Annotated in this window: 53 protein-coding genes and 8 pseudogenes (1 of these 61 running past the window's edge); 37 read left to right on the top strand and 24 right to left on the bottom strand. The window is 60.4% G+C overall.

The window, feature by feature from the left end; all coding sequences use genetic code 11:
• The 3 genes from NKJ08_RS20640 to NKJ08_RS20630 all read right to left on the bottom strand — a co-directional run.
• Positions 1 to 59: the beginning of a caspase family protein gene (locus NKJ08_RS20640; RefSeq protein WP_352783032.1), read on the bottom strand. It extends 1,195 nt beyond the left edge of the window; only the first 59 of its 1,254 coding nucleotides appear in the window; the start codon lies at positions 57 to 59; its stop codon lies off the left edge, out of view.
• 11 nt (positions 60 to 70) lie between these two features.
• The gene (locus NKJ08_RS20635) at positions 71 to 1,180 is read right to left on the bottom strand and encodes an OmpA family protein (RefSeq protein WP_352783030.1); all 1,110 of its coding nucleotides are present in this window, start codon (positions 1,178 to 1,180) and stop codon (positions 71 to 73) included.
• A 469-nt stretch (positions 1,181 to 1,649) separates the two neighbouring features.
• Positions 1,650 to 2,732: a sensor histidine kinase gene (locus NKJ08_RS20630; RefSeq protein WP_352783028.1), complete on the bottom strand. Its 1,083-nt coding sequence runs from the start codon at positions 2,730 to 2,732 to the stop codon at positions 1,650 to 1,652.
• A gap of 334 nt (positions 2,733 to 3,066) precedes the next feature.
• On the opposite strand from NKJ08_RS20630, the gene eglC reads away from it, so the two are divergent.
• The 3 genes from eglC (at position 3,067) to NKJ08_RS20615 (ending at position 7,617) form a co-directional block, all read left to right on the top strand.
• Positions 3,067 to 4,458 carry an endo-1,3-1,4-beta-glycanase EglC gene (gene eglC / locus NKJ08_RS20625; protein ID WP_352783025.1) on the top strand — a complete coding sequence of 464 codons (1,392 nt, stop codon included), beginning with the start codon at positions 3,067 to 3,069 and terminating at the stop codon, positions 4,456 to 4,458.
• 103 nt (positions 4,459 to 4,561) lie between these two features.
• Positions 4,562 to 6,307: a type I secretion system permease/ATPase gene (locus tag NKJ08_RS20620; protein ID WP_352783023.1), complete on the top strand. Its 1,746-nt coding sequence runs from the start codon at positions 4,562 to 4,564 to the stop codon at positions 6,305 to 6,307.
• A complete protein-coding gene (locus NKJ08_RS20615) occupies positions 6,307 to 7,617 on the top strand; it encodes an HlyD family type I secretion periplasmic adaptor subunit (protein WP_352783021.1) in 1,311 nt (436 codons plus the stop codon). The genes NKJ08_RS20620 and NKJ08_RS20615 overlap by 1 nt, the downstream gene beginning before the upstream one ends.
• Before the next feature lie 170 nt (positions 7,618 to 7,787).
• Here the strand turns inward: NKJ08_RS20615 and NKJ08_RS39050 are convergent, their stop codons facing one another.
• Complete coding sequence (locus NKJ08_RS39050) at positions 7,788 to 7,979, bottom strand: transposase (protein WP_502906342.1); 192 nt, start codon at positions 7,977 to 7,979, stop codon at positions 7,788 to 7,790.
• A gap of 231 nt (positions 7,980 to 8,210) precedes the next feature.
• Between NKJ08_RS39050 and NKJ08_RS20605 the strand changes: the two genes are divergently transcribed.
• The gene (locus NKJ08_RS20605; protein ID WP_352783018.1) at positions 8,211 to 8,378 is read left to right on the top strand and encodes a KTSC domain-containing protein; all 168 of its coding nucleotides are present in this window, start codon (positions 8,211 to 8,213) and stop codon (positions 8,376 to 8,378) included.
• A 345-nt stretch (positions 8,379 to 8,723) separates the two neighbouring features.
• On the opposite strand, the gene NKJ08_RS20600 is transcribed toward NKJ08_RS20605, so the two are convergent.
• Positions 8,724 to 9,149: a YidB family protein gene (locus NKJ08_RS20600; RefSeq protein WP_352783015.1), complete on the bottom strand. Its 426-nt coding sequence runs from the start codon at positions 9,147 to 9,149 to the stop codon at positions 8,724 to 8,726.
• Positions 9,150 to 9,890: 741 nt separating this feature from the next.
• On the bottom strand, positions 9,891 to 10,025 hold the full coding sequence (locus NKJ08_RS20595) for a hypothetical protein (RefSeq protein WP_352530777.1): 135 nt from the start codon (positions 10,023 to 10,025) through the stop codon (positions 9,891 to 9,893).
• 1,538 nt (positions 10,026 to 11,563) lie between these two features.
• Between NKJ08_RS20595 and NKJ08_RS20590 the strand changes: the two genes are divergently transcribed.
• The 3 genes and pseudogenes from NKJ08_RS20590 (at position 11,564) to NKJ08_RS39045 (ending at position 13,126) form a co-directional block, all read left to right on the top strand.
• Complete coding sequence (locus NKJ08_RS20590) at positions 11,564 to 11,875, top strand: PilZ domain-containing protein (protein WP_352783012.1); 312 nt, start codon at positions 11,564 to 11,566, stop codon at positions 11,873 to 11,875.
• A gap of 381 nt (positions 11,876 to 12,256) precedes the next feature.
• Positions 12,257 to 12,439 (top strand): hypothetical protein, encoded by a 183-nt coding sequence (locus NKJ08_RS20585; RefSeq protein ID WP_352530781.1) that lies wholly within the window; start codon positions 12,257 to 12,259, stop codon positions 12,437 to 12,439.
• Between the two features lie 66 nt (positions 12,440 to 12,505).
• Positions 12,506 to 13,126 (top strand): annotated as a pseudogene (locus NKJ08_RS39045) (SOS response-associated peptidase).
• A 175-nt stretch (positions 13,127 to 13,301) separates the two neighbouring features.
• Here NKJ08_RS39045 and NKJ08_RS20575 read toward each other — a convergent pair.
• The 6 genes from NKJ08_RS20575 to NKJ08_RS20550 form a co-directional block, all read right to left on the bottom strand.
• Positions 13,302 to 13,508 (bottom strand): hypothetical protein, encoded by a 207-nt coding sequence (locus NKJ08_RS20575; protein ID WP_352783009.1) that lies wholly within the window; start codon positions 13,506 to 13,508, stop codon positions 13,302 to 13,304.
• A 1,304-nt stretch (positions 13,509 to 14,812) separates the two neighbouring features.
• Positions 14,813 to 15,661 (bottom strand): NAD(+) synthase, encoded by an 849-nt coding sequence (gene nadE / locus NKJ08_RS20570; protein WP_352783007.1) that lies wholly within the window; start codon positions 15,659 to 15,661, stop codon positions 14,813 to 14,815.
• Positions 15,662 to 15,681: 20 nt separating this feature from the next.
• Positions 15,682 to 16,305, bottom strand: coding sequence for a cysteine hydrolase family protein (locus NKJ08_RS20565; protein WP_352783005.1), 624 nt, complete (start codon positions 16,303 to 16,305; stop codon positions 15,682 to 15,684).
• Positions 16,302 to 16,844 carry an inorganic diphosphatase gene (locus NKJ08_RS20560; protein ID WP_352783002.1) on the bottom strand — a complete coding sequence of 181 codons (543 nt, stop codon included), beginning with the start codon at positions 16,842 to 16,844 and terminating at the stop codon, positions 16,302 to 16,304. The genes NKJ08_RS20565 and NKJ08_RS20560 overlap by 4 nt, the downstream gene beginning before the upstream one ends.
• Before the next feature lie 17 nt (positions 16,845 to 16,861).
• The gene (xth, locus tag NKJ08_RS20555) at positions 16,862 to 17,638 is read right to left on the bottom strand and encodes an exodeoxyribonuclease III (RefSeq protein WP_352783000.1); all 777 of its coding nucleotides are present in this window, start codon (positions 17,636 to 17,638) and stop codon (positions 16,862 to 16,864) included.
• A 123-nt stretch (positions 17,639 to 17,761) separates the two neighbouring features.
• Positions 17,762 to 17,944, bottom strand: a complete 183-nt coding sequence (locus tag NKJ08_RS20550; RefSeq protein WP_352782998.1) for a DUF3606 domain-containing protein — start codon at positions 17,942 to 17,944, stop codon at positions 17,762 to 17,764.
• A gap of 366 nt (positions 17,945 to 18,310) precedes the next feature.
• Between NKJ08_RS20550 and NKJ08_RS20545 the strand changes: the two genes are divergently transcribed.
• Together NKJ08_RS20545 and NKJ08_RS20540 are read left to right on the top strand one after the other, a co-directional pair.
• Positions 18,311 to 18,568 carry a hypothetical protein gene (locus tag NKJ08_RS20545; protein WP_352530793.1) on the top strand — a complete coding sequence of 86 codons (258 nt, stop codon included), beginning with the start codon at positions 18,311 to 18,313 and terminating at the stop codon, positions 18,566 to 18,568.
• Positions 18,517 to 18,858, top strand: a complete 342-nt coding sequence (locus NKJ08_RS20540; protein WP_352530795.1) for a hypothetical protein — start codon at positions 18,517 to 18,519, stop codon at positions 18,856 to 18,858. The genes NKJ08_RS20545 and NKJ08_RS20540 overlap by 52 nt, the downstream gene beginning before the upstream one ends.
• A 140-nt stretch (positions 18,859 to 18,998) precedes the next feature.
• Here NKJ08_RS20540 and NKJ08_RS20535 read toward each other — a convergent pair whose 3' ends face one another.
• From NKJ08_RS20535 to NKJ08_RS20515, 5 genes and pseudogenes are all read right to left on the bottom strand, one after another.
• Entirely contained in the window at positions 18,999 to 19,133 is a 135-nt protein-coding gene (locus tag NKJ08_RS20535; RefSeq protein ID WP_352779906.1) for a hypothetical protein, read from the bottom strand.
• A gap of 50 nt (positions 19,134 to 19,183) precedes the next feature.
• Positions 19,184 to 19,465 (bottom strand): annotated as a pseudogene (locus tag NKJ08_RS20530) (type II toxin-antitoxin system RelE/ParE family toxin); the annotation flags it as partial.
• Positions 19,356 to 19,760, bottom strand: a complete 405-nt coding sequence (locus NKJ08_RS20525) for a ribbon-helix-helix domain-containing protein (RefSeq protein WP_352779908.1) — start codon at positions 19,758 to 19,760, stop codon at positions 19,356 to 19,358. The pseudogene NKJ08_RS20530 and the gene NKJ08_RS20525, both read right to left, overlap by 110 nt.
• A gap of 109 nt (positions 19,761 to 19,869) precedes the next feature.
• The gene (locus tag NKJ08_RS20520) at positions 19,870 to 20,754 is read right to left on the bottom strand and encodes a hypothetical protein (RefSeq protein WP_352530799.1); all 885 of its coding nucleotides are present in this window, start codon (positions 20,752 to 20,754) and stop codon (positions 19,870 to 19,872) included.
• A 489-nt stretch (positions 20,755 to 21,243) separates the two neighbouring features.
• Positions 21,244 to 21,722: pseudogene (locus tag NKJ08_RS20515) on the bottom strand (site-specific integrase); the annotation flags it as partial.
• 134 nt (positions 21,723 to 21,856) lie between these two features.
• Between NKJ08_RS20515 and NKJ08_RS20510 the strand changes: the two are divergent.
• Positions 21,857 to 22,150 carry a hypothetical protein gene (locus NKJ08_RS20510; protein WP_352528565.1) on the top strand — a complete coding sequence of 98 codons (294 nt, stop codon included), beginning with the start codon at positions 21,857 to 21,859 and terminating at the stop codon, positions 22,148 to 22,150.
• Positions 22,151 to 22,201: 51 nt separating this feature from the next.
• Here the strand turns inward: NKJ08_RS20510 and NKJ08_RS20505 are convergent, their stop codons facing one another.
• Positions 22,202 to 22,504, bottom strand: coding sequence for a hypothetical protein (locus tag NKJ08_RS20505; protein ID WP_352528563.1), 303 nt, complete (start codon positions 22,502 to 22,504; stop codon positions 22,202 to 22,204).
• Positions 22,505 to 22,735: 231 nt separating this feature from the next.
• On the opposite strand from NKJ08_RS20505, the gene NKJ08_RS20500 reads away from it, so the two are divergent.
• The 10 genes and pseudogenes from NKJ08_RS20500 to NKJ08_RS20455 all read left to right on the top strand — a co-directional run bounded on the left by NKJ08_RS20500 (position 22,736) and on the right by NKJ08_RS20455 (position 33,821).
• Positions 22,736 to 23,872, top strand: coding sequence for a helix-turn-helix domain-containing protein (locus NKJ08_RS20500; protein WP_352528561.1), 1,137 nt, complete (start codon positions 22,736 to 22,738; stop codon positions 23,870 to 23,872).
• 411 nt (positions 23,873 to 24,283) lie between these two features.
• Entirely contained in the window at positions 24,284 to 25,933 is a 1,650-nt protein-coding gene (locus tag NKJ08_RS20495) for a putative bifunctional diguanylate cyclase/phosphodiesterase (RefSeq protein WP_352528559.1), read from the top strand.
• 177 nt (positions 25,934 to 26,110) lie between these two features.
• Complete coding sequence (locus NKJ08_RS20490) at positions 26,111 to 26,632, top strand: ubiquinone biosynthesis methyltransferase UbiE (RefSeq protein ID WP_352528557.1); 522 nt, start codon at positions 26,111 to 26,113, stop codon at positions 26,630 to 26,632.
• The gene (locus NKJ08_RS20485) at positions 26,629 to 27,807 is read left to right on the top strand and encodes a methyltransferase domain-containing protein (RefSeq protein ID WP_352528555.1); all 1,179 of its coding nucleotides are present in this window, start codon (positions 26,629 to 26,631) and stop codon (positions 27,805 to 27,807) included. The genes NKJ08_RS20490 and NKJ08_RS20485 overlap by 4 nt, the downstream gene beginning before the upstream one ends.
• Positions 27,804 to 30,170: a SpoIIE family protein phosphatase gene (locus NKJ08_RS20480; RefSeq protein WP_352782994.1), complete on the top strand. Its 2,367-nt coding sequence runs from the start codon at positions 27,804 to 27,806 to the stop codon at positions 30,168 to 30,170. The genes NKJ08_RS20485 and NKJ08_RS20480 overlap by 4 nt, the downstream gene beginning before the upstream one ends.
• Positions 30,171 to 30,172: 2 nt before the next feature.
• Positions 30,173 to 30,733, top strand: a complete 561-nt coding sequence (locus tag NKJ08_RS20475) for a slr1658 superfamily regulator (protein WP_352782992.1) — start codon at positions 30,173 to 30,175, stop codon at positions 30,731 to 30,733.
• A gap of 18 nt (positions 30,734 to 30,751) precedes the next feature.
• On the top strand, positions 30,752 to 31,090 hold the full coding sequence (locus tag NKJ08_RS20470) for a slr1659 superfamily regulator (RefSeq protein ID WP_352528549.1): 339 nt from the start codon (positions 30,752 to 30,754) through the stop codon (positions 31,088 to 31,090).
• A 95-nt stretch (positions 31,091 to 31,185) separates the two neighbouring features.
• On the top strand, positions 31,186 to 31,998 hold the full coding sequence (locus tag NKJ08_RS20465; protein ID WP_352782990.1) for an ATP-dependent DNA ligase: 813 nt from the start codon (positions 31,186 to 31,188) through the stop codon (positions 31,996 to 31,998).
• Between the two features lie 102 nt (positions 31,999 to 32,100).
• Positions 32,101 to 33,182 (top strand): annotated as a pseudogene (locus NKJ08_RS20460) (YhjD/YihY/BrkB family envelope integrity protein).
• Between the two features lie 168 nt (positions 33,183 to 33,350).
• Positions 33,351 to 33,821 (top strand): GNAT family N-acetyltransferase, encoded by a 471-nt coding sequence (locus NKJ08_RS20455; RefSeq protein WP_352528543.1) that lies wholly within the window; start codon positions 33,351 to 33,353, stop codon positions 33,819 to 33,821.
• Between the two features lie 19 nt (positions 33,822 to 33,840).
• On the opposite strand, the pseudogene NKJ08_RS20450 reads toward NKJ08_RS20455, so the two are convergent.
• Together NKJ08_RS20450 and ligD are read right to left on the bottom strand one after the other, a co-directional pair.
• Positions 33,841 to 34,011: pseudogene (locus tag NKJ08_RS20450) on the bottom strand (transposase); the annotation flags it as partial.
• Positions 34,012 to 34,019: 8 nt separating this feature from the next.
• Positions 34,020 to 35,798 carry a DNA ligase D gene (gene ligD / locus NKJ08_RS20445; protein ID WP_352783046.1) on the bottom strand — a complete coding sequence of 593 codons (1,779 nt, stop codon included), beginning with the start codon at positions 35,796 to 35,798 and terminating at the stop codon, positions 34,020 to 34,022.
• Between the two features lie 158 nt (positions 35,799 to 35,956).
• Here ligD and NKJ08_RS20440 point away from each other — a divergent pair, with 158 nt between their 5' ends.
• From NKJ08_RS20440 to NKJ08_RS20425, 4 genes and pseudogenes are all read left to right on the top strand, one after another.
• Entirely contained in the window at positions 35,957 to 36,199 is a 243-nt protein-coding gene (locus NKJ08_RS20440) for a DUF982 domain-containing protein (protein ID WP_352528539.1), read from the top strand.
• Between the two features lie 362 nt (positions 36,200 to 36,561).
• A complete protein-coding gene (locus tag NKJ08_RS20435; protein WP_352528537.1) occupies positions 36,562 to 36,804 on the top strand; it encodes a type II toxin-antitoxin system Phd/YefM family antitoxin in 243 nt (80 codons plus the stop codon).
• Complete coding sequence (locus NKJ08_RS20430; RefSeq protein WP_352528535.1) at positions 36,804 to 37,220, top strand: type II toxin-antitoxin system VapC family toxin; 417 nt, start codon at positions 36,804 to 36,806, stop codon at positions 37,218 to 37,220. The genes NKJ08_RS20435 and NKJ08_RS20430 overlap by 1 nt, the downstream gene beginning before the upstream one ends.
• Positions 37,210 to 38,377: pseudogene (locus NKJ08_RS20425) on the top strand (site-specific integrase). Before NKJ08_RS20430 ends, NKJ08_RS20425 begins: the two are co-directional and overlap by 11 nt.
• 28 nt (positions 38,378 to 38,405) lie before the next feature.
• Here NKJ08_RS20425 and NKJ08_RS20420 read toward each other — a convergent pair.
• Positions 38,406 to 38,925, bottom strand: a pseudogene (locus NKJ08_RS20420) (RES family NAD+ phosphorylase).
• Positions 38,922 to 39,311 (bottom strand): MbcA/ParS/Xre antitoxin family protein, encoded by a 390-nt coding sequence (locus NKJ08_RS20415; protein ID WP_352780352.1) that lies wholly within the window; start codon positions 39,309 to 39,311, stop codon positions 38,922 to 38,924. The pseudogene NKJ08_RS20420 and the gene NKJ08_RS20415 overlap by 4 nt, the downstream one beginning before the upstream one ends.
• A 259-nt stretch (positions 39,312 to 39,570) precedes the next feature.
• Here NKJ08_RS20415 and NKJ08_RS20410 point away from each other — a divergent pair.
• Positions 39,571 to 39,739, top strand: a pseudogene (locus tag NKJ08_RS20410) (recombinase family protein); the annotation flags it as partial.
• A 185-nt stretch (positions 39,740 to 39,924) separates the two neighbouring features.
• Positions 39,925 to 40,599 carry a protein-L-isoaspartate(D-aspartate) O-methyltransferase gene (locus tag NKJ08_RS20405; protein ID WP_352782985.1) on the top strand — a complete coding sequence of 225 codons (675 nt, stop codon included), beginning with the start codon at positions 39,925 to 39,927 and terminating at the stop codon, positions 40,597 to 40,599.
• A gap of 291 nt (positions 40,600 to 40,890) precedes the next feature.
• Here NKJ08_RS20405 and NKJ08_RS20400 read toward each other — a convergent pair whose 3' ends face one another.
• Positions 40,891 to 41,151, bottom strand: a complete 261-nt coding sequence (locus NKJ08_RS20400; protein ID WP_352782983.1) for a group II intron maturase-specific domain-containing protein — start codon at positions 41,149 to 41,151, stop codon at positions 40,891 to 40,893.
• A 675-nt stretch (positions 41,152 to 41,826) separates the two neighbouring features.
• On the opposite strand from NKJ08_RS20400, the gene NKJ08_RS20395 reads away from it, so the two are divergent.
• The 8 genes from NKJ08_RS20395 to NKJ08_RS20360 all read left to right on the top strand — a co-directional run bounded on the left by NKJ08_RS20395 (position 41,827) and on the right by NKJ08_RS20360 (position 48,487).
• Positions 41,827 to 43,029: an ABC transporter substrate-binding protein gene (locus NKJ08_RS20395; RefSeq protein WP_352528524.1), complete on the top strand. Its 1,203-nt coding sequence runs from the start codon at positions 41,827 to 41,829 to the stop codon at positions 43,027 to 43,029.
• Positions 43,030 to 43,107: 78 nt separating this feature from the next.
• Positions 43,108 to 43,974 carry a branched-chain amino acid ABC transporter permease gene (locus tag NKJ08_RS20390; RefSeq protein WP_352782981.1) on the top strand — a complete coding sequence of 289 codons (867 nt, stop codon included), beginning with the start codon at positions 43,108 to 43,110 and terminating at the stop codon, positions 43,972 to 43,974.
• A gap of 5 nt (positions 43,975 to 43,979) precedes the next feature.
• Positions 43,980 to 44,954, top strand: coding sequence for a branched-chain amino acid ABC transporter permease (locus NKJ08_RS20385; protein ID WP_352528522.1), 975 nt, complete (start codon positions 43,980 to 43,982; stop codon positions 44,952 to 44,954).
• Positions 44,955 to 44,958: 4 nt separating this feature from the next.
• Positions 44,959 to 45,738 carry an ABC transporter ATP-binding protein gene (locus tag NKJ08_RS20380; RefSeq protein ID WP_352782979.1) on the top strand — a complete coding sequence of 260 codons (780 nt, stop codon included), beginning with the start codon at positions 44,959 to 44,961 and terminating at the stop codon, positions 45,736 to 45,738.
• A gap of 2 nt (positions 45,739 to 45,740) precedes the next feature.
• Positions 45,741 to 46,463: an ABC transporter ATP-binding protein gene (locus NKJ08_RS20375; protein WP_352782978.1), complete on the top strand. Its 723-nt coding sequence runs from the start codon at positions 45,741 to 45,743 to the stop codon at positions 46,461 to 46,463.
• Between the two features lie 8 nt (positions 46,464 to 46,471).
• Entirely contained in the window at positions 46,472 to 47,212 is a 741-nt protein-coding gene (locus tag NKJ08_RS20370; protein ID WP_352782975.1) for an aspartate/glutamate racemase family protein, read from the top strand.
• Positions 47,213 to 47,314: 102 nt separating this feature from the next.
• A complete protein-coding gene (locus NKJ08_RS20365; RefSeq protein WP_352783043.1) occupies positions 47,315 to 48,019 on the top strand; it encodes a GntR family transcriptional regulator in 705 nt (234 codons plus the stop codon).
• 45 nt (positions 48,020 to 48,064) lie between these two features.
• Positions 48,065 to 48,487 carry a hypothetical protein gene (locus NKJ08_RS20360; protein ID WP_352528514.1) on the top strand — a complete coding sequence of 141 codons (423 nt, stop codon included), beginning with the start codon at positions 48,065 to 48,067 and terminating at the stop codon, positions 48,485 to 48,487.
• 569 nt (positions 48,488 to 49,056) lie between these two features.
• On the opposite strand, the gene NKJ08_RS20355 is transcribed toward NKJ08_RS20360, so the two are convergent.
• Positions 49,057 to 51,606: a caspase family protein gene (locus NKJ08_RS20355; RefSeq protein ID WP_352528512.1), complete on the bottom strand. Its 2,550-nt coding sequence runs from the start codon at positions 51,604 to 51,606 to the stop codon at positions 49,057 to 49,059.
• 728 nt (positions 51,607 to 52,334) lie between these two features.
• On the opposite strand from NKJ08_RS20355, the gene NKJ08_RS20350 reads away from it, so the two are divergent.
• The 3 genes from NKJ08_RS20350 to NKJ08_RS20340 all read left to right on the top strand — a co-directional run bounded on the left by NKJ08_RS20350 (position 52,335) and on the right by NKJ08_RS20340 (position 55,473).
• The gene (locus NKJ08_RS20350; RefSeq protein WP_352528510.1) at positions 52,335 to 53,039 is read left to right on the top strand and encodes a Crp/Fnr family transcriptional regulator; all 705 of its coding nucleotides are present in this window, start codon (positions 52,335 to 52,337) and stop codon (positions 53,037 to 53,039) included.
• A 952-nt stretch (positions 53,040 to 53,991) separates the two neighbouring features.
• Entirely contained in the window at positions 53,992 to 54,762 is a 771-nt protein-coding gene (locus tag NKJ08_RS20345; protein WP_352528508.1) for a response regulator transcription factor, read from the top strand.
• Positions 54,763 to 54,981: 219 nt separating this feature from the next.
• Positions 54,982 to 55,473 carry a GNAT family N-acetyltransferase gene (locus NKJ08_RS20340; RefSeq protein ID WP_352782971.1) on the top strand — a complete coding sequence of 164 codons (492 nt, stop codon included), beginning with the start codon at positions 54,982 to 54,984 and terminating at the stop codon, positions 55,471 to 55,473.
• Positions 55,474 to 55,475: the final 2 nt, after the last annotated feature.

Genomic DNA, 55,475 nt, shown 5'->3' with positions numbered 1-55,475 from the left:
CCGATCGCGCGCGGGACACCACCAAACCAAGCAATCAGATCGGAGCCCCGCCGGAACAAAAGGCCCTTCCTCAGTTGAGGAGCTTGGTGGCGGAAAACTCAATCCGCCGATTGAGCGCCTTGTTCTTCGGCGTGTCGTTGGCGGTAACTGGCCGCTCCTCGCCGTAACCGGTCGCCGTGATCTGCGTGCGAGCAATCCCGGCGGCAACAATGGCATCAGCAACTGCCTTGGCCCTGCGCTCCGACAGGAGCTTGTTGGCGGCTGGCGACCCATCGGAATCGGTGTGGCCGGAAACCTCCACCTTCAGGCCTGGGCACTTGCCGACTACGCCAACGACCTCAGCCAGCAGCGGACGGCTTTGGCTGTCGAGCCGTGCGCTCGCCGTCCGAAAATAGATGGCTCCGGTGCGAGAGAGCACCGCGAACCGGTTGAGGCACTCCTCGTCGCTGAAGTTCGCCTTCGCGGCATCGGTGGCAACGGGCCCGACGTCGGCGGCGCTTGCCGCGACGGTCTGGACGGCCGCGGGCTTGGTGCCATCGGCGTTGAACACGAAATCGAACGAGACCGAAGCGGCTGGAACAATGTTGGTCACATTGGCGGCCTGTTGCAGCTTGTCGACATTCGGCAGCAGTCCGAAATCCTCGACATGCACGGCGACGGGCGCTTCCGAAGCGACGGAGACCATGCTGTCGCTGATCATGGTCACCACGACATTGGCCTCAAGATCCTTGTCGACCCCATGCAGGTTGAGGCGGAATGGTAGCACTGCCTTGACCCTTCGCTTCGTCGCAAGCTCGGCAAACGCCGCAGGATCCACCTTTGCGGTCAGTTCTGCGGTCGGATACTTGAATGTCTCAAAGAAAAGGAACCGCATGCGGACGTTGCGAAGGTCGACACCGGTATCGACGGAGTTGAGGTCAAGCTTGATATTGGCCTCACCCGTCGAAGAAAGAGTGCCGGCGATGTTCCTGATCTTGTTGGTTTCAACGATCGTGTTCTTCTTGACCGACTGATAGGTGAGCACCGAGGCGGCCGGATCGAGTGTCCAGTTCGTCTGTGCATTCGCGCTTTCCAGTCCGGGTAAAAACAACACCGACAGCGCGACGATGAAGCCGAGGATATTTGTGGCGAACCAGCTTCCTGGCCCCGCTTTCCTGCAGGATGCAACGACTTCGAACATGGCCCCCTCCCCTGCCTAAAGCGACAGACTGAGCATCGATACCTTGCACTATCCGATGCCACCAGAGACCATAGAACACTTGCCCCCGCTTGGCGAGTATCTGTCCACTTGAGCGCAAGGGTGTAAATTCGGCTCAGGCCCGAGCTGCGGAAGCCCAGCAAAATGGTGATGCACGAACACTGCCTCCGCAGCAGCCTTGTTGGCGGATATTGTAGCTTGTTGGAGCATATTCACTACGGCAGAGCGCCACCTGCCAGCTGTTTTTAAGGCCGGTCACGCTAAAACTAGCCCAACCGAGCGAAACGCCCGCATACTTCATCCTGCTTGCCCCGCGGACGTACCTGCCGGCTCTTCGATGGAAGATTTCGACCGTATGAAGGAGGCCGTTTCAAGGGCGTCCGGGCCAGGCACCTGCCCAAGGCCGCGGCATGAAGCCAGCTGCCAGCCTGGTATGTTCGATGGCAATTTTTCAGCTTGCTGCCGCCGATCGTTTGAAGATGATGGTCACCTTCGTCCCTTTGCTGGCGCTAGAGTCGACTGCGAACTGCGCCTTGGCGTTCTCGGTCAGCGAGCGCGCGATCAGCGCTCCGAGCTTGCCTGGCTTGGGCCACGTCTCGCCTTCCGGCAGGCCGATTCCGTCGTCCGCCACTATAACCCGGCAGCCGTCGCCATTGACGATGCTGTGCAGCGTTATCGTGCCGCCGTCGCGTCCCCGGAACGCATGCTTCAGTGAATTGGTCAGCAGTTCGTTCACGACCAGTCCCGCCGGCATGGCGACGTTTATTGACACGGGATATGTATCCACCTTCATATCCAGGCGGATCCCCTCGACTGCGTGCGAACTCATCACCGCGGACGCGATCTGGCTGAGATAGACGCCAAGATCGACCTCCTCCTTCGGCTCGTCGGCCGTTAGCGTCTGGTAGAGGATCGCCAGAGCGTCGACGCGACCGGCGAGCCGCTCAAACCGTCTCCGGTCGGCCTCGGTCGCGTTGCGGCTTTCCAGCCGGATCAGCGCAGTGATCATCTGCAGGTTGTTCTTCACCCGGTGCTGCAGTTCGCGCAGCAGCGTGTCTTTCTCGCTGACACGCTCCTCCGCCGAGCGCTCATCTCCCGCCTCGCCATGGGCGGATACGTCGACCAGCGCCACCAGCCGGAAGCACACCTTGCCGTTGTCGTCTTCGATCACGTTGGAATAAACGTCGACGATCACCGGCTTGTCCTCGTTGCGCTCCAGCCAGAAGGTGCCGACCAAATCGGTTCCCTCGGCCACGGCCTCGGCAAGCGGCCTGTCCTTTTGCTGATGGAGGCCTATGCCCAAAAGGGCCGCCCAGTTTTCTCGCGTGAGCCTGGCGGCCGTCAGGCCTGAGAGTTTCTCGAATTCCGGATTGGCGTAGACCACACGCTCCTCAGCGGCAAGGTCCGAAACGGCTATGGCGATCGGCACCTGGTCAAGGAATTTTTTGAACTGTTCGCTTTCCAGTGCGGTTGCAAGGTCAGGTGTATCAAGCAACTGCTCGACCGCTTCGGCCTTCTCTGAATCAGATGTCATTTGCGCGCCTGTTCTGTGCGTACGATATCAACAATGCAGCGCGCCCGCCATCGCCAAGGCTGCATTTCACGCACCGCGTCATGCACCTGACAACAAGCCTTGCGTCGGGCGCAACGGCCATACGTCTAACATTGCGACCGGCCGAAGGAGAGCGGCAAGCGCCGGCTGCCACTTCTAGAGCCCTTGAAGGGGTGAGGCGGCCCCGGGCAAGTGGCTCCGCTGCATATTAACCTTTTGGTAACTCTCTAAACTCGAAAGCTAAATGGTACTGGCTCCTTTTGCTCTCAATAGGTGTTAGGCCCGATTTCGAGGCGAGAAAAAGGAGAGGACCCAAATGGCCAACGTACTGAACGCCAAGGGTGTTCCACTCGCCTACAGCGGGTCCTCGGTAAAGTGGTATTCGGCGACGAACTCCGGCCCCACACTTTATGGCAGCATCTACAACGACTCAATGTACGCCGACGGTAGCGTCACCGTCACGATGTACGGCGGCAAGGGCGATGACATCTATTATCTGTATTCCTCCAAAAACAAGGCGGTCGAGCTACCCAACGAGGGTGTCGACACCATCTCGACCTGGATGAGCTACAAGCTGCCAGCGAATTTCGAGAACCTGACGGTCACCGGCGACAAACACTATGCTTTCGGAAACGAGCTAAACAACATCGTTGCCGGCGGCTCCGGCCAACAGACGCTCGACGGGTTACAGGGCGATGACGTTCTCAAGGGCGGACCCGGGGCGGACATTTTCGTCGTGACCCCCGGCAACGGCAGTGACCTGATTCTCGACTTTGGCGCCGACGATACCGTGCGTGTCGGGAGTTACGGCTTCACCTCCTTCGAGGATGTGCACGCCAACATGGTCCAGTCGGGAGCGAACGTCCAACTTAACCTGTCCGATGACGAGTTTCTCGTTTTCGCCAATAAGACCATCGACCAGTTCACCCCAGGCCAGTTCGATCTGGCCCTGGACAGGTCGCATCTGGAACTCACCTTCTCGGACGAGTTCAACACGCTCGACCTGTGGAATGGCTCGAGCGGCACCTGGGACTCGAACTTCTGGTGGGGTGCCGCGAACGGCAGTTCGCTCACGAGCAACAAGGAGCTTCAATGGTATATCGACACCAACTACGCCCCGACGAGTTCGGTCAACCCGTTCAGCGTTGAGGACGGTGTTCTCACGATTACTGCCGCCCGGGCTCCCGCGGCAATCCAGCCCTACATAAACGATTACAAATACACGTCAGGTTTGCTGACGACCTATGAGTCCTTCGCACAAACCTACGGCTATTTCGAAATTCGGGCTGACATGCCCGAAAAACAAGGTGTATGGCCGGCCTTCTGGCTTCTGCCGGCTGACGGCTCCTGGCCACCGGAACTGGACGTCGTGGAAATGCTCGGTCAGGATCCAAACAAGCTCATTCTGACAAGCCACTCCAACGAGACGGGAACGCATACGACAGTGTCCTCGACGGCCTATGCCGCGGATACCGAAGGGTTCCACACCTACGGAGTGCTGTGGACAGAAGACGAACTCGTCTGGTATTTCGACGACGTCGAAGTTGCTCGTGCCGCAACGCCTTCCGATATGCACGATCCCATGTATATGCTGGTCGACCTGGCGGTCGGTGGGCTCGCGGGAGCGCCTGCCGACGGGCTTGCGACACCTGCAGAAATGCAGATCGACTACGTCCACGCGTACGCGCTGAACGATTGGCATATCTAGGCGCAACACCTGACGGTGGCGGCGGTATGGAGACGTTGTCATCGAGCCCGATTTCGGGCACGATTCTTGCGCCTGGGACCGAACTGGAACCGATGTGAAGGCGATGTCGCATTCCCATTCGTCCGAGCGGCCGCGACCAACCCTCGCTGCGGTTTTGGCTTCTTTCCGCCGCGCGTTCGCTGGAATTGCCCTGATGAGCGGCGTCGTCAATGTTCTGGCGCTGACCGGCTCGTTCTTCATGCTGCAGGTCTATGATCGGGTCATCACCGGCCGCAGTGTGCCGACGCTTGTCGGGCTTGCCGTATTTACCGGCATGCTGTTCATTTTCCAAGGCGTTCTTGAGCTTATCCGGTCGCGGTTGCTCGTGCGCATCGGGATGGCTTTGGACGCGCGATTGAGTGGGCAAGTCTATACCGCCCTTATGCGTTTGCCGTTGCTCACCAAGCTCCCAGGCGACGGCCTTCAGTCGTTGCGGGATCTTGACCAGGTGCGTTCGTTTCTGTCGAGCACTGGTCCGACTGCGCTTTTCGACCTGCCGTGGATGCCGCTGTATCTGGCAATTTGCTTCCTGTTCCATGTCTGGATCGGCATGACGGCGCTGGCAGGCGCCATCCTTCTCTCTAGCCTGACTCTGCTTGCCGAAGTTCGCACGAGGGAGCCTGCGAAGAGGGCAAACAGCCAGGCGGCAGCGCGCAATACGCTTGCGGAAGCGACGCGTCGCAACGCAGAGGTCCTGCAGGCGATGGGCTTTGGCGCGCGCATCGCCGAGCGCTGGTCAAGCGTCAACGCCGATTTTCTCAACACGAACGCAAGAGCCAGCGACCTGGCTGGGACGCTCGGGACGATCTCGAAGATCCTGCGCATGATGCTGCAGTCGGGTATACTGGCGATCGGCGCCTATCTGGTCATTCATCAAGAAGCGACAGCCGGTATTATGATCGCCAGTTCGATTATGATGAGCCGGGCGCTCGCACCGGTCGAACTGGCCATCGCCCACTGGAAGGGTTTCGTCAGTGCTCGCCAGGCATGGACCCGGCTGAGCCAGCTTTTGGCCATGCTTCCCGAAACTGCCACGAGTGTCTCGCTGTCGGCACCTGTATCTGCTCTTGCCGTAGAAAGCATTAGCGTCACCCCACCCGGCGAGCGTCGTGTGGTTGTGCAGGATGTCGGGTTCGCGCTGGAGAAGGGTGCCGGCCTTGGCATCGTCGGACCGAGCGCGTCCGGAAAATCGTCGCTTGTCCGAGCAATGGCCGGGATATGGCTTCCAACCCGTGGGACCGTCAGGCTGGACGGAGCAACGCTCGACCAGTGGTCGCCGCAAGAACTGGGCAACCATGTCGGCTATCTGCCGCAGGATGTGCAACTGTTCGATGGCACCATTGCCGAGAACATCGCACGCTTCGAACCTCAAGCCTCGTCGGACAAGATACTGGCGGCTGCGCGCGCGGCCGGCGTTCATGACCTTGTCGTCCATCTGCCGGAAGGCTACGAAACGCGGATCGGCGAGGCCGGGTCGGCGCTTTCGGCGGGCCAGAGACAGCGGGTTGCGCTCGCTCGGGCCCTCTATGGCGATCCGTTCCTCGTCATCCTGGACGAGCCTAATTCCAACCTCGATTCCGAAGGGGAGGCCGCGCTGGCGGCGGCAATTGAGGGCGTGCGGGCGCGAGGCGGCATTGCTGTGGTGGTGGCACATCGGCCGAGCGCGCTTGCAAGCCTGGATCAGGTACTCGTCATGGCCAACGGCCGTGTCCAGGCGTTTGGCCCCAAGAATGAGGTCTTGAGCAAGGTAACCCGTTCGGGCAGCGTTCCCCTGAAGGTCGTCTCCGGCCCTGAGGAGGCGACACACTGATGACGCAACACACGGCATCCGCGATCGATCGGACCATTCGACGCTATCTGTTCGGCGGTGTCGCGGTCTGCATGCTCCTGGTTGGTGGGGCCGGAAGCCTGGCCGCGGTCACGGAGCTTTCTGGAGCCGTCATTGCTTCGGGAAGGCTGGTCGTCGATTCCAGCGTTAAAAAGGTGCAGCATCCAACGGGTGGCGTGGTCGGTCAGATCCTCGTGCGAGAAGGCGACGCCGTGCAGGCGGGCCAGGTTTTGATCCGTCTCGATGAAACCGTGACCCGGGCCGATTTAGCCATCGTCACCAAGAGCCTGGACGAATTCGAGGCCCGTCTGGCCCGCCTCGAAGCCGAGCGCGATGGCACCGACGCCATCGCCTTTCCATCTTCGCTGACGTTGCGGCAGGACGATCCTGAGATCCGGCGTGCGATGGCCGGCGAGCTATCCTTGTTCGAATTTCGTCGCCAGGCACGCGCTGGCCAGAAGGCCCAGTTGAGAGAGCGCATTGCTCAGCTCAGCGAAGAAGTTTCCGGCCTGACCGAGCAAAGGGCTGCTAAAAGCCAGGAAATCAAGTTGATCGGGCTTGAACTCGACGGCATGCGCAAACTCTGGGAACGCAAGCTGGTTTCAATCGATCGCATAACGACGCTTGAGCGTGACGCAGTCCGGCTTGACGGCGAACATGGGAAGCTGACTGCGTCCATCGCGCAATCGAAGGGTCATACATCCGAAATCCGTTTGCAGATCATTCAGATCGACCAGGATTTGCGCAGCGAGGTGGCAACCGAGCTCCGTGACGTCCAGGCAAAGCTCTCGGAGTTGGTCGAGCAAAAGGTCTCGGCCGAGGATCAGCTCAAGCGGATCGATATACGCAGCCCGCAGACTGGCGTCGTCCATCAGCTCGGCGTGCACACGGTCGGTGGCGTCATATCTGCGGGAGAGCTCATCATGCAGATTGTCCCTGTGACAGACGACCTGACCGTCGAAGCACGTGTGGCTCCGCAGGACATCGATCAGCTGATGCCAAGGCAGAGCGCAACCTTGCGATTTTCGGCCTTCAACCAGCGGACAACGCCAGAGCTGAATGGTGTAGTCAGTGAGATCTCCCCCGATCTGAGCATCGATGAACGAAGCGGTGCGGCCTTCTATACCGTGCGTGTCAGCCTGCCCCGTGCAGAGCTTGCGAGGCTGAAGGGCCTGACCTTGTCGCCCGGTATGCCTGTCGAGGTGTTCTTCTCGACCGGCAGCCGCACAATGCTGTCTTACCTCGTAAAACCTCTGGCAGATCAAATCCGTCGGGCATTCAGGGAGGACTGAGTTCGCGTGCGCGGCTCGGCATAACCCATGCCGTGCTTAGAGCGTGAGGATTTTAAGTTGGGGCATACTCGACCTCGGTGAAATAGTTGGCGCATTCCTTGATCTGAGAGCGTCGTGGATTTTGCCAATGGCGCTGCAGACGGCGTGGGTGGTGCGTCTGGCGGCCTTTCTCAGCAGGTGCATGAGTTTGGCAAGAGCATCTCGATCGGATTCAGGTCTGGCGAGCATTTCGGCAGGAAGAAGAGCTTGGCGCCGGCTTTGTTGACGGCGTGCCGGACGGCCTTGCCCCTCGTGTGAGACGGAATTGTCGTTGACGAGGATGTCGCCCGGCTTGAGGGTGGGCAAGAGCACCTTCTCGACATAGAGGCGGAAGCCATTGATCGGCCCGTCGATGAGCATGGGGCGGCGACCACTGCGCCCGCCGACGCGCCACGTCGGGCCGATCTTGCGCGCGCCCACCGGATGATGACGAACGCTATCGACATCTTCTCGCCGGCGGCGCTCCGAATTGAGCTGGTGCCTTACACACCTGCAGTCATAAGGAACGCGACGGCCTCTCCGCTCATTGATTGCTTTTCGATCGAGCCGCCGTCATGCCCTCCACCTCGATACGCAAAACAGAATACGATCCGGACAGTAAAATCCTCTCGGTGTGGTTCGTGGCCAGCGGCAAATTATACGAGTCTGAGGGCGTGCCGCCGGAAACCTTTGCCGCGACCACATCCCGCAACCATCCGGTACCGTCTGGTTGCGAGCGATAGCGACCCAGGATGATCCGACCTGCCGGTGACCGAATTTGTCCTTGTCGCTCCAACCGTCGGTTGGTGGACGCATTGCCGGTGATGCGCCCTAAGGTTCCCGGACGGTCCGCGCGCACCGGGCAAGCCCACCCCCGCATCCCCCCTGCCTGGTGCAAAGGCGCTCGATCGGTCCCGCCGTCCAAGGCATGTGCGGCGGGACTTTTTGTGATCGACCGTGGAACACCGCCTCGCGGTGAAGGCCAGCAACTACCCCTCACACGATTGCTGCCAGCTCGGTGTCCCCGAAGCCGGCGTCCCCTGGGGGACACGGGCTTCCTATTTTCAGCCTGCTTTGTCGCAGTGGCGCTAAGTACGACCAGCTCCTGGTACCTCGTCCAAGAGATTTGGACCGTTGCCCGCGGGCATCTGCCCGTCGGGCGTAAGCTTGTCTACCGCCTCGGGCAATTCTCTTGTGAGCCGGTCGAGAAGTTCTTCATGGGACAATCCGGTTTGCTCAGCCAAATCGCTCAACGTTTGCGGGTCAATTGCTTTCTCAATCTGGTCGCGCTGAACGGGCCGGTTGGATCCTTTTCCTACCCAAGAATCTACCTGATCGCCCGCACCCGCATTTCTGAGACGGTCCAGGATGTCGCCGAGGCCGCCAGGGGAGCCAGCGCTAGCGTTGGGATCTGTCGATTTCCTACCAGCGATCAACTCGCCAATCTTGTCCTTATTCTTGTAGGCAAGCAGGCCCAGCAACGCTATGGCGACCTTTCCTATATCAAGGCTCATTTCGCATCTCCTTCTATGAGGAAGGGACAAGGCAGGCGGCTTGGAAAGGTTCCACGGTTGTGCTGCTGGGCCGATATTCGGTTCGGTTTTAGCCGGACGATTGCGGCTTCTCGGCCCGATTCTGGCTAGACTTCAGCATCCGTGCCTCCGCAGAGTCGGGTCGCAGCTCGCGTCGTCTCTCCGGAGGCGCGGGCTTTCTACATTCCGTCACCGATTGCGAGCGACACCCTTATTCATGCCGGGCCGCCGCCAAAGGGCATGAAGCGCCCAGCCCCCCAATGGTTCAAGCCGGGGCTGATTGGCCCCGTAAAGCATCTGTGCGGCGAAGAGGTCTACGCAACGCTTCGCTGCTGGACTTCTGGGATCAGGATTAGGGTGACACCGGCCATGCCGCGCATGACCCTTCGGCGAAGCCGCCTAGGCTTACCGCAAAGCAGATTGAGTTGTCACAACGCCCCCTGGGCGGCCGATAGCCTGTGCTTTTCGAAGATTGCTAGCTTCTGCTGATAAGTGATCCGCACCTTGGCGTTGCACCCGTGGCATCTGAAGTGCGCGATCGCTCTTAGTGCAGAGCCTTTCCTTACTGCCGGATGCGAGCAATCCGGACAATTGAATGTGAGCGCAACATTAGACAAGTCTTTGGCTAAACCCATTTTCATCCCCTTCGCAAGGAGGTGTTGACACCCTCAGTCCTTTGCCTCGTCACGGTCTTGCATGGAGCCATCGATTTCAACTACCGGGTTAGAAAGCCCGGCGCAGTTGCCGGTCGGCCATTTCTTTGGCGAGGCCCACCAGGGCATCGACCTCTTGCAGCTGGTCCAGGTGACCGCCATCGGCGACGCCCTTCGGATCCTCATCAATTGGACAGAGGTTCATCGCAAAGTTTCGGCAATAGACCGTTTCTTGACCACGCCTGCATCTCCAGCATCTCAACCCTCAAGACGAGCAAGCGCTCCGGCCGAAGTATGTTGAGGCAAAAGTCGACATTCAACCGTGAACACGCCGTGCTGCCTCAAAGGTGCCCTGCAATGGGTCAATACGTCTGGCATCGCAATTGCATGGTCAGGTGTGGGGGAATGGGGTAGAGGCCCGTCGCTTCGCAAATGCAGCGGCGGGTCTTCTACATACAGGTCGGTCGCGGCCTACGCGCTGCCGTTCGTCTCGCTTTCCTCATCAGTCGCTCGGACTGGCAGATAACGTTGGTTTCGAGCCACTCGCGCAGCACAACCTGAATGAGGTCCAACCGTCCAATATTTATTTCTCCGCGATGGAGTTGAGAGCGTCCTCGTCGCGGGCTCCAGCGGCACGCCGGAGACGTTTCTAAGCATCAATGCAGCGCACGCAGCATGACTTGCAGATCGGCGCACGATATATCTGCGACGCGACCGGGGGCGCTTTCAAGCTCTTCGGCAGCAGATAGGCGGGTCGTTCAGAGGGCCGCGCAGCGCCCGCACCAGCGCCCACCACGACGTGCGGGAGTCTCTTCCCCCCGCTTATGGGACAGCGGCCGCGGAAACGCTCGGTGGTGAGGCTCTATAGTCGCGATTTCGCTCACCGGTTGCATCCCGGCCTCGAACACGTTATTATTGACCCTAGCGTTCCCGGCGGGAGGTGGATGAGTATCATCCAAAGGGTCGGTCCAGTTCTAGAACAGGCGATTGCCGCAATCGTCAACAGGGCGGACCGGGGGGACACCGTCTCCGTCAAAGCCGCATTATACCACGTTCGGCAGTCTGCGCCTGATTTGACAGTATGCGACGACCATCTAACCGAGGCTATCCTCGAAGTCGCCGCGGCCCTTGACCTGTTCGTGGCTTTCGATAATCGCGAGTAGCCGATCCATCGAGCGCGAGCCAGTGGCGGTTTGAGAGGAACGGCCCGACAGCCAATCGGGGTTACCATCGGCCGCCGGGCCTAACTAGCGGGCAATTGGGTCGTTCGCCGGCTGGGCGAGTTATAGGCCATCTCATGCATCATTGCTAATTTAGTAAGCTGATTATGTTTCGTTGCCCTGGCCGCCGGATCTCACGATCCAGACTCGGGTTCCGTGCGTAGGTGGGCAAGGCGCCGGCACCGGCCGGCTGGAGTTCATTGAGCCTTGATGCCGACCCTGGTCGAGAAGCCGCCCGAGGGCGACGCCTGGATTCACGAGGTGGAGTTCGACGGCTACGGGGGGCCTGTCTGCCGGTAGATCAGCATTTAGGTCGGCGTCGACCAGAAGCTTGGAAACCGTGTTGATCGACACGTCGGCAACGCGGGACCTTTGCTAGATCATTGCCTATTTCTGCGCGACCCGACAGATTTCACCCGAGCATGCCCTGTGTCACGTAACAGGGCAACATGACCCATCCATTGCTGTGCGCCTGTGTTCGGTTATACCTAGGGGTGAATTCAGATGATCTGACATATTATCGATGGCAAACACCGCGAACCCACTTGATGAGAATTCCGACGAGCATCGGCGCGAGCGCCGCCAACGTGTGCTAAAGGGCGGGACGATCATCACCGGGATCCAGAATTCCGAGATCAGCTGCACCTTGCGCAATCAGCATGAGGGGGGCGCCGAGCTGAAGGTCGCGCCCGAAGCCCGGGTTCCCGATCGCTTCTTGCTCTACGTGTCGGTCGATGGAGTTGCCTATCGATCGGAGGTTCGCTGGCGTCGCAACGACCGCATCGGCGTCAAATTCACCGGCACCGAGCCGAAACCGAAACTTCACTACGGCTGACCGACGGCAAGATGAAAGTCAGAACTTTTCTGGCACTCGCCAATTATTTTTCATGTGCCAAACAGCACAAATTGCACCGCCCATTCTCTCCGAGGACAGCCCGGACAGGGACGTGAACTGCGCAGTCGTCCTTGAAACCGCTTTCACGGCTCTTGTGTCCTCTTGCATCGAGCAAGGCTGGACGGCTGAAGAGACTGCCACCGTATTTTTCAACTTCGCCAAGAAACACCTTGAACAGCTCAAGGCGACGACATCGACTTAAGTTCGCGTAGCTGTGCGCTGTTTTGACATTTCGACATCGCGGTGTCGGATTATTTGCATGCAAACGAGTTTTGCGACGCTATCCTCCCCATCCTCAACGCAAGATTCTGGGAGGAATGTATGGCTCCGCATGAGCGACATGCCGTTGAAATCGTCAGAGACAAAGAGTGGTCGGTTCGCGTGACGGTCAATGGCACCACGACCACCGTCCCTTTTACATCTGAGAGCTACGCGCGCTCGTTTGCAGATGGTCAGGCGTTCCGGCTGGGCGTTCAGGTGGCGGAGCTTAAGAAGGCAGCCTAGCTGCGCGGTTGGCCCAAAGCAGCACGACCCAAACCACACACCCAGGGCGACGCGACCCGGCACAATATACTCGTCAAACGCCCCTTCGAGTTCGCCCGTGCAGGCGATATCGCCCGGCTGGACAACAGCTTCCCGGTCTGGAACCGCGCGCCAAGCCTGACCTACTCGATCCTCACGCGCGAGGAACTGATGACCGGCACCGCGCGCGCGGGCCCCTTGTGCCCGGCTGGGCGCGCGACGGCAGCGGAGGCCCGCCGCGCGTCAATGCGCGGGCGAGACCATCGCCACCAATGCCCTGTTCAAGAAGGCCTATTTCGAATGGCGTAAGCTCGACCCGTCCGACAAGAAGAAGCAGCCCTATGCCATCGCCATGAGGTCGGGCGAGCCGTTCGCGCTTGCCGGCATCTGGGAAGAGTATGGCGACAGGGCAACGGGCGAGCTGGTCCGCACCTCCTGCATCGTCGCCTGCGAGCCGAACTCCCTGATGGCCACCATCCAGACCGCAAGCCGGTCATCCTGGCGCCGGCCGACTATATGCGCTGGCTCGGCCCTGAACAGGATCTCGCGACCTGTTGAAGCCTTACCCTTCCGATGTGGCCGATCGACAGCAAGGTCGGCAGCCCGCGCAACAATCCCGACATCATCGACGAGATCGGCGTCGGGCCAAAAGACCTGTTCGACGTTTAGTCACAGGAAGCGCTCACCGTCGTCGCGATGTTCAAACAGAACCAATGAGGCGGCTGCCTCGGCTTGGCGAACCCCCATCCTGCATCCTTACCGCAGTTGAGATGCTCGCACCCGTGGCGCTGAATGCAGGGGCGCGCTTGACGATAGCAGAACGAAGTGGCTGGCGCTCGATTCACTAACCGCGCGGTTTGGCCTTCGGTTCTGGCGAGCTTTCCGACGGGTTTGCAGCCAAATTTGCAGTTCGCCGATCTTTTAGCCACAGCGATCTTCTTCTTGCCAGTAGATCGTGGCGATCGCCTTCAGCGGTCGCTCGGCTATGCGTCGCAGCAATGGCATAGTCGGCTCTGTTGGTTCGATAGTCTTGTTCTTTTTGCACAGTCATCGTTTGCTCCCAGTTCGTGGCCCCTCTTTTGCCCTGCCGGGAAGATTAACTGCCGGGGCATTCCGCGAGTCAATCGATTAAATGATGCACTCTGCAGTCGCGCCTACATCTCATGGTTTTTGATGATGCCGGCTTAGCCGTCGGGCAGGTTTGGGGGCGGGCGAAGGGGATGTCTTGAGCCTCACGCAGGCCCCACCTCCGTTCTCCGGGACGAACACCACCCCAGGGCGTTCCAGGGCCTCCAAGTTTCGAACCGTCGATAATATGTCTCGGCGCCGCCGCGCGATAGCGAACGAGACGGCGCGATCCTCATCGTGGGCTTCGTGCCGCCAGCTAGCCGGATCCCCTCGGTGCGGTCGCGATCACTCTTCCGTATCTTGACGGCTCCGGCGTCGATTTAAAGCTCGTCTGCCCCTCCATCTTCGATCCAGCAAAGTCGATGCGGCGAACACCTATCACCAAGGATGGCGACGCGTCCTGAAGCGTGCAGGTGTCCCGCATATCGGGACGCACGGCGCGCCTCGACGGACATTGCCAATTCGCGGCCTGCCGTTGAGGATCGGAGCCCAACTTCCTTTTCGAGCCGAAACGCGTTGCGTTTCACGAGCAGCGTCGATGCTTCGCTGCGATCCTGGAGTTCGCCTTTGATAGCGCTAATCCAGCTGGTAAACTCCTCGCGGGGGTGGTCAGTCCCGCGTCCGCTTGTTAGGCCGCCCTGTTGAACCGTCTCGGGGTCACGAACTGGCTCCGTCAATGAATGACCTTCGTCCGTCTTACGGAATTTCATCGTCGTGGCTTTGTACGCCTTCCTTGTTGTCGCCGCTTCCGCGGCGCGGCTGTGCTGAAATTGGTGGTGCTTGTCTGGTGCGGGCTTCTGTATAGACCTAGCGCTTTGCGGTACCCCCTCGTTCAAGGCTGGTCGTTGCCATGCTTAAGCCGCTACCTGATCAGGATGTCGCCGACGAGGCGCTGACGTCTTCGATCCTGGACACGACCATTCGACGCTGCAGCCGACCTGGCGCGGGCGTTGGATGACCACAAAAGGCTATCGGTACTTCTTGCCGGAGCGCGCCGCACTGAGCTTCTGGGAAGCGGCGGCCGTCAGATCATTCTCGCGTGGAATGACTCGGCTCGGCGATCGGCCCGACATGAAGCTAACAGCTTTTGGCGCCCGCCTCGGAGTTTGTGGACTCCTCGCACCGGCGATAATCATAAGGGCATCGCTGGCTGTGAGCGACGAACATGCCTTCGCCTCGCTACGCGGTGGGCTGCGGCGAGCACGTCGGCCGTGTGTCGTGAGACAATTATTGGCGATGCGGTAATGGCGAATTAGTCACGGCAATGGCTGTGACCGGAAGCGCTCGCTTATGCGCTGTGCTGGAATGCACATGAAGTATGCGCGTGCGCGCCGCTTCGTCGATCTCTCGGCCTTCGAGGAAGTCGTCGATCTGATCGTACGTGACACCATATGCATCTTCGTCCGGGCGAAGCGGAACGAGGTTCTCCAGATCGGCGGTCGGGATCTTGTCAATAAGTTCAGACGGAGCGCCCAGATGCGCTGCCAAGGCGCGAACCCTGCGCTTGTTCAACCCGGAAAGCGGAAGAATGTCGGCGGCACCGTCGCCGAACTTGGTGAAGAAGCCCATCAATGCCTCAGCCGCATGGTCGGTGCCGATGACCAGCCCTCGGGTGACACCTGCGAGCGCGAACTGGGCGATCATGCGCTGACGCGCCTTGATGTTACCAAGCAAGAAATCCTCGCGGCCAGCATCACCGAGCTCGAGACCAGCCAGCTTGATCGAATCCAGCATCGCGTCGGCAGCCGGCTTGATGTCGACCCGGTGCACTTCATCCGCCCCTATGGTGTCCAAAGCCCACTGGGCGTCATGTTCGTCCGCCTGGATGCCGTACGGGAGACGAACGGCCAGGAATCTGGCATCGTACCCCATCATTCGCAGTTCCTCGACGGCGCGTTGAGCCAGAAGGGCCGCGGCGAGTGAATCCACTCCGCCGCTGCTCCCCAGCACATAGGTACTGAGGCCCGATTCACGCAGATAGGTGCTGAGAAGGTCCATGCGCCGGCGCCCTTCCAGCGCGACATCAAAACTCGGAGTGACGCCCAACGCGTCGATAATCATTTCCTGTTCTGTCATGCCCAGAGGTCCTCCTGATGTCACAACATTCCGTCCAGCCGCGCGGCCAGGAGGTCGGCGGTGGTCACCGTCTCGACCTGCATGCCGTAGCGGCTCTCGTAGATCGCGAGCATGGCATCGTGGGTCGAGTCAGCTCCCGAACATACCGCGTCGGCGACGATGACCACCCGGTAGCCGAGATCGATCGCTCCCATCACAGAGGCGAGCACGCAAACCTCCGTCTCCGCGCCCGACACGATAAGTGAATCAATGCCCGCAGACCGCAGGCGAGCATGCAGTGACCCGTGCCAAGCGGACATGACGGGTTTGTCCTCCAGCAAGGCGGGCGGCACGAACCGCGCCAGTTCTGGAACAAGACCGATCAGCTGAGGATCAAGCCGATCGCGGGTCATTGTCTCCCACTTTTGATAGTACCGTCGCCAGGCGCCGCCGACGTCATCGGGAGATTGAGGGGGAATAAACCGGGTGAAGATCGTCCGCGCCGGGTCAAGTTCGACGAGGGCGACGACATTGGGCAATACACGCTCCATCCACGGCGTGTGCCATTCCGTCGCCTCGGCAAACATCCGTTGCATGTCGACACAGAGGTGAACCCAGCGCTCACGAAGCGGTCCAAACCTCAGGCCTTCGTCTAATTTCGTCAAGGCCGGACCGCTTCCCTGACAATGCTCTGCGCCTCGGACTTGTCCAGATGACCCACGATCTTCGCTGCCTTGCCAACGGCGGCTTGGCAGGCGACGAAAAAGTCCTCAACGTCATTGACCTTGTCCGGTGGCATGTCGACGAATTCATATGGTGGATCATCCTGGTGCAGCAGGAGCGGCACTGCCATCAGGCGGTTGTTGCGTTTAGCGGGTCCCACGCTCGACTTCTGCGTCGCGGTCCCCCCGAGGACGCGGCACCGCAGCAGTGAGCCTATCGCTAGATCGGCATCCGTCGGCAGCAACACCTTCAGTGGATCGCCTTCGTCAGCTTGCGTCGAACCGAGGAAGCCGAACGAAAATGGGAACGCGAACCCCACAGCGAGCAGTTTCTTGGCTCGCAACACTCCCGTCTCAGCATCGCGAGCGTTCTGCGTCTGGCTTCCTCGGGGTGTCTCAACCGCAAAGTTGTAGCCGCCGGCCACGTAGAGAGAGATATTGTCGATTGACTCGTTCATTTCGGGATAATCCGGTTCGACCATCTCGTGTTCCTCGTGGTTCAATTGAGCTCGATCCAGGCCGGCGCATGGTCGCTTGGCTTCTCCCAGCCGCGAAGCTCGACATCCACGCCGGCACTGCGCAGCCGGTCGGAAAGAGAGGGGCTGACCAGGAGATGGTCCATGCGCAGGCCGGAACTCCGATCGTAGCCGCCCCGGTAGGAGAAATTCCAATAGGTGTAGATGCCCTTCTCTGGATGGATGCGCCGCACGGCATCGATCCAGCCACCTTCGAGCATTTTGGCATAGGCTTGCCGGCTTTCCGGGAAATAGACCGCATCGCCCAGCCATCGCCTCGGCACCACGGCGTCGATCGGGGTTGGAACGACGTTATAGTCGCCGCAAAGAACGCTTGGTGCCCCAACTTCAAGCAAATGCTGGCCGTAGCTGATGAGACGATCGAACCAGCGCAGCTTGTAGTCGAACTTTAGGCCAGGCGCTGGATTGCCATTGGGCAGGTAGAGACAGCCCACGACGACCCCATCCACCTCGGCCTCGATATAGCGGCTGTGCGTATCGTCAGGATCGCCAGGCAGGCCGCGTCGGCGTTCCACCGGCTCGATTCCGCGAGCGAGGATTGCCACACCGTTATAGGATTTCTGACCGTGCCAGATGGCACCGTAACCCGCCTCTCTGATCGCATCGGCAGGGAACTTCGCGTCGGACGTTTTCAGTTCCTGAAGGCAAACGATGTCGCAGTCGGTTTCGCGCAACCACTTCAGGAGCACAGGCAGCCGGCCGTTGACGCCGTTCACATTGAAGGTGGCGATGCGGGTCATGTGCATGCCCCCTCATGAGATACTGGCGGCAACTGGCGCGCAGGGCGGCGTGACCTATCCCGCTGCGCTGAGCCCCCAGCTCTTGGTATCGCCAACTTCGCCGGCATCCTGTGCGGCCGAGGCTCACTTCTTGCCCAGCTCGTCTTCGACCTTCTTGCGACTGTTGCTGACCGACTTCACCGCCGATTTGACGTTAGCTTTGCTGGCGCCGGTTTTGCCCGCCTCGTACTTCATTTCATGATCCTGCCCACCAGCGACCCTGGCACGGTCCTGATTGCGTCCACGTGTTGTTCCAGTGTTTGCCATTTCTTCCTCCGAGGATTACCGTTCCAGTCCCAACAACGCAGCCGGACTCTTCCGGTTCAATCCTTCGACGCGCGGGCCATGGAACCGAATCCAGGCAGGGTTTGTTGAATCAGCCCATATATTCGAGGCCCTCAGTCGACCAGGCGCTCACCGACGACGACCCCGAGCTCGCCGCCAGCCTGGTCGACTTGGCCGACCAGCTGCACACCCCCTGCCCGCCAGCCTGCGCGACGCGTCGCGGCGGCGCAGGCCACCGACCACGGCCGGGTCGCCAGGGATACCTGGCACGGCGCCGCCACCGGCGACGCGACAACCCCCGCTGGCCTGGCTGGCGCCCTGGTCACGGATGCGCCCGGCATCGGCGACGTGCGCGACCTGATTCACGAAGGCCGCGCCTATCTCGACGGCGCCGCCTATGATCCGGTCATCCTCGGCCTCGCCGCCATCGGGCTCACCATCACGGTCGCCACGGTGACCACCCTCGGCGCCACCACGCCGGCACGCGTCGGCGCCACGGTTCTCAAGGCGCCAGCAAGGGCGGCCGGCTGTCGAAGCCGCTGCGCGGCGAATTGGTGCGGCTCGCCGGCGACGCCGTCGATGGCGAGGCGCTGCGCGCCACGGTGACCCTCGCCACGGCCGGCGATCTCGCCGCCGCCCGCGCCACGCTCAAGGGCGTGCTGCGCCCTGCCCCGTTGGCCACCCTGCGCACCGCCGCCGCCGACCTCGGCATCGTCGCCAAGGCGCAAGGCTGCCGCGTCACGGCGGATGTTCTGAAGCTGTCGACATCCACGGCGGACATGGGCCGGTTCACGCGCCTGTCGGCGCGGTTTGGCAACGGGTTCCGGGACCTCCTCGCCGCGCTCGGCGCATTGGCGCTGACGCTCGCCGGCCTGACCGTCACGCTCACCAGTTAGCTGGCTGGCCTCGGCCGTGCTGTGGGTGCTGGCCCTGCTCTACTTCAGCTGGCGGCTCCTGCGCCGGCCGTGGCGGTGAGCTACCCCGTGGGCGGCTGTCTGGCCCCACACTCCCGAGGATATTGTTAGGACGGTTAGGATCAGGTTTTCGGAGGTGTCATGGCGCGGAGACGGGCCGGCAGGCGGGCGATCGGCTCGCCGATCGGCACGCCCGGCCGGGGGTCGCTAAGGCTGGCACGCTGCATGGCCTCAACGAGACGGGTGTGGATCCGCATCGTCGACGCTCGAGCCGGCTTCAGCGGCCGGCACCTGACCACGTGCGCTGTCAGTCGGCTTCGCCGGCATGGTACAGGGCCTCGTAGTCGCGGCCGCCGTAAAACACGTTGGTGATCTCGACGCTGTCGGTCAAGCGATAGGCAATGATGGCCGTAGGTTCGAACGGAAGGGTGCGCAGCCCCGGCTCCAGGTCATCGCGCGGCCGGCCGCCGTTCGGCGCGTCACCGATTTTGCGGCAGCGCGCCATTATCCGCTGCACATAGCCAGCCGCCACGGCATCGCTCTGGCTGGCCTCGGCAATGACGCGGTAAACCCCCTGCAGGTCGGCAAGGGCCTGCGGCCGGTGCGTTAGCGCGCCGCACCGCGCGGCGCTTTGCTCTCGCTGGCATGAAGCGGGCCATTTCCGCTTCCGCTTCGTCTGCCGTCAGGCTAGGGCGCGGGTCATCAATGGACGCCCGGATGCGGGCCCGCAGCACCTCGTTCACGGCCTGCTCCTCGCGATCGAGGGCGCAAAACGCCACGCGTATGACTTCACTGGCGGAGTCGTAGGCGCCCGACGCCAGCCGCACGTCAACGCTCTGCTGCTGCTTGCCCAGGGTCACGGTGATGGGTTTGCTGGTTCTCATAGTCTGCCCTTTCCTTCCTCCCCCTAAAGCACATGGCATGACAGTGTCATCGCCCGACCGAAGAGTCCGTGTGTTGCGGCCGCCCTAACGCCGGATGTGAGCGCCGCATCTATCGCTCGCGACTTCGCCTGCTACGCTCCCGACTGCGGGCTTTTCGACGGGCAACTCTAAGTTCGGCAAGCGTCGGCCTCCACCAGCCCCTGAAGCGTTCGGTTGGCCCGGCGGCAACCCGAGCGGGCCATGCGCTCACAAGCTCGGCCAGCGTAGCCGAACGCCACCTGCCCCAAACGAAGTCGCCGTTCGGAGGCATTGCGTGGGGATAGAAGGCGGCTGCGTCGGATAGCTCAACCAGTTCACCGGAAATTTCATCGAAGACGACAATCCCGTACTGCTCGGTTGCGACTGCGCGGCCCAGGGTAGGTAGATCTTGAGCTGGCAACGGATAGCGATGACGCCGGCGTTCAGCAGCCCGCTTTTGTGCGGCTTTATATGCTTCGGTGTTCCTGGCGGCCGCACGTCGCCGTTTCCTTTCCTCCGGTTCGGCATGCTGCGCAGCCTTTTCGATGCTTGGCCATCGGCGCCGGAGCTCTTCATATGAGCGGAATGGAACTTTCCAGGCCCGCAACTCATCGTCCCAACTCGCCCACGGAACGGCGCGCAATTCTTCAAGCACTGTCCTCGAATACGGCGTGCGAATGCGTAGGTCCTCCACGATCTCCAGATACCGACTCGAAATAGGGTCGAAGGCGAAGGCATCGCGTCCCTTGCTATCGTCATGGGGCGCCCGTAACGCTGCCTCCTGCGCCAGCCAGCGATCGATCCGCCGAGCTGCCGTCTTGCCGGGTACGAACCAGCTCCTGCGCTCGTCGCTCCATCTGGCACGCGGAAAAGCTTGCTGAAACCGCTCGACCGCCATTCGATCGAACGAAAAGCGGGCTTCAGCACCACGTGCCTCCTGTTTCTGTGGCGCGGGACGAGCGTCGGATTCCGTCATAGTGCATCGATCGAGTTCGCTGCACGGAACGCGGCGCCGGCCCAAAAAGTTCACCAGTCTGACAGGCTCCGCGGAATATGGCGCCTGAACTGATGTCCAATGCTCAAGGTCCGCGCAGTGAAACTTTCCCCACGCTCGCAGTTAAGGAGAGCCGAGAGGATGAACGATGTCTAAACCAGATGGGAGAGCGGCTTGCGGCCGTGCGGCCATAAAAGCTCGTTCGCGGCATAAAAGGCAGGACGCGGAAGTGAAACATGTCGCCGAGACGCACGATCTGTCGCCAGCCCAGGCGCGAGAATTGGTGCGTCGGTATGGAAACGACTGGCGAAAGATTGGCGAGGAGCCAAGCCCTACAAAGACGACTGACAACTCCCCCATTGCCGGCATAATGCAAGGATCAACATCTGAGCCTTCCATGCTCAAATCGCCAAGGGTTGTTGAGAACCTCGGATGACCCGCATCGCAACCTTCAACTTGAACGCCGTGAACGGTCGCCTTGTAGATGATCGAAGCCTTGGTAGCGAAGCGAATGCCTGCCGTGCTGCGCGGCGAAGACCAATCGGGCAAACCCACTCATCGACCAAACGGGCATACTGTCTTGTGCTCATGTGGGCTGAATGATCGATTCTACACGGAAATGCGTAGTCGTCGATCGTCCCGCTACGCCGTCCGAGCCACGCAAACAAGCTCGCGCCCGCATCCGCCATCAGTTCGATTGAACAGGTCGTCCGGTCTTTTGCTGGATCACAATCGCACGCGTTCGAATTTCCGGCCCAACAACCAGGCTGCCGATCTTAATCTTAACGAGGTCGCAGCCGCGCAAGTTGCTGTCGATCGCGAGATCGAACAACGCTCCATCCTCGATCAAGGAAGAACCGGATGGCCCATATCTGCCGAGGCCTCAGCGCTCGTTTCGCGCCAACCTTCTTGCCTGCATTCCAAGCTCGTCGCTCCTGCACCCGAAGCAAATCTCAACCAGTGGAGGGAGTGGGATTGGAACCGCCGTGAACACTCGTGGGATTCATGCGACGCGCCTTAGTTTATTGCTTTTATCCATCTCGTTGCACTAAAATCGCTGCGCACTTTTGGGCGACATGTACCAATGCCCGCTTCCCGCAGCCTTTTGCCGACGAGACCTGACCGCCTCCAGCAGTTCGCGCTCGCTGGTGTGAACATTTCGAAAAATGGCCACAACCATCACCGCCAAGGTTTCGGCATCGGGGTCCAAAGGGTCGAGATTCTCATCCGCGCAGACCTGATCGAACACGCGTCCGCAAATAGCCAGATCGTGAGGGCTCAGGCAGGTGCGATTGAAACGCCGACGCAGCATCTGGGCGAACCTTTCAGGGCCCGCCGTCCGTGCTTTGCGGCGGGCTTTTTACTGATGAACCGCTGACGCGATGGAATGCTTAAGTCATAATATCGTCCACAGTGGATTGTAATCAGTTTACCTGCGGCCTGATGATTGCTCTGTTAAGAGTCCCAAAATCAACGCGCACTCGCGGGCCTTATACTGCCCAGAAATCATAAGTTGGCGGTAGTCTTGCCACTTGTGTTCCGGGACGTGAAATCCGCGCCGAAATTCCGCCGCCTCTTTTGGAGTTCGAGTGCAACCGAGTTTACTGGCCGCGACCTTCAAACTCCCCAGTGAGCATCCGATTTTTGCCGCAATGTCTTTCAACGGTTCGTTGTTACCGTACCCATCAAGAATTATCTTGCGACGACCTTCGCTGTTGAGCTTTGTGTTCATTTCAGCGGTCCCCTCAACTATGCTTTCCCGATGCCCGATTCTATACGCACCAGGTTGAAGAGTGTCGTTAGCTTCGCATCCAGAAACTTATCTCGGCATGCATTTCTGACTGTAATCCAGCGTGAGCGCCATTTCAGTCGCCTCGAGTCGGCCAGTCTTGCCAGATGCCTGAGGTACACCACATGATTGAGAGGGGCATGGGCATACCCGAATCGGATATGACACCACGCGATGGATGCTAAAAGGCAAGAGGAGGCGCTTGCGAGGCAGGCGCTGGAGCGTGATCGACGTCGTTGGCCGCGCGAAGATCAACCTTACAATGAGGGTGCCCCGTCACTTGCGCCGGCGCTCGAACCTTTGCCCTTTTCAACGCTCGAACTGGCGCCAGAGGATCAATTCGGCGCTTGGCAGGCGCACATGGCACCGCTCGTCGAGGTCAGGTTGCCGGATCACAAATCGCTCGACGATGGCTTTCCCGCCGACCACACGGCTTGGAACCTCGGCGGCATGCTGATCGTTCAACAGCGCGCACCGGCACATAGTTATATGCGTTCTGCCGCGAAGCTTCGGTCCAGCTCGATCGATCACTGGTATATCGCCTTGCCACGTACTGGCCGGTCGTGGACGGAGGTCGATCGCCGCGTAGCGGAGAACCAGCCGGGCAAATTGGAGATCAGATCGCTTGGCTACCCGTTTCGCGGGAGGACAACGGACTCCGAAGGTCTCTTTCTCTATTTGCCGCGCGATTTGTTCGCCGATGCGGCGGCAACCCTGGACGCCAAGAACAATTCAATTCTGTCCGGCAACTTTGCCAACCTCTTGCTCGACTATGTCAACAGCATCGAAGCAAGACTGCGCAGCCTCACGGCTGACGATCTGCCCCGCATCGTGCACGCAACACGCAGTATGATCATTGCCTGCGTCGCGCCTCCGGCGGAACAGGCTGCGGCCGCCGAACAATTGACGAGTGTCGCGCTAATGGAGCGAGCGCGTCGATACGTCCACCACAATCTGGATGCGGCTCATTTGACACCGGATTCAATGTGCCGGGCGCTCGGCGTCTCGCGCTCTCGTCTCTATCAGTTGTTCGAACCAAGCGGTGGTGTTCTCCATTACATACAAAGTCGCCGCCTTCTGGCAGCCCATGTTGCGCTAAGCGATCCGGCGGACAGCCGCCGCATTGTTGAAATTGCTGAAGCCTTTGGGTTTAGTTCAGCGGCTAATTTCAGCCGGGCATTCAGCAAGGAATTCGGTTACAGCCCCCGCGAAGGCCGCAGCACTGTGGTGTTGCCGCGCCCCGCCAACTCTGTTTCGCTTGCCGGACAGGAGAAAGCCTCTTCCTTTGAAGGTTGGCTCAAAGCGCTCTGAAGCTGAGTACAGGATCGGCGATGCTGATGGGGCGGGCTCAAAACAGGCTTGCCGGGGCGGGGAAGGCCACGCCCGCACAATATCTTCGTGTCGCGTCCACCGCGCCATCAATCACATAGCTCATTCCCGCCAATTCGCGATTTATTAATGAACTGTGACTGTTCGTCGTTGCCGATAATTTGCCGCCAATCACGGCGGAGCATACATTGCAACTACGCTGCATGCGGCGCTTGTTAAAACTGCGATTTGAAAGTTTGCTAAGGTTGACAGTTATGCTATTTCTAAACTGGGGGCGCGAATTTGCACCGCCTATGGAGGTGGCTCTTGCGCCCACAGGCATCAGGCACGGAGAGTGAGGGGCCTTCCTCGAGCGATGCTCCACGTGCCGGCGATGGGGTTCTCGCAGACGTTTTGGCGAACACGACCGAACTTTTGTCGATCTATGACCGCGACTTCCGCCTGACGCACTACGCAACCAGGCTCAAGGGTGTGTACGGAGGCGCGGTGGCGCTGGGCGCCGCCATCTGGGAGATCTATCCGAGCTTTCTCGATGCGAGGTATCGCGACGATTTTCTTCGTGTGTTCCAGGGCGGCTCTCCGGCGCGCATCGACTTGCCGCCATCATCAGGCGAAGCGCCCCGGTCCGTTTTCGTCTTCGCCACTGCAAATGGTGTGGGAATCATCGAATCAAGGGAGCACGGCGGGCGGAGCGCTGCGGAGGAGCAAGAGCATGTAATTCTGCTCCATCAGGCGACGCACGACGTGCTGACCGGACTGCAGAATCGGCGGCAATTTGGCGAGCGGCTGCAGCAAGCACTGGCGGCCCTGGGCGGACCAAAGCCTAAAGCCGCCCTGTTGCAAATCGACCTTGACGATTTCAAAGCGGTCAACGACACGCTCGGCCATGGAGCAGGTGATACGCTTCTTCAGCTCGCAGCGGGTCGTATCCGCGACGCGCTGCAGGACGGAGAATCCGCGTATCGGTATGCCGGCGATGAGTTCGCTGTCATCCAATTGGGAAAGGCGCAGCCAGCAGAGGCTGAGCGCCTCGCCGGATCGCTAGTCGACGCGTTCAAGGAGCCGTTCGTCATCAACGGCATCCCCATCTTCGTCGGCTCGAGTATCGGAATTGCCTTCGGCCCGGAGCACGGGACGGATGGCGAGCAGCTGATGAAAGCCGCTGACATTGCTCTTTACGCAGCCAAGACAGATGGACGCGGCTGCGCTCGAACATTCAACCGTTCGATGCTGCTCTTGCTCGAGCAACGCGAGAATCTGAGGCGAAGCCTTCGAACCGCGCTGGAGCGGGGCGAACTTTATCTGGAGTATCAACCGCTCAATCGGCCTCCCTCGTCGGTGATCGGTTTCGAAGCGCTACTACGGTGGCGACACCCCGAGATCGGAATCATTCCTCCCAGCGTTTTCATACCGATCGCCGAAGCCGACGGTCTGATGGACGAGATTGGACGATGGGTGCTCGAGGAAGCCTGTCGCCAGGCATTGACGTGGCCTTCCTCGCTGACGGTCGCAGTGAACCTGTCGCCGGCTCAGTTCCTTAGCGGTTCGCTGACGGATACGGTTGCTCAGATCATCGACTCAGTTGGAATCCGGTCCGACCGACTTGAACTCGAGATAACCGAGACGGTCCTTCTTGAGAAGACGATCGACAATATCGACACGTTAAATACTCTGAACGTCTTGGGGATACGAATATCGCTAGACGATTTTGGAACATACTATTCATCGTTGAGCTACCTTAAGAACTTTCCCTTCGACACCTTGAAGATCGATCGGTACTTCATCGCGGACCTGGAGACCGATCTCAAAAGCCAGACCATCGTGCGATCGATCCTGAGTCTGGCGCACGGCCTGGGAATAAGCGTCACCGCCGAGGGGGTCGAGACGTCGGCACAGGCACGGTGGCTGATCAAGGAGAATTGCGATTGCCTGCAAGGGAATTTCCTGGGACGCCCGCTCGGAGCCGAGGCAACCAGCGATTTCATCAGGCGGTCCCCGCTGAGGGTGGTACGAGCGATGGAGGAATCAAATCGGGCGGTCTAGCGCCTTGCACCCTTTGTTAACGGCGAAGTGGAGATTTGTAGAAACGATCGAGGCAGATACCGCGCAATTTTTGGAGTCGGTGAGAGACTGAGTCATAACGGAGCGCGGTGAAATTTTCCGCCTCGGAGGTCATCGCGCCACCAGGGGTCAATACTGATAGAACAAGGGAGGATGCCGATGGGACCTGTTCATCATGATCTGGCTGGCGGGCCGACTTTTGAGCCCATGATCCAGATCGACATGGAAATCAAAGCTTTCGTCTCCGCTTGGAGACACTGCGATTATGTCTCGACATACATGGCCCGGATGATCAGTCAAAACAGGTCAGACTCGGTCCGGCATTCAAATCTCTTTTCCTCTGCCTTCAACGAATTGCTGGAAGTCGCCTTTCGTACGCGCCATGCCGACGGCGAACTGGCATGCAGGGTGTCTCGCCACGGCGCCACGGACAGGATCGAGTTGACGTTTCCTTGCCTGCCAGAAGAGCGCCAGTTCTACGAAGAAGCCGTGTCGCAAGTCGCAGGGTTCGAGGCCAGGGAGCGATACCTTAATTCTGTGTCTGGGGATCTCGCGCCCAGCCGGGAAATCGTACTCTTGGAACTGGCTGTCGACTACAACGCGACACTCAGGGTCGAGGAAGCCGATGGTGAAGCAATCAAGCTTGTCGTGGATCTTCCGCTTGAAGGCCTGCAAAATTGAGCCCTTACGACCTTCTCCCACGCTTCAAGGCGCAATACGACGCGAACAATCAGGAGTTCTCCATATCGGGGGTGGTCCGGCCTCAGGCGATCGATGAGCTTGGGCCCAGCATAGCATTGCTTCGCGATGCGATCGACCGTGTGCGCGGCGTTCTCTACGTCAATGTCAGACGCCTGACGCAGATGAACAACGCTGCGTTTCACACCTTTTCGAGGATCATCATTGACGCCTGTCGCGCTCGACCCGATCTCAAATTCGTCGTCATCACGTCAAGCGTCGTCGGATGGACCTCGCGAAAATTCGGTCGCTTGAGCCAAATCGAACCGAACATCACGGTCGAGGAGTATGACAGCGAATTTTATCCAGGGCAGCGCTTCCTCGAGGAAGGCGGGTTCGTACCGATCCTGCGCTCACAAACAAAGATGACCTGGCGCCACGAGCGCGCAATCTTGCCGCGACACGGCATGAGGCCCGGGATCGTCATGGCCGACATCTGTTGCGGGATCGGTGATTTCGCTGTGCTCGTGCAGAAGGAGTTCCAGCCATCGCGGATCGTCGCCCTCGACCACTCCATATCAAGCCTGGACTATGCTCGACGGGTGATGCGGGAGTTCGATATCCGGGGCATCGAATATACCTATGGCGATGCGTCGGAAATGCTGCTCGACGAAGCGCAGTTCGACTTGGTGACCTGCCGACATTCCCTTCAAATCTTCAATCGACCTGCACTAATCCTCAAGGAGCTCTACCGCATATGCAAGCCAGGCGGGCGGGTCTACATCACCAACGAGAAGAATTCGCATTGCCTCGGCGAGCCGCGCGCCGAAAGCATTCGTTGGACCTACAACGAGGTGGCAAAGCTATTCGGGCATTTCGAGATGGACGTCGAGCTTGGGCCCAAGAGCCGGAGATACCTGATCGAAGCCGGATTCGAAGACATCCGTGTCGAGACCTTCATGGTCACTAACCTCGACGGCGATCCGCAGGATTTCGCCGATGTCATCGCGGCCTGGGCGGATATCTATGCGGGCGAGATGGCGAGCAAACGCGGCGACTGTCCGGAGTTCGTAGCACGGTTCCGGCAGGGCTTCCTGGACCACATTTTCGCTGCGCTCCACCCCAAGGGTTATGCGGGTTGGCCGATCTGGGTCGCATCCGGGAGACGGCCGCAATGAAAGCCGACAATGCGCCTGCACCGCGCTTCGGCCTGCGCTCCTTTCGAGCGAAATTCGTATTGGTCGTTGGCGGCGCCGTACTGTTCGACCTCCTGCTGAGCGGTGGTCTGGCGCTTTGGAACGTTCAAAAGCTGTCGCGCGACGCCACATCGGAAGTCGGTGAGGGCCTGACGACCGCAAACGAGGAATACATTCGTTCCTATGCCGAGTCGACGGCGTTGAGCGTCGACCTGCTGCTCGATCGGGTTCATGGGGACGTCAAGGCGCTGACCGGCGTGCTGCAGGCCCAGATCGACGATCCGGGGAGGCAGCAACAGGTCGGAGCGACGCTTTCGCATGAGGCGCCCGGCTCGGTGAAGGTCGTCTACGACGCGCAGGGCGATTGGGCGCAGAATCTGCCGGGCGCGCCTTCCGTCGTAAGCGTCTGGGGCTACCTGTTGGGTGCCGACCACAGTCCGCTGCCGAGCGTTCAGCAGGAAATAGAAAACAGTACCGTCATCGATCTCGTCGCGCCGACTCTCATGGCCAACGGGTCGTCCAAACTGCAGATGTACTATATTGGTCCGAAAGAACGGCCGATCTTCAGAACGGTACCGTATACGGACCAGGCACAGACCTTCGACCGACTCTATCCAGGCCACAACAAGGCGGAATTCTGGGAGTTCTTCTTTCCGGGAATCTATGGTTCATGGCAGCAATGGGCCAGGGATCCAGCCTCACGTCCGGTCCCTGACGATATTACACAAACAGCGCCTTACACCGATGCAATCACGGGAAAGCTGATCGTCAGCTTTTTCCATCCGCTGTGGACGCGCGATCGCAGCGGTATCGCCGGTACGGCGGGGGCAGACATCACTCTCGATCAGCTTGCGGAAGTGGTCGAACGTGTGAAGATCGCTGAAACCGGGTTTGGCTTCCTCACGATGTCGACTGGCAACGTGGTCGCGATCAATCCGTCGGGCCAGACGATCATCGGCCTGACTTCATCAAGCGATGCGGGCACGCAGGGCGTCACGGGCCTGGAGAGGTCCCTGCGGGGAAGTACGCAGCCGGCTATCGCGTCACTACCTCTCGACCAGAACAATGACGGTGTCATTCAGCATATCATGCTCGACAACAAGGGCGAACGCGTACCCTACATCGTTGTCCTCAAGCGATTGAAGCCGACCAATCTGTGGAGTTCGGGACCGATCAAGTCCGAAACGATGTCGGTCGGGATCGTCGTTCCCGAACGGGAGATCTATGCGTCCCTGTTCGCCGCGCAGGAGAGTATTTCTCGCGCAACCAATCGTATCCTGCTTTTTCAGATCGGTGCGATCGTCGTTTCGCTTCTGATTGTTTTTGCGGCCGTGCTCGGAATTTCGAAGAGGATCACTGCGGGCCTCAGGGCGCTTGCCAGCGCCGCCCAACGGCTCCAGTCCAAAGATTATTCAGTCCGCGTGAGCATTCCGACGCGCGACGAGGTTGGAGCGGCAGGGATCGCTTTCAACCGGATGGCTGAGCAGATCAGCTTTCACACGGAAAATCTCGAGCAACTCGTCGACGACCGAACCAGAGAGCTCGGGGACGCAAATCAGGAGATATCCGCGCTCAACGAAAAGTTGCGGGACGAGAACGTCCGCCTCGGTGCCGAGCTCGCAGTTGCCAGGCAGATCCAGATGATGGTCCTGCCGAAACCATTCGAACTCGAAGCGATTCCGGGGCTGGAGATCGCAGCCTACATGCGGCCGGCCGACGAGGTCGGCGGTGACTACTACGATGTCCTGCAGAACGGGCCACGGGTCAAGGTCGGCATCGGCGACGTGACCGGTCATGGTCTCGAGAGCGGCGTGCTGATGCTAATGGTGCAATCCGTTGCACGCGCGCTGCAGGAAACCAACGAAAGGGATCCGCACCAGTTTCTGGATCGGCTGAACAGAGCGATCTACAAGAACATACAGCGGACGAACACCGATAAGCATCTCTCGCTGGCCTTTCTTGACTTTGAGGATGAGCGGGTGACGCTATCCGGCCAGCATGAGGACGTTCTCGTCGTGCGTGCGGATGGGGAAGTCGAACGCATCGATACGCTTGATCTGGGTCTGCCGGTTGGTCTGGAGAATGACATCTCGCAGTTCATTGCCACGCGTGACATCCTGTTCGGGAGTGGCGACGTGATCGTGCTGCACACCGACGGTGTGACCGAGGCGGAAGACCAAGACAGAAGACTGTTCGGGTTCGAGCGCCTGTGCCAGAGCGCGCGAAAACGTCATGGCAGGAGCGCCGAGGAAATCAAAACCGGGATCATCGAGGATCTGATGAGCCATATCGGAATCCAGAAGATCCACGACGACATCACCCTCGTGATCATAAGGCACACATAGGAATGACAGCGCTGTTCGGTACCCCTGATATTGCAATCGGAATGAAGGAGAGTGGCAGTCGCGTGCGGCTGTTCGACGGACCTCTCGACTTGAGTTGGCGTCATTGTGCTACGACCTCGGACTTCATCGCCGATCTTTTCGCGTTGCGCATTCAGTCGTCCCGCAATGACTACATGGAAGTGCGGCACAGCATTGGATATCTGGTCAACGAGCTCATCGAAAATGCCGTCAAATTTCGCGCACCGGGTGAGATCGTGATCGAGGCGTCGATGGATGCGCAGTGTTTCAAGCTCAAGGTGTCGAATGACGTCGACGGTGAAAACGCGTCTGAGTTCCAAAGTCTCCTAGCGGACATCACGGTTGGCGACCCCAGAGACCTGCTGATACAGCGAATTGAAGCGAATGCTGCCAACCCCGACGTGGCAGGCTCCGGACTCGGATTGCTGACGTTGATGAGCGACTATGGCGCACGCCTGGCTTGGATATTCAGCTCCGCGGACGAAAGCCATCGGATTTGCCTGGAGACATATGCCTCCATTCCGATCTCGCAAATTCACGATTAGAGGAAACGAAGCCAGGCTATGGAAATCAGGACAGACGACTACCGCGTGTGGATTGAAGGAAGCGAGATTTTTTTCGACGGTGCAATGCGGCTTGCCAGCTCCGAGGCCAGTGCGCCCATCACGGCTTTGGCGACCAGTGTTCTTGCCTCAAATCCCTCTTCCATTACGCTCAATTTGAAGGACCTTCACTTTCTCAACTCTTCTGGCATCAACCTGCTGGCGAAATTTACCATCGAAGTGCGCAAACATCCCGATGTTCGACTCGTCGTGCGTGGAACGCCCGACATACCCTGGCAATCGAAATCATTGCCGAATCTGAAGAAACTGCATCCCGCTCTGGTGCTTTTGATGGACTAACCAGGTCCCGAAATTTGCCAGGGGACTGCGTGGGCTTGCGGCAACCCGAGATAGTATAGGTCAGCCGGGGACGATGCGGGAGCCCCGCACCGATAGTGAGAACCGTGCAGGAGCGCGGCGCCTACAGCGAATATGTACACCAGGATAAGTATTTGGATGCCAAGCTAACGACAATCCGGCCTCGTGCGCAGATGCTCGCAATGGCTCGGCGGGGGCTCGGCACAGGCGGCAGACGTCCAAGTTGGGGGGAGTCGGGCTGCCTGTGCCGATCAGCCGCCGCGCGACCAAAGGTGGCGTCATTGAGTAAGCGTGCCAAGGTGAACGGCGGCCAGCTGGAGTTCATTCCGCCGCAGATCCCGACTCGGGTCACGGAGCCGCCCGAAGATGAGGGATGGGTTCACGAGGTCAACCTTGACGGCTACCGAACGCAGATCATCATCGATAAAGGCGGCGTGCGTCTGTACAGCAAGAACGGCCGTGACTGGACCACGAAATACTGGCCCATCGCGCTGGCTGTCGAGCTGCCATGCCGGGCTGCCATTCTCGACGGCGAGGTCATTGTAACCGACGAGCGGGGCGCTCCCGATTTCTCTGCGCTGGAAGCCGCGATCTGGAACGAGCCGAGCCGGCTAGTATTCGTCGCGTTCGACATCCTCCATCTCGACGGTCGCAATCTTGCCCCCTTGCCCCTGCTGCAGCGCAAACAGGAGCTGTGGCAACTGGTTGAGCCTGGCGTCGGCAAGATTCAGTACAGCGAGCATTTCGAGGGCGATGCGCTAGCGATCTTCCGCGCCATCGAGAAGATAGGGCTTGAGGGCATCATCTCGAAGCGCGCCGATAGCCGCTACAGGAGCGGGCAATCGAAAACATGGCTGAAGGCCAAATATTTCGAGGAAGCCGATTTCTGAATTTCTGAGCATCGACAACCGCTTCTGTGAAGATCCTATGGGGATGGAAGGCGACCAGCGCTCTGCCAGAGTGAAGTCGCCAAACATCACCTGGAGGTCAGCATGCAAGCCAACACCACCAAAGCCCCGGCCGCTATCCGCGTCGATCTTGCCGCAATATTTGTCTCGTTAGAACTGTCTCGTTCAAAATGGCTCGTGACTTCGCGTTCGCCAGGTGGGGGCGAGAGAATGTCGAGACACCTCGTGTCGGGGGGCGACATTCCGGGTTTGCTCGATCACTTCGCAGAGCTGCAACGAAAGGCGGAAGTGCGGACAGGGCAGCGTTTCCGGGTCATATCAATCCAGGAAGCTGGTCTGGATGGATTCTGGATACATCGGGTCCTCAAACGCGAAGGCATCGAGAGTTATGTCGTGGACCCGGCATCCATTGCCACATCGCGTCGCCGCCGGCGGGCCAAGACCGACAGGATTGACGGGGAAGCACTGGTTCGAGCGTTGTTGGCCTACAACCGCGGCGAGCCTCGGGTTTGCGCGTGTTGCGAGTGCCAACGCCGGAGGAGGAAGACCGTCGCCGGTTGGTGCGGGAGCGGAAGGCGCTGACGAACGAGCGGATCAGGCACGTCAACAGGATAAAGGGCCTTTTGTTCAGCCAAGGTGTGTCCGGATACGAACCGTTGAAAGGCGATCGACGCAAATGCCTCGACGCGCTCATTACCGGAGATGGGCGTCCGCTGCCGCCAGCGCTCATGGCGCAGATCAGCCGCGAGCTTGATCGCATCGAGTTGCTCATGGTCGGCGTCGGGATCACGCTGATTTACCGCTACGGGCCCAGCCGTGAAAGGGCAAAGTGGAAATGGGCGTCATGGGGCGCCTTCCTCGCGGCTGTGGTCTGGATCGCAGTCTCGATAGGATTCTCCTATTATCTTGAAAACTTCGCCAACTACAACGCGACGTATGGAGCCCTTGGGGCAGTCATCGGCTTGATGATGTGGACCTGGATCTCCGTGGTTATCCTGGTTGTAGGTGCGGAGCTGAATTCCGAGATGGAGCATCAGACAGCGATGGACACCACCACAGGTGCGCAGCAGCCGATGGGTGCGCGAGGTGCCACGGTCGCCGACACGCTGGGCGGATCGGCCGATGCCGCCGACCAGCAGTCGCGTTTGGACGAGCGCAACGCGTAGCTCGCCGATCACTTTGCCTTTCCGCGCAACTTCGCTTGGCGCCAATGGCGGCGCTAGATGGCCGCCATCTTTCCAATAAATTCTCGAGCGATGCGAGGTCTTGTAGGGCCGCCGCCTCTAATTCGCTGCTGCACTGCCGTGCTGCCCTCGAGGACTCCACATCGACGCGTGGCCCAGCAACGGCTCAAGGCGCTGGTCGCCCGGCTTGCCCAGGTGACTGGCGATTTCACCATCCAGAAGCAATGCAAAACCGCCGTCGCCGATGCCGAAATCCTCGCCAGCCTCGACGAGGTCATGTTCTGCTCAAGCGGTTGCGGCGGATGGAGTCGGCGCGCAACCCTCTACGGCGGCGACCGTTCTCCGGGGCGCGATGCAGCGCTGCTTGACCCGACGAAAGACGCTGCGCGCGTGCGCGCCATGTATACGCATCCCAGCTTCATCCGCCGAGGCGTGGGGCGCCTAATCCTCATGCTGTGCGAGGACGCCGCCCGCCGCGAGGGCTTCACAAGTGTCGAGCTTATGGCAACGAGGGCCGGCGAACCGCTCTATCGGGCCTGCGGCTTTGTGGCGGTTGAAGAAGTCGTCGACAACAGAGGCGGAGCGGGCGTGCCACTGTTGCGGATGAGGAAGGCGTTGTGAATGATCGGCGGGCTCGCACTCATAGCCAGTAGCTGACGGTAGCTGCGAGGCAGACGGCGGCAAGGAAGTTCGTCGCCGACCGATCGTACCGAGTGGCGATGCGGCGAAAATCCTTGAGGCGCCTGAACATGCGCTCGATGGCGTTGCGCTCGCGGTAGAGGAACGGTGAGAAGCAGTTTTTCCAGCGCCGGGTGATGCTCACGCTGCCTTTCTGGCGGCTGCCCTGAACGGACGGTCGATGGTGAAGGCATCTGGACGGATGGCTGCCTCAACCTGGCTCCAGGTCACGGGATGAGCGATTGGGAAGCCAGGTCGCGCTCGTGGGGAGAAGGCGCCGACCGCCGTGTTGCCGCGCCCATTGCGGAGGTAATCAATGAAGATGCGGCCCTTTCGGGCTGCCGGCGCGGCGGACAGCAGATAACGGTCTGGATAAGCGTCAGCGAGGCGCTTGGCGAACGACCGGGCAAGGAGCCGGGCATTGTCGTGCGTGATCTTCGTCTCAAGTGGGGCCATCAGGTGAATTCCCTTGCCGCCCGTCACCTTCGGCCAGCTCTCTAGGCCTTCTGGTTCCATGATGTCGCGGAGCGCTAGCGCGGTCCGGATGACCTCATCCCACTCTACCCCCTCACCCGGGTCGAGGTCCAGAACGATGCGGTCGGCATGCTCGATGTCGTCAACGGTGGCGTTCCAGGGATGCAGCTCTACAGCATCCATCTCGACCAGCCCTAGCAGGCCGGCAAGGTCGTCCACCCACACGCGCACACCTTCGCCACCCTCGCGCTTCTGAAGGCGCAACTGATGCACTGCTGGCGGGATCTTCGGCAGCGCGCCCTTGTGGTAGAAGGTTGCGCCGAGAGCATGGCGGACCAGCTTCAGCGGTCGGTGGCCGAGATGGACGAGTGCCTGATCGGCAACCCTCTGCCAATAGCGCGCAAGCTCTTCTTTGGACGGCGAGACCGCGTCGGGCAGCAGTTGCAGGATGTTCTCGCTGGGAACGCCATGTTCCCGGGCTGGCCCACGTCGCTTTGACGGCGCAGGAGGCTTGGCCGGGATCGCCACGAGGTCTTCTCGCAGACCCTTGAACACGGCTTCACGCAGCACGCCGCGATCTGTTACGCCGCTGAATTGCACCTCGGCCAGCACGTCTGGTCTGACCCATGTCGCCTTCGGCTTCACGATGGGCTCTGACAGGGGTGACTTGCTGATGATCAGCGGGTCAAGCCGCTCTCGAACCAGTTGCGCAGCGCTCAAGGTGTAGCCGCTGCGAGCCTTCCCGGCATAGAGCAGTCGGTCGCCCTCGCGGCGGCCGATGTAGAGCGATGCGATCCGGCGCGGGTGAGCGCCGAGCTTTTCCACGAAAGCGACAATGGGGAAGGTGTCGCTCTTGATGCACTTCACTTTGAGCCAACTCGTCTGGATACCCGAGCGGTACGTGGCATCGGTGCGCTTGGACACAATCCCCTCCAAGCCCATTCGGCAGGCATGTTCAAACACGTCCGTGCCGCTCACCTCCAGATGCTCGGCATAGGTCAGTGTCGGCGCTGAGTTCTTAAGCAGCTTCTCTAGGGCTGCCTTGCGCCTCACCACCGGCTGCTGTCGTAGATCGCGCCCGTTGAGGTGCAGCAGGTCGAACGCGTAGAAGATGAGCCTCGCCGAGTCTGGATTGCCCAACTCCCGTTCCAAGGCTTGGTAATCCGGCAGGCCGCTATCGCCGAGAACGACAGCCTCCCCGTCGATGATCGCCGCCTTCACCGGCAAGCCCGCCGCCGCTTGAACAATTCGTCGGTATCGATGCGACCAGTCGTAGCCACGACGCGTGAAGGCCCGCGCTTTACCGCCCTCAATGATCAGCTCGGTGCGGTAGCCGTCGTATTTGATCTCGTGAAGCCATTCGCCGCCCTCGGGCGCATTCTCGACCAGCGTGGGCGACTGGAACTCAATGAAAGAGAGCTGGCCATCCCCAGCTTTGGAACTCATGGCACACTCCTGACCTTCCACCCAAACCTTGCGGCCAGTGAATAGGTTCCGCAACAGGGCTGGCCGGAGGAGTAGGGCCCCGAGCCGGTTTACCCGATCCTTGCTCGAAACCGGGCGTGGTTGAGGGAACTCTTAGTTAAGCCGTCGCTTATGTACGAATGTCGCTCCATTGGTTCTCTCCGCCGGTATCCGTAAGGACCACCCGTCCTGGCATTGCTTATCAGTGCAACAATGTCGAGGGAGCCGCCGAGCAACTGTTGCAGTGGACCAAGCGTGGCCCCAAGTGGCACCGCGCAGTGCAGCTCTGCATGGATGCCATGATCGATGAGGTGAAACCCGAAGTGGTCCGCAGGGCGTTTCTCGAAGCGGCCAAGGAAGAGGGAAACCTAGTGCCTCCTTAGCATCTGCGACCGAAAGCCCTACTCTTGGTCGGGCACGAACCTAACAAAGAGCATCGTCGGCTCTGCAGCGAGGCGGCGGTCGTAGAACTGGCAAGCGAGGACCATTGACTTGCCCGACTACCGCTGCGCCTTCAGCGATAGTCAAGCTATCCGGCATTTAAGCTGACTTGCAGGGGATTTTCTCTAGCATTCTCGCTATCGATAATGACCTCTTATCGATAGCGATCAGACCAAGACTTGACCAATCTGCGGAATCGGCGCTATCGTGGCGCAGAATCGCGTTTATCGTGCATGGCTGGGCTCAGGGCGACGCGAGTCGCATAGCGCGCTACAGCACAGCAAGCTCGTACGAGGACAAAACAATGACCATCACGGTGAAAATTGGCGAGGCCAAAACCCACCTTTCGGAACTGCTCGCTAAGGTCGAGGCCGGTGAGGAGGTGATCATTTCGCGCGGCAACGATCCCATTGCCAAGCTGTCCCGCCTTCCCCAAAACCAGGATCTGGGCGCCTTGATCGAAGAGGTCCGCGCCGCGCGGGCCCGCGCGAAACCTGTCACCACCGAGGAAATTCTGGCCTGGAAGCATGAAGGCCACCGTTACTGATGCGTCTCGTCCTGGACGCGTCCATAGCCGCGGCCTGGCTGCTGCCGGAGGAGCACAGCGCGGTCGCCGAGACCCTGGTTGCCGGCCTGACGGGGCGATCGCCGGTGCCGTCGCTGTTCTGGCACGAGGCGCGCAGTGTCGTGCTGATGGCCGAGCGGCGTAGCCGCATCGCCGCAGGCGAAGCGGCCACCGCCATGGCACGGCTGCGCCGATTGCCGCTGGAGGACGCCGGCGGCGGGTCGGACGGCGCGGTGCTGGCGCTAGCGGCCGCGCACGGTCTCAGTGCCTATGACGCCGCCTACCTTGCGCTGGTAATCGAAACCGAGTTGCCGCTGGCGACCCTCGATCGCAAGCTCGCCGTTGCCGCGCGCGGCAAGGGAGTCCGCATTTTCGGACCGCTCGCCAATGGCAACTGACCTCGTCGCTCGGCCACCTGGCAATGGTGTTCGACGCGCCGAGGCGCTCGACGCATTGGATTCGGTGCTGCCCTTCGACCGCCGCGATTTTCTGTCCGATCTCCTGACCGACGACGTCGCAACGCTGCGCCATCTGGCCAAGGAAGACATTGGCGCAAACTCTCTCCGCGCGCTGGCCTCCGACCTTGGCTATCTCGAGGCATGGTCTTTTGCCGCCACTGGTTCTCCGCTGCCCTGGCCGGCGCCGGAAGCGCTTTTGATCAAATTCATCGCCCACCACCTGTGGGATTCTTCCCGGCGCGAGGCCGACCCGGCCCACGGTATGCCCGAGGAGGTGACGGCCGCGCTGAAGGCGCAAGGGCTTTTGCGCAGCGACGGACCGCACGCGGCCGCCACCGTGCGCCGGCGTCTGTCGAGCTGGTCGACGCTGACCAAATGGCGCGGTTTGCGCGGAAATTTTTCCCCACCGGGCCTGCAGAGCGCGATAAAGCTGGCGGTGCGCGCCAGCGCCCGCCCGCGCGGCCGCAAGAGCAAAAAGGCGGTGACCGCCGATATTTTGGCCGCCCTCCTGAAAGCCTGCGCCGGCGACCGCCTCGTCGACATGCGCGATCGCGCGCTGCTCATCACCGCCTTCGCCTCGGGCGGTCGCCGCCGCAGCGAGGTTTCTGACCTCCGCGTCGAACAGCTCATCGAAGAAGAGCCGGTGCCCGCGAATCCCAAGGATTCAGAGGGGCAAAAAATTCCCTGCTTAAAAATCCGGCTCGGCCGGACCAAGGGCGACACAGGCCGATGGCGACGCTTTCGTGCTGCTCGTCGGCCGGCCGGTGACGGTGCTGCGAGCGTGGCTCGAGCGCGCCGGCGTCACTGAAGGCGCCGTGTTTCGCGGCATCGACCGCTGGGGCAATCTCGAAGCGCGCGCCCTGACGCCGCAGGCCGTCAATCTGATCCTGAAGCGCCGCATCGCCGAGGCCGGGTTCGATCCGCAAGCCTTCTCCGCCCACGGCCTGCGCTCCGGCTATCTCACCGAAACCGCACGCCGCGGCATTCCGTTGCCCGAAGCCATGCAGCAGTCGCAGCATCGCTCTGTGCAGCAGGCCTCGAACTACTACAATGACGCGGAATGCACGCTCGGGCGGGCGGCGCGGATAATCGTCTGAGTCGCAGATCGATCCGACCCTTGCGGCGTCAGCTCCAGCACAGTTGGTTCCGAGGCAGCCCGACGTCCGGGATAGATCACCCTGACTTGATGCGGAAGCACCTCGCCCCAGCTCCACAGCACGAGGTTCTGATCGGATGTGTCGGCACCTGGCGCGAAGCTGGGCACGAGAATGCCGAACTTGCCTTCAGCAACGAGGCGGTCATAAATGCTCCATGACGGCGGCCGTTTGCCATCGGCGAGAAAATCCATCCAGCCACAAGCCATATCTTCGAACCGGATCCCGGCGTCGGCCTGGCCTTGCGCCGTCCTCAGATTGATAATGTCATCGCAATCGATCTCGTATGAGCAGAGCACGCACGGATCAATGCGATGTGCAAAACCCTGATTGGCCTCCTTCACGGCCGTCATGACGTCGAGCGCCAGATAAAGCGTAGGCACACCTTTCGGGTTGAATCTGGCACCCCGAATAGCCGCTCCGTCGCCTGAGATCGGCTGGAAGGACCAACGCGGATCATGGGCGCGGTAGCAAATTCCGGCAAATCTCAAGCAAAGCCACGAACGGCGACATGATCCAGGTAGTCGCGAACCGCGCTGGCCTTGCCTTCCTTAACCAGAGCTTCCGCCGTCCGCCCGCCGAATGCCGGTATCGGCTGCGCCCGGTACCAGGCCATCGCCTGCTCCTTGCCTCCAGCCCAGTCGGTCACCCTGCTGATGATCTCAAGCATTTCGCGAAGGCGACCTTGCGTCTTTGCAGCATGGCTACGCTCAACCCTATAGACGGTTTCCCGCGCAAGACCCGCCGTTTCGGCAAGCTGACCTTTGGACATACCGAATCCATCCGCAACCTGGGCGATAGCGATCTTCCCAGCCCGATCCATATAGGACAGCACCAACGCTTCGTTCTGAACTGGAACTTTCAACGCTTGGGTCATCCTTGTCTCCAATGCCATATTCAGAAACACGTTTCTTGTGCACAAGACATGGCATTGTGCGACGGACTACAAGCCTCGGTTGCCTGACGGGACGTCGTTGAGGCCTCACCAGACGCCTTCATACGTTCGTTTTCTGGCACATTCCTTGTGTGTACAAACGCCCTAAAAACCTTCCCAAGACGACCGAATGCGCGCACAATCGCAAATCCCTGCGGCGCGGCGATCAGGATGAGGTCTCTCCCAGATCGCCGCGCTATAAATCCCCCTGATCCGCCTCATTGGCGGCCGCGTCTCGACCGAGAACCAGGCGACCGCCCAAGTCGACGAACTCAAAGGCGGCCGGCTGCCGCTTGGTCCATCAGGAGCACGGCTCCTGCGCCTCGCGGTCCCGGCCGGTGCTGGCGAAGCTGATGCGCGAGATAGCCGCATATGGGACACACCGCTATGGCGATATGGCGCCCAGAATCTCAAGAGTCGCCGCCGGCGATAGCCTGCCAAGACTGTCACCCACGCTTGCCCTGGGCACCCGTAATGGAAATGATGGCGGGCGCTAGCGTGACGAACAGGATATAAGGCTCTCTGGCAGCAAGCTGGTTGAGGAAGCCCCACCGTCATGAAGCCAATGAACGAAGAGCACCTCGCGGTCCTACGCAGGCACATGGTCGAGATGATTGCAATCCATACCGACCTTGCAAGCGAAGAACTCGGCAAGGCGGCGCTCGATGAGCGGGTGATGGCAGCGATGCGGCGAGTGCCGCGGCATCTCTTTGTGCCAGCCTCGGTTGCACCTTATGCCTACCAGGACATGCCGCTGCCGATCGGCTTCGATAAAACCGTTTCGCAGCCTTTCATCGTCGCTCTCATGACCGATCTCCTCGCGCTGCAACCGCACGAGGCGGTGCTCGAGATCGGGACCGGCCTGGGCTATCAAACCGCAATTCTCGCGGAGCTCGCCGGGCAAGTTTGGAGCGTCGAAATCATCGAGGAATTCGCAACCCATGCCGAGGCTCTGCTGCAGGGCCTCGGCTTATCCAATGTCGGCATTCGTGTCGGAGACGGGTCGCGCGGCTGGCCCGAGCACGCCCCATTCGACAAGATCCTGGTCACCGTCGCGGCTGGGCGGGCGCCGCCGGCCTTGCTTGAGCAGCTCAAGCCGGGGGGACGCCTGGTTCTGCCTGTGGGACCTGAAGATGTGCAGTTGCTGACGGTCATCGACAAGGATGCGGCAGGGCAACAGAAGACTCGCAAACTCATCCCGGTTCGGTTCAGCCGGCTCGAAACGGTCTAATGAGGTGCGACAACTGGCGCGACCGCGCTTTTCCGACCGTCAATCAGATGCCAGCCTTCCGCGTTTCTTCGCCCTTGGTGAACGCGAAAAAACGGTAGAGTGGAGGTGTGGCGGGGTGGCGGTAGGTTGAACATATCTGTTTGCCGCCCCTTTCGTCTGGCGGTGGCTTACTGGTTCAACCTTGGCTCCGTTTCCACACCCGCTCATCGAACCGGACCTGCAGATCTCCCGCATCCGGCTCTCGGACAAGTACTCACGCCTTCACCCACGACACGCCACGTCCAAGTCGGGTCAGACGTACGAGCCCGAAGTGCTCGTAAAGATGCGAGTCTGGATTGGCCCGCCCTTGCATCGTCTGGTCTTGTGCTTGGAACGCAGCCACCGCCGCAACCGCACTGCAGTGTAACTGTCGAGTACCCGGTATGCCTTGCTGGTGGTTCCTACCGAGAAGTAGTTCGCCCATCCGCGCAGCATCCGGTTTACCTTCGCTACCAACAATGTGGTCTCTTGCCATGTACCCTTTCGGTCGGTCAGCGCATCGATGTTCTCCACAGCGCGCCTGATGCTCTTCTTCTATGGCCGTTGCGCCAAGCGGGCCGCTGACGATCCTTTCCGGTCGATCTTTCAGAGAATAGGTGGAAGGGGATCTCGCCGTGTGATGGCCGGTGCGGGCACTATAGCTCGGGCCAGAGTGACGCAAGCAAAAGCAGCACAATTCCAATGAATGCGACATTCCAGACGAGCGAAACGAACCAGGGGAACCCCCGCTGCGTAGGGCGAGAGCTAAACCAGCCCGGCTGAGAAATAGAGACTAGCTCCCCATTCGCTGAGGCCGCTCTCACGACCGAGCGCATGGACAAGGAAGACTCCGGCCACGAACACCGGGAACGTGTCCAGGGCGGAAGCGGATTGGCAGCCAACCGCAGAGCTGGAGCCCGCTCCCGCCCCTATCCTCCCGCCGACGTTCCCGGCATCGGGATGTTCATTGTGCTTCCAGCCGTAGGGGGAAATGGCAGCCGAATGAATACGCCCCAACAAATGCCAGCGCTACCCGAATTCGAGGCCGATTCGAATCGTCACGTCCTTCATCTACGACTGCTCACAAGATTGTTAACAATCGGAAAAAGTTTTGTTGACAGATGATTGATTTGAGCCTTCACTCACAAGAGTCCGCGTATCGGTCGAGTTCTGTCGCAACAATGCGCGGCCTCCAAAGGGGAAAGAACAATGATCAACAGACGTTCAATAATCACATCCGCGGCGCGCGGCGCCATCTCCGCGCTGGCAATCATGGCCGGCAGTACAATCGCGGTGCACGCCGCCAACAAGGAACTCAAAATCGGCTTTGTCGGCGTGACGAGTGGCGCGGCCGCTGCGTGGGGCACATCCAACGTCCGCTCGATGCAGACGCGCGCCGCCTGGATCAACGAAACCGGCGGTGTGAAGATTGGTGACGAGACCTACGACATCAAAATCGTCACCTTCGACGACCAGAAGGACCCGAAGCGGGCGATCGCCGGCATGGAGAAGATGGCCCAGGAGGGCATCCACTATGTCGTCGGTCCGAATGTCGACGACGGCGCGGCGGCGGTGCGTCCCGTGGCTGAATCCAAGGGCATCATCTATTTTCCCTACGCGTTCCCGAAGGAACTCTACAGCCCGCCGGCGTCCAACGCCGTGCTCGGCATGATCGCCAACTACCAGTCGGCTCCGGCGATCTACAAATATCTCATGGAAAACAGGGGCGTGAAGAAAGTTGCCTTTGTCGCCGCCAACGAATCCGATCCGCTGAGCCAGCGGGATGGCGGTGTTGCCGCGGCAAAGGCGCTCGGGCTCGAGGTTGTGGCTGCAACGGATGTCTACCAAAACGATACCCGCGATTTCACACCGGTACTGACGCCGATCGTTCTGCAAAAACCGGACCTGCTGGTGCTTTCGGGTGTCGCGCCCGGCAATGCGCCGCTGCTGATCCGCGCCGCGCGCGAGCTCGGCTACGAAGGTCTGATCTCCACCGAAACGGCGCAGGATGCCAAGGTGCTGGAAGAGGGCGCGGGCGAGTTGGCCAACGGCTTCATCTCAGTCGGCGGCGCATCGACGCCCGAAATCGCGTCCGACACGATGAAGGAATTCGTCGACCGCTATACGAAAATGTTCGGCGAATACAATGACGAGTCCAACACCAAGGTCTACGCGCTCGAATACATCATCGAGACGCTGAAGGCGAACCCGGCCGCCATCGACAATGTCGAGGAGTTCAAGAAGACGATCGACACTTTCTCGGCGCCCAATCCCTATCTGAAGGGCGATGCCAAGCTGACCTATGTCGGAATGACGTCGTTCGGCCAGAAGCGCCAGCTTTCGGTCCCGATGGTGGTCACCGAATACCGCGACGGCAAGTTCGAGACGCTCTTCGTCGCTCAGGTCGATTGACGCAACTGCACTGAAGCGGATTGCCGCAGAGGCTCGTGCATTCGTCTTGAGCCTCTGAATGGCCGGGGAACCATCCTGATGGAACAAGTCATCGCCAACGGGCTCTATCTAGGTGCGCAATACGCCTTGATCGCGCTCGGTCTGACCCTGATCTTCGCGCTGATGAACGTGCTTAACTTTGCCCATGGGCAGATGTACGTTCTCGGCGGCTTCATCACCTACACCGTCTATGGCCAGCTCGGCATGCCTTTCGTCGTCGCGCTCGTCGCGTCCGGGATCACGCTGCTGGTCATTGGAGCGCTGGTCGAGAAATTCCTTTTCAGAACGGTGATCAAGCGAAGCGTGCGCGAGGAAAGTACGATGCTTCTCGCGGCGGCGGTCGCATTCTTCCTCGACGCCGTGATCCTCCTCCTGTTCGGTGAAAAGCAGCGCGGCGTGCCGAAGATCGTCAACGGCGTCTTCGTCTCCGACAGCCTCATAATGCCTTATGACCGGCTGCTGGTCGGCGCTCTCGCCATACTGTTCATCGCATCCTTCGTGCTTTTCATGCAGTATAGCAAGCCGGGACGCGCCATGCGAGCGCTGGCGCAGGACCGGGTCGCGGCGCAGCTTATGGGCGTCGAGGTCGACCGCTATTCGATGATCGGCTTTGCGCTTGGCGCCATGCTTGCCGGCATAGTCGGCGGGCTGCTGGTCGCCATCACCGGCGTCAATTCGGGCATCGGCGGGCCGATCTCGATCAAGGCGTTCTTGATGGTGATGATCGGTGGGGCCGGCGTCGTCAGCGGAGCAATCGCCGGCGGCTTCATCCTCGGCATGATGGAATCGGTCGGCCTGACGGTGCTACGCCACTATGGCGACGTCACCTATCTCGTCATCTTCGCCGCGCTGATGGTCTTCCTCAGCATCCGCCCGAACGGGCTCATAGGCAAGCCGTGGGGGTGATCGACATGAAGCGTACACGCAACATCTTCGCCGTCGCTGTCTTCCTGCTGGTCGTACTCATCGGCGTGCCCTGGCTGATCGAGGCGACCGGTCGGCTCGACCTCTACTATACCCTGACCTCGGTCGCGTTGCTCAGTATCGCCAGCGCCGGCGTGTGGGTGACCTTCTACATCGGCCGCATCAATATCGGCCAGGGTGCCTTCGCGCTTATGGGCGGCTATGTTTCGGCCATCCTTGTTGTCCAGTACGGTGTCTCGTTCTGGCTGACACTGCCGCTGGCCGGGCTGTTTTGCGCCGCTGCAAGCGTGCTGATCGGACTGCCCATCCTGAGGCTCCGCGGCGTTTATTTCGCCATGGTCACGCTGGTTTTGACCGAAGTAGCGCGGCTGCTGGCGCTGGCGCTGCCGATCACCAACGGCGCCAAGGGCATGGTGAGCATTCCGCTCCCCGGCGGCATTTCGATCTTCGGCCTGACCATCCTTCCCGATTTCGCGACGCTCGCCAATCCACGCCCGGCGTTCTATCTCGTCTCGGTGGTGCTGATGGTGCTGTGCTTTGCCGGGCTTTACCGCCTTGTCCATTCGCGCATCGGCAAGCTCTGCCAGTCGCTGCAGCAGAACGAGGAACTGGCCTCCTCGATCGGCGTCAACATCGCCTATCTGCGCGTCATCGCCTACGCCATCTCCTCGTTCCTCGGCGGTCTCGGCGGCGCGATGTTCGTCGCCATCTCGCAGTCGATCTATCCGTCCAGCTTCACCGTCACCGACTCGGTGAATTTCATGCTGAACTGCTTCCTCGGCGGGCTCAGCTACGTCTTCGGGCCGATGATCGGCACCTTCGTGCTCTATTTCGGCTGGGATTTCCTGTTCGAGACCGGCGAGTTCCAGTTGCTGATCTTCTCGTCGGTGCTGATCGCGCTGATGCTGTTCCTTCCCAACGGCCTGCTCAGCCTGCGGCTGTTCGGCAAGAAGCAGGGCTAGGACCATGACCGAGCTTCTCCAGATCAAGGCAGTGACCAAACGCTTCGGCGGGCTGGTCGCGGTCAACAATGTTTCCTTCGCCGTCCGCGAACGCGAAATCCTCTCCGTGATCGGTCCCAACGGCGCCGGCAAATCGACGCTGTTCAAGCTGATTTCCTCTTTCCTCAGTCCGACCTCGGGCGAGGTGCTGTTTCGCGGACAGCGGATTTCAGGCCTGGCGCCGCATATCGTCGCCCGGAAGGGCGTCGTCCGCACATTCCAGGAGACGACGATCTTCAAGGGCATGACCGTGCGCGACAACGTCATCATCGCACATCACCTGCGTTCCAATGCCACCCTTGCCGGCTTCTATCTCGGCACGACTACAGCGCGGCGCGACGAGGCCGAATTCGGGCGATCCGCCGACGAGATCATCGACTTCCTCGATCTCGGCGCGCAACGGCATGAGATCGCGAGCACGCTGCCGCACGGGCATCTGCGCGCGCTGGGGATTGCCATCGGCCTCGCCACCAACCCGACCGTGCTCCTGCTCGACGAACCCTTTGCCGGCATGAACCACGACGAAACCTTGCGTGCGGTGAAAATGGTGCGCGGCGTCCGCAAACGCGGCGTGACCGTGCTGCTCGTCGAGCACGACATGCCCGCCGTGATGAACATTTCCGACCGTATCGTCGTCCTGAACTTCGGCGTCAAAATCGCCGAGGGAGCGCCGAAAGAAATTCAAGAGAACGAAAAGGTCATCGAAGCCTATCTCGGCGCCGAAGACGAGACGATCGGATTTTAGCCATGAGCGAACTGCTGAGCGTCTCCAATGTCGAACTCTACTACGACCACGTCTATGCGCTGAAGGGCGTGTCGCTGAGCGTCAACGAGGGCGAGACGGTAGCGCTGATCGGCGCGAACGGTGCGGGCAAATCGTCAATCCTGCGCGCCATCACCGGCCTGAAAAAAGTCCGCCGCGGCGAGATCCATTTCCAGGGCCGCCGCATCGACAAAACGCGGCCGGACGAGCTGGTCAGGATGGGCATCGCTATGGTGCCGGAGGGCCGGCGCGTCTTTTCCTACATGACCGTGCGCGACAATCTGATGATGGGCGCATTCACCCGCACCGACAAGGCCGACATCGCCAGGACGCTGGACATGGTGCTCGGGCGTTTTCCGCGCCTGAAGGAACGCTATTCGCAGACGGCGGGCACGATGAGCGGCGGCGAACAGCAGATGCTGGTGATCGGGCGGGCGCTGATGGCCAAGCCGAAGCTGCTCTTGCTCGACGAACCCTCGCTCGGCGTCGCGCCGAAGCTCGTGCAGGACATCGCCCGCTCGATCGTCGCGATCAACCGCGACGAAAAGGTCAGCGTGCTGCTGGTCGAGCAGAATTCGCGCATGGCGCTGCGCATCTCGCAGCGCGCCTACGCACTGACGACCGGAACGATCGCGCTGGCCGGAGATTCGGCTGAGCTGCTTGCCGATGATCGGGTCAAGAAACTCTATCTCGGCGGCGAAATATGAAGGCGCAAATGGATATACTCGTCGTCAATCCCAACACCACCGCGTCCATGACCGAGAAGATCGGCGAGGCGGCACGCGGCGCGGCTTCGGCCGGCACCAGGATCATCGCGGCCAATCCGAAGGATGGGCCGCCGAGCATCGAAGGCTATTTCGACGAGGTCTTCGCCATCCCGGGAATGATTGGCGAGATCCAAAAACATTCGGCGGCGAGCGCCTGCGTCATCGCCTGCTTCGACGATACCGGCCTAGACGCCGCGCGCTGCGTCGGGGAGATGCCGATGGTCGGCATCGGCGAAGCGGCGTTTCACATGGCGAGCCTGATTGCGGGCAGGTTCAGCGTCGTGACGACGCTGTCGCGTTCGGTGCCGGCGATCGAGCACAATCTGGTGCGCTACGGCCTCGCCAGCCGCTGCGCCAGGGTGCGAGCAAGCGACGTTCCCGTTCTGGAGCTCGAAGTGCTCGGCTCCAACGCCCGCCATCGAATTTCTGAGGAGATCGAGTGCGCCATCCGCGACGACCGGGCCGAAGCGATTGTGCTGGGATGCGCCGGCATGGCCGATCTCGCCGCTGCGCTCAGCCGCGAACATGGCGTTCCCGTGCTCGACGGCGTCGCCTGCGCGGTAAAACTGTGCGAGAGCCTCGTCGGCCTTGGCCTGTCGACCTCGAAGCGCGGCGGCTATCAGGTTCCACTCGAAAAATCCTTCGCCGGAATCTTTGCGTCCTTTTCGCCCTCCGGCCGTGTACCCTGATGCGTGCAAATTTGTTGACATTCCCGCACAGGATGTTCGATGTCCGGCCTGAAACGCGGTGTTCGCGCCGCTATGCGATCCGGCCGCCAGGACAGTGAGACGATGGACCTGCTTGGACCAAAGACACGGGATGACGACAAACCGGCGATGCGCTGGTTTCCGGTCTATGCCGGCCTGCGCGATGCCATCGTCAGCCACCGCCTCGCACCGGGTACAAAACTGCCCGAGGACGAACTCGCCTCGATCTATTCGGTGAGCCGCGCGGTGATACGCGCGGCGCTGCAGGCGCTGTCGCATGACCGCTTGGCCCGGCTCGAGCCGAACCGCGGTGCGTTCGTCGCCCAGCCGACCAAGCAGGAAGCGCGCGAGGTGTTCGAAGCGCGGGCGCTGATCGAGCCCAAGGTCGCGGCGCTTGCCGCCGACGTGGCAAAGCCGGCCGAGATCGCGCAACTGCGGCTTCATCTCGAAAAAGAGCACGAGGCCCTGCATGCCGGCCGCGACAGCGACGCCATCATGCTGTCGGCAAAATTCCATGTCGGCATCGCCGAAATCGCCGGCCATTCGATCCTGACCGGCTTCGTCAAAGACCTGCTGTCGCGGTCGTCGCTGATCATCGCGCTTTACTGGCGCCGCCGCGACACCACCTGCGAAAGCCAGGCCCATCACGCCCTTGTCGATGCTATCGAAAAACACGACGCAAAAGACGCGTCCGACCTGATGCGAAGCCATCTCGTCGACCTGCTGTCGGGCCTTGATCTGACGCTTGGCGAGAAGAAGCCCGAGAGCCTATCGGACATCTTGCGCTGATCTCCGCTGTCAAACCTTTCGCCGCAGTTCGCCTTTGTCCGCGCCATGCTGGGCGTGACTGAAGGCATAGCCTCGGTCCATGACTACTCCTGCTTCTTCGTTCCTGCCGTCATAACACTAGCGGGCGTAGAGTCCCGCGGCGCTGCCCTCCGGCTGCGACTGCTCCTGCTGGGTCATAATCAGTCCTTCCCGCACAACGAGCCGGTCGGGCAACGCGCCCGATCAGAGCTTGAAGCAATCATAAAGCGCGTGTTGGTCGCTCAAGCCGACCCGGCGAAACGCGATGCGCTCGAGCGGGACATCTGCGCGCAATGGCAGCAGTTCGTGGTGGACGGCTCCATGTCGCTTCAGGTGGGCATGACGACGGCGACAGCGCGGAAAGAGACATGTGAGGTGAAAGAAGCGCTTTGGCAACGTGCGAGTCGAGGTCAGCTGGGCAAGCATCCAGCGGGACGACATTGCGAATGACAATGATGTGTGCCGATCCGGACTTTGTCTCGCTTCCTTAGGCGTCAGGTAATGGCGCAACTTCCTGGTTCAGGAACCGGAACAGCTGGTAGAGTCGAGGTGTGGCGCGGCGGCGGTAAGTTGAACATGTCTGTTTGCCGCCCCTTTCGTCTGGCGGTGCCTTACTGGTCCTCCTGAATCGATCAAAGGCCACGGAACGCTAGGCTCATGCGATCCTTCTTCGGCCCTCATAACCTGACCTGATCAACCTCCCCAGCCGCCTCCCCCGCCTCCGCCGCTTCCGCTCCCGCCGCTCCCGCCCGAAGGAGGAATGACGACAGGCGCAGGAACAGGCTCCTCCTCAACCGGTATAATCACTTTCTTGGCGGCCCTCGGTTTGGGAGCGAGCTTGACGACCTTTGGCGGAGGAACCCTGCGAAGGACCTTTGGCGGAGGCGTGGCGACCAGCGGCGACGGTTCAACTTTGGGCGTAAGGGAATTGCAGCCCATGAGGCCCGCCAGGACGCCGGATAGCGTTATTCCGATGATTGCTCGCTTCAATGTCCTTTCCACCAGTGCCTCCTCGTTGATCAAAACAAGTCCCGACGCGGATTGGCTTCTTCCCACAATCGTCTGGCCGCGTTCACCAGTTGCGTATCGAGTGAACCGGAGCCGGGAAGCTTAGATTTCAGTTCCTGGCGCAGCTGCTTCAACGCCGCTGTTTTTGGCTTCGGTCCGAACTTTGCCAGCGTTCCTTTGGCGTCCGGCAGTTCCTTGCGCACGTCGAGCGCAGCCGCAAATGCAAGGAAACGCACGGCAAGACCTTGATCGGCCTTGTCGCCCTTTTGCATTTCGAGGCCCGCGCGATCGTAAGCTGCGAACTGATCGCCCCGCGCGATCCCAATGTCGAACAATCTTTGCGCTTCGGCGAGGTTCCGTTCCACACCGACGCCGTCCCGATACATGCGTGCGAGGCTGCCCGGGGCGTAGGGCTGGCCGAGGTCGATTGCCTGCTGAAAAAGCAACAGCGCCTCCTTCGGATCCTTCTCCACGCCCTGCCCAGACAAGTAATTGCGGCCGAGGAGGTTCATCGAATACATGTCCTGCCGCTGGACGCCGGCCTCCAGGAAGGCAACGGCGCGGGCCGGATCGGCGGTCACGCCGTTGCGGCCCTCGGTGAAGATCGCGGCCAAATCGTTCATGGCATAGGTGTGCCCCATCGCCGCCGCCTTGAGCAGCAGGTCCAAACCCTTGCTGGTGTCGGGCTTGACGCCATAGCCATTGAACAAGGCGCGACCCCACGACGTCATGCCATAGGGATCCCCCTTGTCGGACGCCGCCGCGTAAAGCGCATTGGCCTGTGTGCGGTCGACGGCCATTCCGGTTCCCGTCGCATACATGTAGCCGAGCTCGAACACGGCACGGACGTGTCCCTTCTTGGCGGCTTCCTCGATGGCTGTCCTGCCCTCGTCGACCTTTCCTGCCGCAAGGAGCGCGCGCCCCAGTTCATAGCGGAAGCGCGGAACGGCGGGATAAGCCTTCACGGCGGCCTCGCAAAGCTCTACCGCGCTGGCGCCAATTTCATTTGGGAGCAGGCCGGGGACGACGCCCTGCAGGTCGAGGGGCTCGCCGGCAGCCGTATCGCACGGATCCACTGTTGGCGATAATTTCATTGTGGCGGGCTTGGATGATCTGCTGTCCGCCCGGATTTCGAAGCCGACCTCGACCGTGGCTTCAGCGCCGATCTGGGGTTCGTAGCGCAGCCGGTCGACCTCACCGGACCTCAGGCTCGAGTCGGGCGCCAGGGTTCGATCGGGCAGCGAGAGCGTTCCCGTTGCCGGATAACCCGAAACTTTCAGGCTGACCGCGGGATCATCGGTCGGAAAGTCCAGGTTCAGCGCAACCGGACCGACGCCCACGGGAACGTTGAAATTTCGGTTTTCGAGCGCCTCGGCCGCACCGGTGATATGAATGCCGCGCTCCAGCACGTTCTGCTTCTGCTCGGCTTCGAGCGAGGCCATGATCTCTTCGCCTTGCGCGCCTTCGCCGCTCTTGACCCGAAATACCACGATGCCCTGGGTTTGGCCGCCCCAGTTGTCATGCGTGGCATAGGCCAGCATGTCCACCTCTTCCTGCGTAGCGACACCCTTGGGAACATCCATCTGCAAATGGGGCAGGTCCTTGCCTTGGATCGGCACGCCCACCTCGACAGGCTTGCCGTCCAGCATCAGGCGCCCCAGGGCAGGCGGTCTTTCGATGCTCAAGGTGATCGTACCGCCGTCGACGTCGATCGGTTCGGGCAGCCCCAAGTCGACGGGTCCGACTCCCGAGAGCACGACCTTCTCCAGCACCGGCGGCAGCGAGGGGCGATTGCTGCGGCGCATCAGCACGACTTCGTCGATCAGCGACGAGTTCTCCCAGGGAACCTGGAGGCCGTTTGTGGCTTCCACCACATCGCGGCGCACCGCCGCCATTACGGTGCGGATCTCCTGGTTCGGGGCCAGCGCGCGACGGGAAAACGCCGCTGAGAACGGGCTGAGTTCGCCGACGCCGTCATAAGCCGCCGCCCCGGGCTCGGTGGCAAAGGCAATGAGGGTGTTGAGCGAGCTTCTGACCTGCGCGAGCCCGGCATTGCCGGCGGTGATGAGCTGGTCTCTTAGCCAGTAATTCTTGCGCGGGAACGGATTGTTGCGGCAGGCATCGAGGATGATCACCTGGATCTTCGATTTCGAACGCAACTGTTCCAGCACATCGTTGAGCTTGATGGCCTGGACTTCGATGTCTGCCGCCTGCTTCAAGGAGGCATCGACCGGAATCAGGAAGTTTTCGCCGCCGATCTGGAAGCCGTGACCGGAATAGTAGACCACGGCTAGGTTGGCGCCGTCGACCGCGGCCAGATAGTTGCGGAACTGCTCTTCGAACTGCAGCTTGGTCAGATCGCTTGCGACGAAGACCTCAAAACCGGCCAGTCGAAACGTTTTGGATACGTCCTCGGCATCCCTGGCCGGGTTCTTGAGAGCGGGGAATTGTCGGTAGTCCGAATTGCCGATGACAAAAGCGACCCTTCGGTCGGCGCAAGCGTCAAAGGTCGTGAAGCTCGTGAGGATGAAGGCTGCGATGAATCCGCAACGTCGGAGCATGGCAAATCCCTAACCGCTGTTACCTGGCAACCACGAGAACACAGCATGTGGTAGCAAGGTCCGTTAGAGGGCATGCAATCTGCCGAGACAGAAAGAGAGAAAAGCCGTCGCGACAGCGGGCATATTCCTCATTTATCAAGTGCAAAGTACATCAGAGGCTGAGTGTCCGCAATGATTGTCAAACGGCTTCTGAACTCGGCTATTCGGACCGTGGTCGCTTTGGTCTCTTTAACTACGCCCAACCATACGAGCCGCACCGGAGCAGCGCAGCAACCATTCCGGTCGCGCCGATGGTCCGACCGCTGGTCAGCGGTCTGCGCTTCAGCGCCGCGAAATCCGCTCGCCTACTTAGCAAGATGTGCCGGAGGGCTGGGCCTCAAGACGAAAATCGGGCTGGTATTGGGATCGACGATCGACGCGACATGGGGTTCACTGTGCCGACTTATCCCGATGATCCGACACTTGACTTGGTCCGGCGAGCGCTAGGAAGCCGGTCGCAGGCTAGCTGCTGCCGAGCAATAATCTTACTACACTTCTGCAGGCCTTGGCGTGGATCGTCTCGCCGAAGCCGGAAGACTTAACCGCCTGATGCTTGCAACCCCTTATGTCAACGCAGTCTACCTCATTCAAACAGACGAGGACAGTAGGCAATCCTGCCTCTACCGTCGGTGGTCCTTCTGTCAAACTCGTGCGGGAGCAGTTGTAGGTTGTGCGGAAATTGAAGCAACATGCAAACACTGTTGCAGTTCATACACTCGCATCCCGTAGGGGGGGCATTCTCGAAGGACGCTTGGGGTAACAACGATTTTCTCGGTGTTACCGCAAGAATTTACAAACCCCATTCGGTGATATGCCGCCAGGATGACAACAACGGTGGGATATTCATCGTAAAATCGGGTTGGGCCCTCCTTTACCGCGGACTGCTGGACGGAGAACGGCAGATCATCGACACTCCTCTGCGGGGGGACATTGTCGGTTTCCGTTCCGTGGACGGACCCCGTTTAGCGTCCCTGGCGTCCATAACCGAACTAGCTGTTTACGAAATTTCCAGCAAGAAACTGGTAGAGGCCATCTTGTCGGAAGGCCGCCTCGGCAAGACTATCGCCTGCTCCCTGGCCCGCCTGAACGCCATCCTTGCCGAACATCTCATGAATGCCGGGCGGCGGAACGCGATGAGCCGCACCGCCCATTTCCTGCTCGAGCTGGAGGAGAGGCTCTCGATCGTTGGCCTGTCGGCCCATGGAAGATATGAGTGTCCCCTTACCCAGCATGAATTGGCCGACATTCTCGGAATGACCACCGTTCACCTCAATCGGACGTTGAGGGAACTCCGCAAGGCCGATCTCGTCGCTTTCAAGGCAGGCCATGTAGAGGTGATCAACCGCAAGAAGCTGGTCAAAACAGCCGGATTCGATAGCGAGTACCTCCGGTAAAGGTTATTCCCTCTAGCTCGGGTTCAACCGTCTCTAGCGGGTCGTTCGCGACGCCCCCTGCGGCGCGGTGCTGGGCGCCAGCGCATAGGCCATCAGCAAAATTTCTGCTGGAAGACGACAGTGCGCCGTCGCTGGAGCAAGTTCCAGACGATGTTTTCCGGGCTGGTAGTGCGCGGCTTACCTGGCGGGGCCGCGGTCCACTTTGACGAGGGCAGCCGCAAAGGCCCGATTATTATGACCGACGGCAACCATGGCCTATCACATGAGGAGAACGTGCTGCCGAAACACGTGCAAGCTGTTCCATACACTACGGCAGATACAGCCGGTGTTCTCGGACCTAAAGCGCTGGGCCACGGATGCCACGACCTGCGCCCTGGTCATGCCAATATCCACCTTCAGGAATTCTCGTCTACAATCGCGAGGAACTACCGATCCTCTTTCGAATGGCTGCTGGGGTTGGGGTTGGCTAAGCGGTCCATTCCTGAGAATGGCAGCATCGCCAACCCGGTTGGTCAACCTCGTAGAGGTATCCCACTCCTTGGCATTCCTTAAGCGCTCGGGACTCGTTTCAACGGTTGGCACATGGCCAAAAGAGATTGAATCTCGCCGGACCCGCGCGTCACGATCGAACTCGCGGGAGCTTCAAGGCGGGTGACGCGGTCTCAACACGTGCCCTCTCAGGCCACCTTCGACGCGAAATTTTCTAAAAATTAACTTATGTTAGAGAACGCTTATAAATAGACGATAGGCTGCACAAGCTGTTCTCGGCTAGGGGCGAAGAACTGCTGAACACTCCCGAGCTGGGTGAGCCTCACGCTTTCACAAGGCTGGGTATTCATACACAAGCGCATTCAAACACAGGGCTGCGTATTCAAACTTTCAGATTGCGAGAGAATGAGGGGAGTTTTGGTAGCCGCAACGCGGCTTGTGTGCGAAACGACTGGGGATTGACATGGGTTCCACGGCAGGACGGCATAACTACACTTCGGCCAATCGGTCAGGAGTCCTGTCCAGCGGAACGGAAAGTGTCCATAGCCAAGGAGGCAGGGGATGCCTCCTCATCCTGGACGGAAGGGCCCTAGACCGCGAGTGTCTCGCATCGGCCCTCGCGGACCACGAATTCGGCATGGAGATCGCCGCCATGGGTTCGATCGATGAATGGCGCGTGAAGAAGGGCTCGGCCCCCCCCCTTGCAGCCATACTCTTCAACCTTGGCGGCCGGAAGGTCACCGATCATGGCATCGCAGACGAGATTAGGCATATTTCGTCCGAATTCAAATCAGTCCCTGTGGTTATCCTGGCCGACACCGAAGATCTTGCACACATACTGACCGCTCTCGAATGCGGCGCACGCGGCTACATTCCGACCTCGGTCGAAATCGATGTCTGTGTCGAGGCTATCAACCTTGCGGCAGCGGGAGGCATCTTCGTCCCTGCGAGCAGTGTCCTTGGCATGCGCCACCTGATAGGTTCGGACAGCCCCGACAAGCAGCCTTTGAAAGGCATGTTCACGCTCAGGCAGGCCGAGGTCGCCCAAGCGCTCCGGCGCGGAAAGGCGAACAAGATCATCGCCTACGAACTGAACCTGCGCGAAAGCACCGTGAAGGTCCACATCCGAAATATCATGAAGAAGCTGAAGGCGACCAACCGCACGGAAGTCGCCTACAAAGTCAACGATCTCTTGGCGGAAGGAACTCTTGCTGAAACGTATCCCAAGCAATAAGACAGCCAGCTCGGGGTGAATCCCGGCGGGCCGTCTTAGGCCAGGATCCGGACTCATAACTAGCATCAGGCGGCGGCGAAGGGCGAAGCTTCCCAGGCCATGCCTTAGGTTTTTTCCCATTATCGTGACGATCTTGTGTTAACTTCAAAGCGGTTGCACTGGACCTGCCGAAGAATGCCGAGGATCAGCCTAGACCATCGGTTGGCGACACGTGCCGATATGCCGGCGCTGGCTGTGCTGATGAATGCAGCCATCGGCGAGCTTCAGAAGCCGTTCCTCACAGAAGAGCAGATCGCTTCGAGCCGAGCAATCATGGGGCTCGATACGCAACTCGTTGATGATGGAACATATTTCATTGTGGAGCAAAATGGCGTCCTGGCCGGTTGCGGCGGATGGAGTCGGCGCGCAACCCTCTACGGCGGCGACCGTTCACCCGGGCGCGATGCAGCGCTGCTTGACCCGACGAAAGACGCTGCGCGCGTGCGTGCCATGTATACGCATCCCAGCTTCATCCGCCGAGGCGTGGGGCGTCTAATCCTCACGCTGTGCGAGGACGCGGCCCGCGGCGAGGGCTTCACAAGTGTCGAGCTTATGGCAACGAGGGCCGGCGAACCGCTCTATCGGGCCTGCGGCTTTGAGGCGGTTGAAGAAGTCGTCGACAACAGAGGCGGAGCGGGCGTGCCACTGTTGCGGATGAGGAAGGCGTTGTGAAT

The organism is Mesorhizobium sp. M0244, assembly GCF_040321795.1.
Lineage (GTDB): Bacteria > Pseudomonadota > Alphaproteobacteria > Rhizobiales > Rhizobiaceae > Mesorhizobium.
The sequence above is the reverse complement of the archived record's forward strand: the minus strand, read 5'-3'. Positions and strand labels throughout refer to the sequence as shown.

Bases quoted from the DNA above. Each gene is read 5' to 3' on its own strand.
- NKJ08_RS20620 (WP_352783023.1), top strand. From the start codon at position 4,562: ATGTCGCATTCCCATTCGTCCGAGCGGCCGCGACCAACCCTCGCTGCG.
- NKJ08_RS20375 (WP_352782978.1), top strand. From the start codon at position 45,741: ATGAGCGAACTGCTGAGCGTCTCCAATGTCGAACTCTACTACGACCAC.
- NKJ08_RS20340 (WP_352782971.1), top strand. From the start codon at position 54,982: ATGCCGGCGCTGGCTGTGCTGATGAATGCAGCCATCGGCGAGCTTCAG.
- NKJ08_RS20520 (WP_352530799.1), bottom strand. From the start codon at position 20,754: ATGACGGAATCCGACGCTCGTCCCGCGCCACAGAAACAGGAGGCACGT.
- NKJ08_RS20405 (WP_352782985.1), top strand. From the start codon at position 39,925: ATGAAGCCAATGAACGAAGAGCACCTCGCGGTCCTACGCAGGCACATG.
- NKJ08_RS20535 (WP_352779906.1), bottom strand. From the start codon at position 19,133: ATGCGGATCCACACCCGTCTCGTTGAGGCCATGCAGCGTGCCAGCCTT.
- NKJ08_RS20385 (WP_352528522.1), top strand. From the start codon at position 43,980: ATGAAGCGTACACGCAACATCTTCGCCGTCGCTGTCTTCCTGCTGGTC.
- NKJ08_RS20600 (WP_352783015.1), bottom strand. From the start codon at position 9,149: ATGAGCCTTGATATAGGAAAGGTCGCCATAGCGTTGCTGGGCCTGCTT.
- NKJ08_RS20355 (WP_352528512.1), bottom strand. From the start codon at position 51,606: ATGCTCCGACGTTGCGGATTCATCGCAGCCTTCATCCTCACGAGCTTC.
- nadE (WP_352783007.1), bottom strand. From the start codon at position 15,661: ATGACAGAACAGGAAATGATTATCGACGCGTTGGGCGTCACTCCGAGT.
- NKJ08_RS20360 (WP_352528514.1), top strand. From the start codon at position 48,065: ATGCTGGGCGTGACTGAAGGCATAGCCTCGGTCCATGACTACTCCTGC.
- NKJ08_RS20635 (WP_352783030.1), bottom strand. From the start codon at position 1,180: ATGTTCGAAGTCGTTGCATCCTGCAGGAAAGCGGGGCCAGGAAGCTGG.
- NKJ08_RS20550 (WP_352782998.1), bottom strand. From the start codon at position 17,944: ATGGCAAACACTGGAACAACACGTGGACGCAATCAGGACCGTGCCAGG.
- NKJ08_RS20345 (WP_352528508.1), top strand. From the start codon at position 53,992: ATGGGTTCCACGGCAGGACGGCATAACTACACTTCGGCCAATCGGTCA.
- NKJ08_RS20490 (WP_352528557.1), top strand. From the start codon at position 26,111: ATGGGACCTGTTCATCATGATCTGGCTGGCGGGCCGACTTTTGAGCCC.
- NKJ08_RS39050 (WP_502906342.1), bottom strand. From the start codon at position 7,979: ATGTCGAGAAGGTGCTCTTGCCCACCCTCAAGCCGGGCGACATCCTCG.
- NKJ08_RS20560 (WP_352783002.1), bottom strand. From the start codon at position 16,844: ATGGTCGAACCGGATTATCCCGAAATGAACGAGTCAATCGACAATATC.
- NKJ08_RS20395 (WP_352528524.1), top strand. From the start codon at position 41,827: ATGATCAACAGACGTTCAATAATCACATCCGCGGCGCGCGGCGCCATC.
- NKJ08_RS20585 (WP_352530781.1), top strand. From the start codon at position 12,257: ATGGCTCCGCATGAGCGACATGCCGTTGAAATCGTCAGAGACAAAGAG.
- NKJ08_RS20440 (WP_352528539.1), top strand. From the start codon at position 35,957: ATGTCGCTCCATTGGTTCTCTCCGCCGGTATCCGTAAGGACCACCCGT.
- NKJ08_RS20615 (WP_352783021.1), top strand. From the start codon at position 6,307: ATGACGCAACACACGGCATCCGCGATCGATCGGACCATTCGACGCTAT.
- ligD (WP_352783046.1), bottom strand. From the start codon at position 35,798: ATGAGTTCCAAAGCTGGGGATGGCCAGCTCTCTTTCATTGAGTTCCAG.
- NKJ08_RS20365 (WP_352783043.1), top strand. From the start codon at position 47,315: ATGGACCTGCTTGGACCAAAGACACGGGATGACGACAAACCGGCGATG.
- NKJ08_RS20500 (WP_352528561.1), top strand. From the start codon at position 22,736: ATGGATGCTAAAAGGCAAGAGGAGGCGCTTGCGAGGCAGGCGCTGGAG.
- NKJ08_RS20480 (WP_352782994.1), top strand. From the start codon at position 27,804: ATGAAAGCCGACAATGCGCCTGCACCGCGCTTCGGCCTGCGCTCCTTT.
- NKJ08_RS20630 (WP_352783028.1), bottom strand. From the start codon at position 2,732: ATGACATCTGATTCAGAGAAGGCCGAAGCGGTCGAGCAGTTGCTTGAT.
- NKJ08_RS20510 (WP_352528565.1), top strand. From the start codon at position 21,857: ATGCCCGCTTCCCGCAGCCTTTTGCCGACGAGACCTGACCGCCTCCAG.
- NKJ08_RS20470 (WP_352528549.1), top strand. From the start codon at position 30,752: ATGGAAATCAGGACAGACGACTACCGCGTGTGGATTGAAGGAAGCGAG.
- NKJ08_RS20415 (WP_352780352.1), bottom strand. From the start codon at position 39,311: ATGACCCAAGCGTTGAAAGTTCCAGTTCAGAACGAAGCGTTGGTGCTG.
- NKJ08_RS20525 (WP_352779908.1), bottom strand. From the start codon at position 19,760: ATGAGAACCAGCAAACCCATCACCGTGACCCTGGGCAAGCAGCAGCAG.
- NKJ08_RS20505 (WP_352528563.1), bottom strand. From the start codon at position 22,504: ATGAACACAAAGCTCAACAGCGAAGGTCGTCGCAAGATAATTCTTGAT.
- NKJ08_RS20575 (WP_352783009.1), bottom strand. From the start codon at position 13,508: ATGACTGTGCAAAAAGAACAAGACTATCGAACCAACAGAGCCGACTAT.
- NKJ08_RS20435 (WP_352528537.1), top strand. From the start codon at position 36,562: ATGACCATCACGGTGAAAATTGGCGAGGCCAAAACCCACCTTTCGGAA.
- NKJ08_RS20350 (WP_352528510.1), top strand. From the start codon at position 52,335: ATGCAAACACTGTTGCAGTTCATACACTCGCATCCCGTAGGGGGGGCA.
- NKJ08_RS20390 (WP_352782981.1), top strand. From the start codon at position 43,108: ATGGAACAAGTCATCGCCAACGGGCTCTATCTAGGTGCGCAATACGCC.
- NKJ08_RS20475 (WP_352782992.1), top strand. From the start codon at position 30,173: ATGACAGCGCTGTTCGGTACCCCTGATATTGCAATCGGAATGAAGGAG.
- NKJ08_RS20595 (WP_352530777.1), bottom strand. From the start codon at position 10,025: ATGAACCTCTGTCCAATTGATGAGGATCCGAAGGGCGTCGCCGATGGC.
- NKJ08_RS20590 (WP_352783012.1), top strand. From the start codon at position 11,564: ATGGCAAACACCGCGAACCCACTTGATGAGAATTCCGACGAGCATCGG.
- eglC (WP_352783025.1), top strand. From the start codon at position 3,067: ATGGCCAACGTACTGAACGCCAAGGGTGTTCCACTCGCCTACAGCGGG.
- xth (WP_352783000.1), bottom strand. From the start codon at position 17,638: ATGACCCGCATCGCCACCTTCAATGTGAACGGCGTCAACGGCCGGCTG.
- NKJ08_RS20380 (WP_352782979.1), top strand. From the start codon at position 44,959: ATGACCGAGCTTCTCCAGATCAAGGCAGTGACCAAACGCTTCGGCGGG.
- NKJ08_RS20370 (WP_352782975.1), top strand. From the start codon at position 46,472: ATGGATATACTCGTCGTCAATCCCAACACCACCGCGTCCATGACCGAG.
- NKJ08_RS20605 (WP_352783018.1), top strand. From the start codon at position 8,211: ATGCCCTCCACCTCGATACGCAAAACAGAATACGATCCGGACAGTAAA.
- NKJ08_RS20430 (WP_352528535.1), top strand. From the start codon at position 36,804: ATGCGTCTCGTCCTGGACGCGTCCATAGCCGCGGCCTGGCTGCTGCCG.